44 protein-coding genes (1 of these 44 running past the window's edge) are annotated in these 45,118 nt (G+C 67.9%); 19 read left to right on the top strand and 25 right to left on the bottom strand.

The genetic code is table 11. The features are described 5' to 3' along the window. Window positions 1–333 precede the first annotated feature (333 nt). Both EEB19_RS18700 and EEB19_RS18695 read left to right on the top strand, forming a co-directional pair. Entirely contained in the window at window positions 334–840 is a 507-nt protein-coding gene (locus EEB19_RS18700) for an RNA polymerase sigma factor (RefSeq protein ID WP_187588863.1), read from the top strand. After that, the gene (locus tag EEB19_RS18695; protein ID WP_187588850.1) at window positions 837–2,180 is read left to right on the top strand and encodes a VOC family protein; all 1,344 of its coding nucleotides are present in this window, start codon (window positions 837–839) and stop codon (window positions 2,178–2,180) included. The genes EEB19_RS18700 and EEB19_RS18695 overlap by 4 nt, the downstream gene beginning before the upstream one ends. On the opposite strand, the gene EEB19_RS18690 is transcribed toward EEB19_RS18695, so the two are convergent. Continuing rightward, window positions 2,168–2,617: a helix-turn-helix domain-containing protein gene (locus EEB19_RS18690; protein WP_187588849.1), complete on the bottom strand. Its 450-nt coding sequence runs from the start codon at window positions 2,615–2,617 to the stop codon at window positions 2,168–2,170. The two genes, EEB19_RS18695 and EEB19_RS18690, sit on opposite strands and share 13 nt — an antisense overlap. A 122-nt stretch (window positions 2,618–2,739) precedes the next feature. On the opposite strand from EEB19_RS18690, the gene EEB19_RS18685 reads away from it, so the two are divergent. Beyond that, window positions 2,740–3,606, top strand: coding sequence for an SDR family oxidoreductase (locus EEB19_RS18685; RefSeq protein ID WP_187588848.1), 867 nt, complete (start codon window positions 2,740–2,742; stop codon window positions 3,604–3,606). Window positions 3,607–3,696: 90 nt separating this feature from the next. Here EEB19_RS18685 and EEB19_RS18680 read toward each other — a convergent pair whose 3' ends face one another. Together EEB19_RS18680 and EEB19_RS18675 are read right to left on the bottom strand one after the other, a co-directional pair. Next, window positions 3,697–4,176: a DUF1772 domain-containing protein gene (locus EEB19_RS18680; RefSeq protein WP_187588847.1), complete on the bottom strand. Its 480-nt coding sequence runs from the start codon at window positions 4,174–4,176 to the stop codon at window positions 3,697–3,699. Beyond that, the gene (locus EEB19_RS18675) at window positions 4,173–5,066 is read right to left on the bottom strand and encodes an NmrA family transcriptional regulator (protein ID WP_187588846.1); all 894 of its coding nucleotides are present in this window, start codon (window positions 5,064–5,066) and stop codon (window positions 4,173–4,175) included. The genes EEB19_RS18680 and EEB19_RS18675 overlap by 4 nt, the downstream gene beginning before the upstream one ends. A gap of 91 nt (window positions 5,067–5,157) precedes the next feature. Here EEB19_RS18675 and EEB19_RS18670 point away from each other — a divergent pair, with 91 nt between their 5' ends. Continuing rightward, window positions 5,158–6,108 (top strand): AraC family transcriptional regulator, encoded by a 951-nt coding sequence (locus tag EEB19_RS18670; protein ID WP_187588845.1) that lies wholly within the window; start codon window positions 5,158–5,160, stop codon window positions 6,106–6,108. A 5-nt stretch (window positions 6,109–6,113) separates the two neighbouring features. Beyond that, window positions 6,114–7,427 (top strand): hypothetical protein, encoded by a 1,314-nt coding sequence (locus EEB19_RS18665; RefSeq protein ID WP_187588844.1) that lies wholly within the window; start codon window positions 6,114–6,116, stop codon window positions 7,425–7,427. A 336-nt stretch (window positions 7,428–7,763) separates the two neighbouring features. Here EEB19_RS18665 and EEB19_RS18660 read toward each other — a convergent pair whose 3' ends face one another. From EEB19_RS18660 to EEB19_RS18640, 5 genes are all read right to left on the bottom strand, one after another. Continuing rightward, window positions 7,764–9,026, bottom strand: a complete 1,263-nt coding sequence (locus EEB19_RS18660) for a M18 family aminopeptidase (protein ID WP_187588843.1) — start codon at window positions 9,024–9,026, stop codon at window positions 7,764–7,766. A gap of 27 nt (window positions 9,027–9,053) precedes the next feature. After that, a complete protein-coding gene (locus EEB19_RS18655) occupies window positions 9,054–9,725 on the bottom strand; it encodes a hypothetical protein (protein WP_187588842.1) in 672 nt (223 codons plus the stop codon). After that, window positions 9,725–10,405 carry a phosphoribosylformylglycinamidine synthase subunit PurQ gene (purQ, locus tag EEB19_RS18650; protein WP_187588841.1) on the bottom strand — a complete coding sequence of 227 codons (681 nt, stop codon included), beginning with the start codon at window positions 10,403–10,405 and terminating at the stop codon, window positions 9,725–9,727. The genes EEB19_RS18655 and purQ overlap by 1 nt, the downstream gene beginning before the upstream one ends. Before the next feature lie 3 nt (window positions 10,406–10,408). After that, window positions 10,409–10,654, bottom strand: a complete 246-nt coding sequence (gene purS / locus EEB19_RS18645; protein WP_187588840.1) for a phosphoribosylformylglycinamidine synthase subunit PurS — start codon at window positions 10,652–10,654, stop codon at window positions 10,409–10,411. A gap of 193 nt (window positions 10,655–10,847) precedes the next feature. Further along, window positions 10,848–11,330 (bottom strand): glutathione peroxidase, encoded by a 483-nt coding sequence (locus EEB19_RS18640; RefSeq protein WP_187588839.1) that lies wholly within the window; start codon window positions 11,328–11,330, stop codon window positions 10,848–10,850. 153 nt (window positions 11,331–11,483) lie between these two features. Here EEB19_RS18640 and EEB19_RS18635 point away from each other — a divergent pair, with 153 nt between their 5' ends. Both EEB19_RS18635 and EEB19_RS18630 read left to right on the top strand, forming a co-directional pair. Then, window positions 11,484–12,053, top strand: a complete 570-nt coding sequence (locus tag EEB19_RS18635; RefSeq protein ID WP_187588862.1) for a MarR family winged helix-turn-helix transcriptional regulator — start codon at window positions 11,484–11,486, stop codon at window positions 12,051–12,053. Next, window positions 12,050–13,606, top strand: coding sequence for a DHA2 family efflux MFS transporter permease subunit (locus tag EEB19_RS18630; protein ID WP_187588838.1), 1,557 nt, complete (start codon window positions 12,050–12,052; stop codon window positions 13,604–13,606). The genes EEB19_RS18635 and EEB19_RS18630 overlap by 4 nt, the downstream gene beginning before the upstream one ends. Before the next feature lie 95 nt (window positions 13,607–13,701). Here EEB19_RS18630 and EEB19_RS18625 read toward each other — a convergent pair whose 3' ends face one another. Next, a complete protein-coding gene (locus tag EEB19_RS18625) occupies window positions 13,702–14,220 on the bottom strand; it encodes a hypothetical protein (protein WP_187588837.1) in 519 nt (172 codons plus the stop codon). 129 nt (window positions 14,221–14,349) lie between these two features. Then, window positions 14,350–16,932 (bottom strand): helix-turn-helix transcriptional regulator, encoded by a 2,583-nt coding sequence (locus EEB19_RS18620; RefSeq protein ID WP_187588836.1) that lies wholly within the window; start codon window positions 16,930–16,932, stop codon window positions 14,350–14,352. A 162-nt stretch (window positions 16,933–17,094) separates the two neighbouring features. Between EEB19_RS18620 and EEB19_RS18615 the strand changes: the two genes are divergently transcribed. After that, the gene (locus tag EEB19_RS18615; protein WP_187588835.1) at window positions 17,095–17,370 is read left to right on the top strand and encodes a DUF4242 domain-containing protein; all 276 of its coding nucleotides are present in this window, start codon (window positions 17,095–17,097) and stop codon (window positions 17,368–17,370) included. A 62-nt stretch (window positions 17,371–17,432) separates the two neighbouring features. On the opposite strand, the gene EEB19_RS18610 is transcribed toward EEB19_RS18615, so the two are convergent. Further along, the gene (locus EEB19_RS18610) at window positions 17,433–19,583 is read right to left on the bottom strand and encodes a S9 family peptidase (protein ID WP_262365768.1); all 2,151 of its coding nucleotides are present in this window, start codon (window positions 19,581–19,583) and stop codon (window positions 17,433–17,435) included. 9 nt (window positions 19,584–19,592) lie between these two features. After that, window positions 19,593–20,483: a phosphoribosylaminoimidazolesuccinocarboxamide synthase gene (locus EEB19_RS18605; RefSeq protein WP_187588834.1), complete on the bottom strand. Its 891-nt coding sequence runs from the start codon at window positions 20,481–20,483 to the stop codon at window positions 19,593–19,595. 35 nt (window positions 20,484–20,518) lie between these two features. Here EEB19_RS18605 and EEB19_RS18600 point away from each other — a divergent pair, with 35 nt between their 5' ends. Beyond that, window positions 20,519–20,809, top strand: coding sequence for a SelT/SelW/SelH family protein (locus tag EEB19_RS18600; protein ID WP_187588833.1), 291 nt, complete (start codon window positions 20,519–20,521; stop codon window positions 20,807–20,809). A 74-nt stretch (window positions 20,810–20,883) separates the two neighbouring features. On the opposite strand, the gene purB is transcribed toward EEB19_RS18600, so the two are convergent. The 3 genes from purB to EEB19_RS18585 all read right to left on the bottom strand — a co-directional run bounded on the left by purB (window position 20,884) and on the right by EEB19_RS18585 (window position 23,440). Beyond that, complete coding sequence (gene purB, locus EEB19_RS18595) at window positions 20,884–22,311, bottom strand: adenylosuccinate lyase (protein WP_187588832.1); 1,428 nt, start codon at window positions 22,309–22,311, stop codon at window positions 20,884–20,886. 75 nt (window positions 22,312–22,386) lie between these two features. Then, window positions 22,387–22,761 (bottom strand): hypothetical protein, encoded by a 375-nt coding sequence (locus EEB19_RS18590; protein WP_262365767.1) that lies wholly within the window; start codon window positions 22,759–22,761, stop codon window positions 22,387–22,389. 85 nt (window positions 22,762–22,846) lie between these two features. After that, window positions 22,847–23,440, bottom strand: a complete 594-nt coding sequence (locus tag EEB19_RS18585; RefSeq protein ID WP_187588830.1) for a TetR/AcrR family transcriptional regulator — start codon at window positions 23,438–23,440, stop codon at window positions 22,847–22,849. A 135-nt stretch (window positions 23,441–23,575) separates the two neighbouring features. Between EEB19_RS18585 and EEB19_RS18580 the strand changes: the two genes are divergently transcribed. The 3 genes from EEB19_RS18580 (at window position 23,576) to EEB19_RS18570 (ending at window position 24,864) form a co-directional block, all read left to right on the top strand. After that, window positions 23,576–24,046 (top strand): nucleoside deaminase, encoded by a 471-nt coding sequence (locus tag EEB19_RS18580; protein ID WP_187588829.1) that lies wholly within the window; start codon window positions 23,576–23,578, stop codon window positions 24,044–24,046. Between the two features lie 89 nt (window positions 24,047–24,135). Next, window positions 24,136–24,405: a metal-sensitive transcriptional regulator gene (locus EEB19_RS18575; protein WP_187588828.1), complete on the top strand. Its 270-nt coding sequence runs from the start codon at window positions 24,136–24,138 to the stop codon at window positions 24,403–24,405. Between the two features lie 39 nt (window positions 24,406–24,444). Beyond that, window positions 24,445–24,864, top strand: coding sequence for a DUF302 domain-containing protein (locus EEB19_RS18570; protein ID WP_187588827.1), 420 nt, complete (start codon window positions 24,445–24,447; stop codon window positions 24,862–24,864). 45 nt (window positions 24,865–24,909) lie between these two features. Here EEB19_RS18570 and EEB19_RS18565 read toward each other — a convergent pair whose 3' ends face one another. Beyond that, entirely contained in the window at window positions 24,910–25,815 is a 906-nt protein-coding gene (locus EEB19_RS18565; RefSeq protein ID WP_187588826.1) for an SDR family oxidoreductase, read from the bottom strand. A gap of 89 nt (window positions 25,816–25,904) precedes the next feature. Between EEB19_RS18565 and EEB19_RS18560 the strand changes: the two genes are divergently transcribed. Together EEB19_RS18560 and EEB19_RS18555 are read left to right on the top strand one after the other, a co-directional pair. Then, on the top strand, window positions 25,905–26,501 hold the full coding sequence (locus EEB19_RS18560) for a TetR/AcrR family transcriptional regulator (RefSeq protein WP_187588825.1): 597 nt from the start codon (window positions 25,905–25,907) through the stop codon (window positions 26,499–26,501). A gap of 191 nt (window positions 26,502–26,692) precedes the next feature. Then, the gene (locus EEB19_RS18555) at window positions 26,693–27,649 is read left to right on the top strand and encodes an alpha/beta hydrolase family protein (RefSeq protein WP_187588824.1); all 957 of its coding nucleotides are present in this window, start codon (window positions 26,693–26,695) and stop codon (window positions 27,647–27,649) included. Window positions 27,650–27,699: 50 nt separating this feature from the next. On the opposite strand, the gene purD is transcribed toward EEB19_RS18555, so the two are convergent. From purD to EEB19_RS18540, 3 genes are all read right to left on the bottom strand, one after another. Further along, window positions 27,700–28,953 (bottom strand): phosphoribosylamine--glycine ligase, encoded by a 1,254-nt coding sequence (gene purD, locus EEB19_RS18550; protein ID WP_187588823.1) that lies wholly within the window; start codon window positions 28,951–28,953, stop codon window positions 27,700–27,702. Between the two features lie 168 nt (window positions 28,954–29,121). Beyond that, window positions 29,122–31,284, bottom strand: coding sequence for a glycosyltransferase family 39 protein (locus tag EEB19_RS18545; protein WP_187588822.1), 2,163 nt, complete (start codon window positions 31,282–31,284; stop codon window positions 29,122–29,124). After that, the gene (locus EEB19_RS18540) at window positions 31,281–32,582 is read right to left on the bottom strand and encodes a bifunctional glycosyltransferase family 2/GtrA family protein (protein ID WP_187588821.1); all 1,302 of its coding nucleotides are present in this window, start codon (window positions 32,580–32,582) and stop codon (window positions 31,281–31,283) included. The genes EEB19_RS18545 and EEB19_RS18540 overlap by 4 nt, the downstream gene beginning before the upstream one ends. A gap of 145 nt (window positions 32,583–32,727) precedes the next feature. On the opposite strand from EEB19_RS18540, the gene EEB19_RS27020 reads away from it, so the two are divergent. Next, window positions 32,728–35,004, top strand: a complete 2,277-nt coding sequence (locus EEB19_RS27020) for a RecQ family ATP-dependent DNA helicase (RefSeq protein WP_262365766.1) — start codon at window positions 32,728–32,730, stop codon at window positions 35,002–35,004. 87 nt (window positions 35,005–35,091) lie between these two features. Here the strand turns inward: EEB19_RS27020 and EEB19_RS18525 are convergent, their stop codons facing one another. Continuing rightward, window positions 35,092–35,520 carry an HIT family protein gene (locus tag EEB19_RS18525; protein ID WP_187588820.1) on the bottom strand — a complete coding sequence of 143 codons (429 nt, stop codon included), beginning with the start codon at window positions 35,518–35,520 and terminating at the stop codon, window positions 35,092–35,094. A gap of 235 nt (window positions 35,521–35,755) precedes the next feature. Here EEB19_RS18525 and EEB19_RS18520 point away from each other — a divergent pair, with 235 nt between their 5' ends. Further along, window positions 35,756–36,757, top strand: coding sequence for a DNA adenine methylase (locus tag EEB19_RS18520; protein ID WP_187588860.1), 1,002 nt, complete (start codon window positions 35,756–35,758; stop codon window positions 36,755–36,757). A gap of 4 nt (window positions 36,758–36,761) precedes the next feature. Next, complete coding sequence (locus tag EEB19_RS18515; protein ID WP_187588819.1) at window positions 36,762–37,601, top strand: hypothetical protein; 840 nt, start codon at window positions 36,762–36,764, stop codon at window positions 37,599–37,601. Window positions 37,602–37,651: 50 nt separating this feature from the next. Here EEB19_RS18515 and EEB19_RS18510 read toward each other — a convergent pair whose 3' ends face one another. The 3 genes from EEB19_RS18510 to EEB19_RS18500 all read right to left on the bottom strand — a co-directional run bounded on the left by EEB19_RS18510 (window position 37,652) and on the right by EEB19_RS18500 (window position 40,715). Then, window positions 37,652–38,329 (bottom strand): DUF899 family protein, encoded by a 678-nt coding sequence (locus EEB19_RS18510; RefSeq protein WP_187588818.1) that lies wholly within the window; start codon window positions 38,327–38,329, stop codon window positions 37,652–37,654. A gap of 173 nt (window positions 38,330–38,502) precedes the next feature. Next, entirely contained in the window at window positions 38,503–39,903 is a 1,401-nt protein-coding gene (locus EEB19_RS18505; protein WP_262365771.1) for a cell wall metabolism sensor histidine kinase WalK, read from the bottom strand. 86 nt (window positions 39,904–39,989) lie between these two features. Continuing rightward, on the bottom strand, window positions 39,990–40,715 hold the full coding sequence (locus EEB19_RS18500) for a response regulator transcription factor (RefSeq protein WP_187588817.1): 726 nt from the start codon (window positions 40,713–40,715) through the stop codon (window positions 39,990–39,992). Between the two features lie 57 nt (window positions 40,716–40,772). Here EEB19_RS18500 and EEB19_RS18495 point away from each other — a divergent pair, with 57 nt between their 5' ends. Then, window positions 40,773–40,952: a hypothetical protein gene (locus EEB19_RS18495; protein WP_187588816.1), complete on the top strand. Its 180-nt coding sequence runs from the start codon at window positions 40,773–40,775 to the stop codon at window positions 40,950–40,952. On the opposite strand, the gene EEB19_RS18490 is transcribed toward EEB19_RS18495, so the two are convergent. Both EEB19_RS18490 and EEB19_RS18485 read right to left on the bottom strand, forming a co-directional pair. Beyond that, the gene (locus EEB19_RS18490; protein WP_187588815.1) at window positions 40,939–42,126 is read right to left on the bottom strand and encodes a winged helix DNA-binding domain-containing protein; all 1,188 of its coding nucleotides are present in this window, start codon (window positions 42,124–42,126) and stop codon (window positions 40,939–40,941) included. The genes EEB19_RS18495 and EEB19_RS18490 overlap by 14 nt on opposite strands. A gap of 37 nt (window positions 42,127–42,163) precedes the next feature. Continuing rightward, window positions 42,164–42,568: a RidA family protein gene (locus EEB19_RS18485; RefSeq protein WP_187588814.1), complete on the bottom strand. Its 405-nt coding sequence runs from the start codon at window positions 42,566–42,568 to the stop codon at window positions 42,164–42,166. 404 nt (window positions 42,569–42,972) lie between these two features. On the opposite strand from EEB19_RS18485, the gene EEB19_RS27215 reads away from it, so the two are divergent. Then, on the top strand, window positions 42,973–45,118 hold the 5' portion of the coding sequence (locus EEB19_RS27215) for a WD40 repeat domain-containing protein (RefSeq protein WP_187588813.1). It continues 1,712 nt past the right edge of the window; the window shows 2,146 of its 3,858 coding nt (coding positions 1–2,146); the start codon lies at window positions 42,973–42,975; its stop codon lies off the right edge, out of view.

The following is a 45,118-nucleotide window of genomic DNA, read 5'->3' as shown; positions in this document are numbered from 1 at the left end:
TCCGCGTGCTCGTAGCAACAATCCACGATTCCCGTGGTAGGCCCCGCACCCCACACTGAGGAACTGGCTCACTGACACAAGGGAAGCGTCCGGGGACGGCCACGATCCACCCATCAATGATCCCCCCACCGACCCCAGGTGGCCAGCATCCACTCTTCGCTCCCCACCACGGCCGCCACCGGCGGCCTCAGACACTGAGGAGCGAGTTTGCGAGCGTCACGAAGGGCCGCCGAAAGAAATTCTCCGATAGGGCGTCGGATTCCGGCAGCGGCGAACGACGATGAAGATGTGAGCGGCGAACAACAGGATCCGCCCGGAGGCGGAGCGCCCGCGCTGCTGGCCGTGTACGACGATGCACTGCCCGCGGTGTACGGGTATCTGCTGCGCCGGTGTTCGGATCGGCGGGTCGCCGAGGATCTCACCTCGGAGACCTTCCTGGCCGCGATGGACACCGTGCGCCGCGACGGCGGGGCGCGACCGACGACGCCATGGTTGATCGGAGTGGCACGCCACAAGCTGGCCGACCACTGGCGCACGATGCAGCGGACCCCGGAGCCGGTCGAGGACGTTCCCGAATCGGCCGACGACGACTGGGATGTCCATCTCGACCGGATGGTCGCCCATCACACGTTGGCGCAACTGTCGCCGACACATCGGGCGGTCCTGACCCTTCGCTACGTCGACGATCTGCCCGTCGGCCAGTGCGCGGCCGTGCTCGACCGCACCGTCGGGGCCACCGAAGCGCTGCTCACGCGGGCCAAGCGATCCTTTCGCGCGGCCTATCCGGACACCGACACCCGGCCCGGACACAGCGGCTCGAGGAGAGGGGGTCACGCATGAGCGAGCACAACAGCACCGAACGCGGCGCGGCATCGGCCGATCCGTTCGTCGCCCTGCGGGCCGCCGACACCCCGGGCTGGACCGATCCGATCGCCCCCGACGCCGAGTTCGCGCACAGGTTGCGGGACCGACTCGAGCGCGGCGCGACCCTGCCCACAGGAGTAGTCATGAGTACCGACATCACCACCACCGACATCAACAGCACGATCGACACCACCGAGACACCGACCGTCGAACGGCCGGGGGCCTTGCCCTACCTCACCATCGACGGGGCACGCGCCGCCGTCGACTGGTACGTGGCCCATCTCGGCGCGACCCTGCGCGGTGAACCGATCGTCATGGACGACGGCCGCATCGGCCATGCCGAGCTCGAGATCGGCGGCGGCGTCATCTATGTGGCAGATCAATTCGAGGACATGGGCCTACGCGGGCCACAGCCCGGTCATGTGTCGGTCAGTCTGATGCTCCCGGTCGACGACACCGACGCGGCCGTCGCCGCCGCCCAGAATGCGGGCGCCGCGGTGACCCGTGAGCCGTACGAGGGTTACGGCACGCGGACCGGCACCATCATCGATCCCTTCGGACATCGGTGGATGCTGACCGGGCCGTCGAAGGCCGGTGCACCGATGGCCGACCGCATCCACGTCGGCGACATCGTGTACATGTCACTGCAGACCCCCGACGTCGACCGCGCCGCGCGCTTCTACGGATCGGTCCTGGGGTGGGAATACGACGCATCCACCCGACAGGTCACCAATCTCGGTCACCGCCTGGGCATCTCGCAGGCAGGCGGCTACGGGTCGAACACCCTGTACTGCGTCTACGCCGTCGACGACTTCGACACCGCCCGCAGCGCGATCCTCGCCGCCGGCGGCACCGCCGGTGACGTCGACGAGGTGTCGCGCGACGGCACCCGGGTGCTCGACGCGGTCGATGATCAGGGCGTGGCGTTCTCGGTCCACGTTCCCGCCGCCGACGAGCCGCGCCCGGAGCAGCATCCGCGTGGCATCGGCGAGATGTCCTACCTGACCGTGCACACCGTCGACAGCTCGCGGTTCCGCGCGTTCTATGGCGGCGCACTGGGATGGACGTTCCACGGCGGCCGGATCGACGACGGGTGGGAGGTCGACGAGGTGCGACCGCAGATCGGGATCGCCGGCGGCGCCGAGCGCTCGGCCGCTGTCCCGATGTGGAATGTCGCCGACATGGACGCCGCGGTCGAGCGGGTCCGGGCCGCGGGCGGTCGGGTGATCTCCGAACCCGACACCCAGGCCTACGGAATGATGGCGCTGTGTGCCGACGATCAGGGCGCCGAGTTCTACCTCGGTCAACTCTTCTGAGAGCGCCTGCCCCGGGCTGCGTCCGCGGGTACCGGCACATCATGCGCCGCACGGGATTCCGCGACATCGGCGACGTGTCCCTCGACGAACTCGATCAGCCCGGTGAGGCGGGCGGCCACCTCGGCCCCGAGGTCGGTGAGCGAATACTCGACCCGGGGCGGGATGGCTTGCAGGACAGATCGATTCACAAACCCATCGCGCTCCAGTGCCTGCAGGGTCACCGACAGCATCCGTTCACTCACACCGTCGACCCGACGACGTAGCGCGTTGAACCGCATGTCGCTCTCGCCCAACGCAACGAGCGCGAGGAGTCCCCAGCGGCTGGTCACGTTCTGCAGGATGTCGCGCGAGGCGCAGTCGCGGGCGAAGACGTCCGCGACGAAGGCCTGATCGACCTCGTCTGAGCCTGACTCCGGGGCGGACTGCGCTGCGGACATGCGGCCCATCATACGCAAACTCTCATGCATGTGGTTACCGTCACTGTTGCACTGCACCAAACGTAAGTGCAACATGATCAGGAAGCACCGCCCATCGGTGACCCCAGCAGAGGAGAGACCCCATGACGACCTACGCAGTGACCGGTGCCACCGGCGGACTGGGCAGCGAAGCCATCGACGCCCTGATCAGGCGCTCTGTGGCTCCCGCCGACATCATCGCGGTGGTGCGCGACGTCAAGAAGGCCGACGACCTTGCGCGCGCCGGCGTCGAGGTGCGCGTGGCCGACTACGCCGACCGGGTTGCGCTCGAGGCCGCGTTCGCCGGGGTCGACCGGCTCCTGTTCGTCTCCGGCTCCGAGGTCGGACAGCGCCTGCCGCAGCACACCAACGTGATCGACGCCGCCGTCTCGGCGCGCGTCGGCCTGGTGGCCTACACCAGCATCCTGCGGGCGGACACCTCACCGCTGGCGCTGGCCGCCGAGCATCTCGCGACCGAGAAGTTGTTGTCCGACAGCGGCCTTCCCGTCGTGCTGCTGCGCAACGGTTGGTATTCGGAAAACTATCTCCAGTCGGCACCCGCCGCGATCGAGAGTGGCGTCCTCTACGGAAGCGCGCGCGACGGTGAGATCGCGCCGGCGTCGCGGGCCGACTACGCCGAGGCAGCGGCCGCCGCACTGATCTCCGCCGACGGCGGACAGGTCTTCGAACTGGCCGGTCCGCAGCATCTCTCCTACGCGGACATCGCCGCAACCTTCACCGAGGTCAGCGGCAGCCCGGTGCGATACCAGGATCTGTCGGAGTCCGACTACGCCGCCGCCCTCGTCGGCGCCGGGATTCCCGCGCCGTTCGCCGACATCCTGGCGAACTCGGATGCCGGTGTCGCGACCGGTGCCCTCGACTCCGACTCGACCGACCTCGTCGATCTCCTCGGTCGGCCCGCAACCGGGTTCCGGGATGTGGTGCGGCACGGGATCGTCGTCAGACCCTGAGTCGGTTCACTCCGAGCGGAGACATGGCCACACACGAGGTTGCCGTGTGGCCCGGATTCCGGACCACACGGCAACCTGTGTCGAACAGGGTCAGGGGCGGGTCTGCAGCAAGCCGATGGTCACGACCACGAAACCGGCGGTCGCCACTGCGGCACGCACGATGTTCCACTGCACCCAGGGCCGGACGAAATCCGTCCAGATCGTCGGGGCGTCGGCGGCCGACACCGTGCCGGCGGCGTCCAGTCGATCGTTCAACGGCACGTTGATGCCCATCGTGATCAGCACTGAGACAACCGCCAGGATCGTGGCGGCGACGAGCCACCAGCGCAGCGGGTCCCCCCACCACAGCGCCACTCCGACGGCGCCGAAGACGACGGCGCCCGCGAAGATCACCGCGAACACCGGGTTGATGATCGCCACATTGATGCGCTGCATCGAGGCCACCGCTGTCGACGCGCCGGCGCGTTGCAGCCCGGGCATCACCGAGTAGGCGAACGCCGCATACAGGCCGGCGGTCAGTCCCATCGTGGCCATCGCCAGGGTCAGGACGATGTCGCGGAGCTGACTCATCGCGACACCCGTTCCTGGGCAGCAGATCTCGTCCAGGCCGCGGCGACGTCGACGATGTCGCGCGGAGGTCGGCCGAGCACGCGCTCCACGTCGTCGGAGATGTACGCATTGCGACCGTCGAACAGTTTTCCGAAGAGCACGAGCAACAGCTCGACCTCCGGCGCGGGTACGTCGAACTGCCGCAACAGGTCCCGATAGTCGGCGGACGACACCTCGGTGAAGGTGACGACTGCACCGCGGGCACGTCCGAACTCCGCCGCGGCCTCGGCGAACGTGAGCAGCCGGGGGCCGGTGCAGTCGTAGGTCCGGCCGGCGTGCGGGTTGTCGCCGTCGGCGGTGACCTCGAGCAGGGCTGCCACCGCGACCGCGGCGATGTCGTCGGCGTCGATGAAGGGCTCGCCGACGTCCCCGACCGGCAGGGTCAACGATCCCGCGGCGATCTCCGGCGCGAATCCGCCCTCGGTGAAGTTCTGATCGAACCACGCGCAGGACAACACGGTCGATTCCGCACGCGCCGCATGGACGAGGCGGCCGGCCGCGTCGGCCTCGGCTTCCCCGCGCCCGGCCAGCAGGACCAGACGCGGTACCCCGGCCTCGTCGGCGAGGCGGACGAACTCGGCGATGTCGTCGGTCGCACCGGGCGCGATGAGGTCGGGCTGATAGGTGAGGTAGACGGGTCCGGCGCCGGCAAGCGTCGGGGCCCACGTCGATCGGTCGGTCCAGTCGAAGACGATGTCACTCGACCGACTGGCCCGGCGGATGTCGTGGCCGCGAACCTCGAGCAGGGCCGCGACCCGGGAGCCGGTCTTGCCGGTCGCGCCGACGACGAGGACAGGGCCGGCCGGCGTGGGATGCGGGGAGTGGGCGGTGGAGGGGGTGTTGTGTGTCATGACTTCAGTTCACCGCGAATCGGTGAGACGATCCATGGTCAATCAGCTCGATTCCATACGTGATCGTCTCGTTCGACGCTAGGCTTGCGATGTGGACGCACTCGGCAGTCTTCTCAACGGTCCCCGCGCACAGACCCCGATGATGTTGCGGATGGTGATGCGATCGCCATGGTCGGTGCGCATCGAGGACACCGCACCCCTCACGGTCGTCGCCGTCACGCGCGGCACGTCGACGATGACCTACGACGACGGCACCCGCCACCGGGTCGGCTCCGGCGATGTCGCGCTCATCCGCGGCACGCACCCGTACACCATCGGCGATCGTCCCGGGACCGACTGGGTGGCCCGGATCGACGCGAACGGTGACTGTTTCGATCCCACCGGTAGTCACAGCGTGGCCGACGACATGTGCTTCGGTGTCCGTTCGTGGGGCAACTGCGCCGACGAGCAGGACGCCGCCGCGATCATGCTGATCGGGACGTACTCGAGCGGAGAGGTGAGCGGGCGCCTGCTGGACGCGCTCGACCGCGTCACCCTCGTCCATCTGACCGATCACCCACTCGTGGGTCTGATGGACGATGAGATCGTGCGTGACTCCCCCGCACAGGACGCGGTCCTCAACCGTCTGCTCGACCTGTTGCTCATCACCGGTCTGCGGCAATCCATGGAGTCCGGGGCGGTGCGCGCCTCACAGTGGTATCGAGCGCACTCCGATCCGGTCGTGGGACAGGCGCTTCGGCTGATGCACAACGACATCGCGGAACCCTGGACCGTCGCGTCGCTCGCCGCGGCGACGGGTGTGTCGCGGGCGGTGCTGGCCCGCCGGTTCACCGACCTCGTCGGCGAACCACCGATGACCTACCTGACCACCTGGCGGTTGTCGACCGGCGCCGATCTCCTCGCCGAGGGCGGCCGTTCCCTTGGGTCGATCGCGCACCAGGTCGGCTACGGCAGCGCATTCGCCTTCAGCGCCGCGTTCAAACGCAGTCGGGGCATCAGCCCGGCCGCGTACCGTGAGCGGGCCGCGCGCGTGATTCACTGATGGCCATGTCCGCCCGTTCCTCGCTCGCCCGTGTCGCTGCGCGCCTTCCGTTCGGCATCGGCACCGTCACGATGGTGCTGATCGCGGCGATGATCGCCGCGATCGGGATCGTGCTCGCCACCGGCACACCGGAAGGGGCGTCGACCGAACATGCGAACGGTCAGCTGCGGGGGTACACCGACGAACCCGACGTCGCCTGGACCCACTCGAGCGACACCCTTCCCGGTTATCGCGCCGACGCGGGTGTCGACGTGGTCGACACGTGGCAGGACCGCTGGCTGTTGAGCTATCCCTCCGGACTCGGCCGGGCCTTCCTGCTCGTCAACGAGGCGAGCGGAACACCTCTGTGGGACAAGCCGGTTGTGGCCGGATTGGGCGGGTGCGGACTCGACGACGAGGGCCAGGTCGGGTGCGCCATCAAGGTCGGCGGCGCGCCCGACGGCTTCTACCTCATCGACGGTGAGGGGACCCCGTCGTCGGCGTCCGATCTCGACGACACGAAACAGGTCGTCGGCGTGGGCTCCGATTTCCTCCGCATCGATCAGGCCGGTTACCGCGTCACCTTGCGCAACCCGATGGGACGCGAACTGTGGTCGCGCACCTTCGCGACCGCCGCAACAGCCTCCGCTCGCGACGACGGGGTGCTCACCGTCTCCACGGTCGACGGGACACGCTTTGTACTCGACCCGGCCACGGGCGCGGATCTGCTCTCCTGCAGCCAGTGCACCATCACCCCCTTCCCCACCGGTATCACCGTGCAGTACAACGAATTCGGCAATGAGCGCGTCGCCACGTACGCCGTCGACGCCGGAGTCCTCAGCACGTCACCGGTCGCGGTGTCCGCGGGCTTGCGTGTCCTCGACGGCGCATCGGTGCTCCCGGTCCTCACCGGCACCGGCGACAGTCAGGTCCAGGTGACGCAGGGCCGCTACGAGATCCGTGACCCCGCGCGCGAGGGTGCGCTGTGGCAGATCACCGACCCGGAGTTGTCCAAGTCCAACACCAAACCCTGCGGTGACATGGTCGCCTTCGCACTCAAGGACCGGTCACGGATCTTCTACACGCTGTCCGACGGCAGCAGGGTCGGCGCCATGGGAACGCCCCCGCTCGACGCCCCCGACTCCAACATCGATCAGCTGCAGTGCGTCGGATCGTCGGAGTCCACACTGGTGTTCGCGGACGCCAATCAGATCACCGGGGTCGACGCCGCTGCGGGCCGCATCGCGTGGACGCGCTCGGTCATCGGTTCCACCGAGGACGTCGACGGGTACATCGTCGTCCACGAGGGGACGTCGATCACTGTGCTGCGACCGAATTGAGTTGTGCACCGCCCCGATCCCTGAGGAGCCGCGCGAGGAACGAGCGCACCACGACCCCTGAGGAGCCGCACGAGGAACGAGCGCAGCGTCACGAAGGGACGACCCTTCGTGACGCTCGCAAGCTCGCTCCTCAGGGAACAATCGACGCTCGCAAGCTCGCTCCTCAGGGAACAAACGACGCTCGCAAGCTCGCTCCTCAGGGAACAATCGACGCTCGCAAGCTCGCTCCTCAGGGAACGAATGACACTCGCCCGAGGGAACAAACGGCACTCGCCTCAGGGAACAAACGACGCCTGCAAGCTCGCCCGTCAGGCAACGAGCGCAGGACTTCGGAACCTACCCGCCGCTCAGGAACGCCTGCAGCGCAGCCGAATACATCGGCACGTCATCGGCGCCCATCAGTTCCCGGGCACTGTGCATGGCCAACTGCGGTGCGCCGACGTCGATCGTCGACAGTCCCGTGCGGGCCGCTGTGATCGGTCCGATGGTGGAGCCGCACGGCAGGTCCGCGCGATGTGTGTAGCGCTGCATCGGAACACCTGCGGTATCGCAGGCCACCGCGAACACGGCCTCGCCGATCGCATCCGACGCGTAGCGCAGGTTCTGGTTGACCTTGAGCACCGGCCCGCCGTTGATCGTGATGCGGTGAGACGGTTCGTGTCGATCCGGGTAATTGGGGTGGGTGGCGTGTGCCATGTCGCCGGACACGCACACGCTGGCCGCCATCGCCTGCAGGAAGTCGGCTCGAGAACCGCCGCGCGCCAGCACGATCCGCTCGATGACCGTCGACAGGAAATCGGAGGCGGCGCCGCGTTCGGAACCGCTACCGACCTCCTCGTGGTCGAACAGGGCCAGCACTCGCGTGTGCACCGACGGTGCGCCGTCGAGGAGCGCACGCAGGCCCGCATAGCAGGTTCCCTGATTGTCCAGCCGTGGCGCACTGAGCAAATCGTCGTCGGCGCCGATGAGGCGGCTCGGCGTGACGTCGTGGGTCATCAGTTCCCAACCGAGCAGCGCCCCGGGGTCGATTCCCGCGTACGAGGCCACCCATTCGAGGATTCCCGGACCCGAATCACGCACCGACCACAGCCCGTCGACGTGGCGTTGCGGGTCGAGGCTGACCCCCTTGCGATCCTCGGAGAGGTGAATGGCCAACTGTGGCACCCGGATCACCGGTTCGGTGACGTGGACGAGCACATGCTCGACACCGGCCCCCACCCGCCGGGCGAGACGTCCGGAGAGACCGAGGTCGCGGTCCAGCCACGAGTTGAGCCACGCGCCCCCGTACGGTTCGAGGGCGACCATGCCGATGCCGGCGGAGGTACGGTCCGGATGCTGCTTGAGCCGCAGGTTCGGGCTGTCGGTGTGGCCGCCGACGATCCGGAACGCGTTGCCGTCACCGGCATCCCACGCGATGATAGATCCGCCGCGAATCACATAGTTGCGACCCGTCGCCGACGCCCACTCGTGGTTCTCGTGCAGGCGCGTGTACCCGGCGGAGTCCAGGTGTCCGGCCACGGTCGCGCACACGTGGAACGGCGACGGCGACGCGTCGATGAAGGTGCCGAGTTCCTCGGCGGTCGCACTGGTCTCGATCATTGCCACCCTCCTCAGTGTGGACTCGGTTCAGCTCTGCCGGACCGGGCGCGCCGCGGGAATGTGCGCCCCGCCGACCGCTGCCATCGTCACGACCACGGAGCTCATCAGTACCAGCTCGCCGAGGTTGCCCACCCACAGGACCGACGAGCCCGCTGCGGCGGCCACCAGCATCACCAGTGCGCCGACGAACAGCCACGGGAATCCCGCGTAGCGCCACGCCATCACGCCGAGCACGAGCACCGCGAGCACGGTGATGATCGCCGGGAGCGGCGGCCCGGACGCCGCGTCGTTCACATATCGCAGCGCGTCACCGGCGTCTTCGGGGACCAGGCGGGCGCGCACCACCTCGTCGACGACTCCGATGGCGATCAACATGGCGACCAGTACCCATCCGCCGATCGCGACGTTGCGGGTTCGGGCCTGCTCGACGCCCAGCCGACCGACCAGCACCCCGGTGATGATGATCAGCAGCGGCGTGAAGACGGCGTGAATCCAGAAGCGCGGCATGTTGATCGCCAGCAGGGTGTCGCCGTAGCCGACGAAGCGGCCGATCGCGACGGCGATGTTGTCGTAGGCGAGGCCGACGAGGATCACCGTCACCGCGCCGGCGACCCAGCCGACCTTGGGCATCAGTCGTAGCGAGACAACACAGAGGCAGAGCATGGCAGCACCGAGGGCCGCCATGATCAGCGAGACCATCAGGCAGCGGCCAGCACGGAATCGATGACGGAGTAGAAGAGCCCGAGACCGTCGTCGCTCGGACCGGTGAGCGGCTCGGTCGCATGCTCGGGATGCGGCATGAGCCCGACGATCCGGCCGTCGGGACTGGAGATGCCGGCGATGTCGAGCGCGGAACCGTTCGGATTGCCGCCCGCATAGGAGAAGACGATCCGACCCTCGCCTTCGAGTTCCTCGAGTTTGCGCTCCGGGGCGACGTATCTTCCCTCCCCGGACTTGAGCGGGATGAGGATCTCGGCGCCGAGCTCGAACCGACTGGTCCACGCCGTCGTGTTCGACTCGACCTTCAACCACTGATCGCGGCAGAGGAAGTGCAGACCCTCGTTGCGGGTCAACGCCCCCGGCAACAGGCCGGCCTCGCACAACACCTGGAAACCGTTGCAGATACCCAGGACCGGCATGCCTTTGGCGGCGGCCTCGAGGACCGATCCCATCACCGGCGCGAATCGTGCGATCGCCCCGGCGCGCAGGTAGTCACCGTAGGAGAAGCCGCCGGGCACCACCACGGCGTCGACCTGCTTCAGGTCGGCATCGCCGTGCCACAGCTCCACCGGTTCCGCGCCGGCGATCCGCGCGGCACGCACGGCATCGACGTCGTCGAGGGTTCCCGGGAACGTGATCACCCCGATACGAGCAGACATGACCTACCCCTGGTCCGTGACGCGGGAGACGTTGAAGTTTTCGATCACCGTGTTGGTGAGGAGCTCTTCGGCGATGCGCTCGAGCGTGACGTCGTCGACGGAGTCGTCGACCTCGAGCTCGAAACGCTTGCCCTGCCGGACGTCGGCGACACCGGAGAAACCGAGGCGTCCCAGCGCCCCGACGATCGCCTGGCCCTGAGGGTCGAGGATCTCGGCCTTCGGCATCACGTCGACCACCACTCGCGCCATGGGCTGCTGCTCCGTTCTCGCTGGTCCGCTGTTCAGCGAACACCTTACCGGGTGGTGGGACCCCTTCGTGACGCCCGCTCGTTCCTCGCGGGCTCCTCAGGGATCGGGCGTAAGGCGTCTCCTCGCGGGCTCCTCAGGGACCGGGCGCAACGCGTCGTCTCCCGATCCCTGAGGAGCGCAGCGTCTCGAAGGGTCAGAGAACGGCTTCGATCGCGGAGATGACCGCGGGATCGTTCGGCTCGGTACGAGGACGGAAGCGGTTGACGACGGTGCCGTCGGCGCCGACGAGGAACTTCTCGAAGTTCCACTGCACGTCGCCCGCCTCACCGTCGGCATCGGCGGCCTTGGTCAGCTCGGCATACAGCGGATGTTGCTCATCACCCTTGACGTCGGCCTTCTCCAGCAGCGGGAAGGTGACGCCGTAGCTGGTCGAGCAGAAGGTCGCGATCTCCTCGGCGGTCCCCGGCTCCTGGCCCATGAACTGGTTGCACGGCATTCCGACAACGGTCAGGCCGCGGTCGCCATAGGTCTTGGCGATCTCCTCGAGCCCGGTGTACTGCGGGGTCAGCCCACATTTGCTGGCGACGTTGACCACCAGCAGGGGGCCGGTGAAACCGGAGAGATCGAGTGCGCTGCCGTCGAGTGCCTTCACGGGGATGTCCTTGACATTGCTCATGCCATCGACGCTAGCGCAGCGAATCCCGGGGAGCCGGAGTTCACCTGCGCTATGACCTCGGTCACTGTCGTCGACAAGGTATGTCCGATCTCACCATTGATTGCGTTTACGAAATAGTTGCGTCTGCGTTAGTTTTGTCGGGTGTCGTCATCCATGCCGTCCGACCGCGCGTCGACCTGCAGTGCAGGGGCGTCGATCGAGCGCGCCTACGAGTCGTTGATGGGCTTCCTCGACCGGCTCGCCTGCGTGGGCAAGTCCCAGACCATGGATTCGATGGCCGCCACGGACCTGACGTTCTCGCAGTTGCGGGTCCTGTTCGCGCTCGGTGCACATGGCGACGGCGCCGAGTGCATGTCCGTGAACGAGATCGCCCAGCAGGTGAACCTCTCCCTCGCCGCCGCGGGACGTACCGTCGACAAACTCGTCGGCGTCGGCCTCGTCGATCGACGCGAGGACGCCACCGACCGCCGGGTCAAGCGGGTCTCCCTTACCGACGAGGGAACACGGGTCGTCGACTCCCAACTGAGCATCAAGCAGGACATCATCCGTGGCTTCGTCGCGGGTCTCCCCGACTCACTGCGCACGAACCTGTGTCGCGCACTCGATCCCATCGTCGACAACGACGTCGACTACTTCTCCGGCATCGCCGGATCAGAACAGACCGTCACTGCGACCACCACACCGTCACCGAGTACCTCTCAGAAACAGAAAGTCGGTTCATGACCTCCTCGTCAACACCGGCCCACGCGCACGCGGGGCCACCGGACACCAAGCTCGATCGGCATGTGCTGATGGTGGCCGGCGTCGTCGTGCTCGGCGCGATCATGTCCATCCTCGACGTCACCGTCGTCGCCGTGGCGCAGAACACCTTCCAGCAGGAGTTCGGCACCGACGCGGCCGGCGCCGCCTGGACCGCCACCGGCTACACCCTCGCCCTTGCCGCGGTCATCCCGCTGTCCAGCTGGGCCGCTTCACGTTTCGGCACCAAGAAGGTCTACCTGACCTCACTGGTCCTGTTCACCCTCGGTTCGATTCTGTGCGCGCTCGCGTGGAACATCGGTTCGCTGGTCGCATTCCGCGTGATCCAGGGCCTCGGCGGCGGTCTGCTCATGCCGATCGGCATGATGATCCTGACCAAGGCGGCCGGCCCGGAGCGGGTCGGATCGGTCATGGCGGTGCTGGGAATCCCGATGCTGCTGGGCCCGATCGGCGGCCCGATCCTCGGCGGCCTGCTCATCGAGAAGGCGAGCTGGCACTGGGTCTTCCTGATCAACGTCCCGATCGGCATCGTGGCGTTCATCTACTCCTGGTTCGTCCTGCGCGGCGACGAGGAGACGTCGAAGCCGAAGATCGACATGGTCGGATTGCTGCTGCTCTCACCGGGTCTCGCATTGTTCCTGTTCGGCATCTCGTCGAGCGCCGAGCACCGCACGTTCATGACCGGCAGTGTGCTGATCCCCGCGATCATCGGCGCGGTCCTCATCGCGGCGTTCATCTGGCACGCCTTCCACTCCGACAAGCCGTTGCTGGATCTGCGCCTGTTCCGCAATCGCACCCTTGCCGTCGCGGTGATCACCATGACGCTGTTCATGATCGCCTTCTTCGGTGCCGCGCTGCTCTTCCCGCAGTACTTCATCGGTGTCCGCGGTGAGACAACGCTTGCCGCCGGCCTTTTGCTGGCCCCGCAGGGTCTGGGCGCCATGATCACGATGCCGATCGCCGGCCGGATGACCGACAAGATGGGCCCCGGCAAGTTCGTGCTCGGCGGCATCGTGTTGATCCTCGTCGGCATGGGGGTGTTCGTCTTCCTCGGCGCCGAGACCTCCTACTGGTTGCTCGGCGGCGCGCTGTTCGTCCAGGGTCTCGGTATGGGCATGACGATGATGCCGATCATGTCGGCCGCTCTCGCGACGCTCAACAACTCGCAGGTGCCCGACGGCTCGACCCTGATGAACGTGGTGCAGCAGACCGCGTCGTCGATCGGTACCGCGGTCATCTCCGTGGTGCTGGCCAGCAGCCTGGCGGGCAACCTGCAGGCAGGTGTCGCGATCACGTCGAACACCAACCCTGGTGCGCTGCCGCCCGAGATGCAGGACACACCGGTCCCGGCGTCGTTCTTCGACTCCGCCGCCGACGTCTTCGGGTCGACGTTCATGGTCTCGGTGGTGCTCATCGCGCTCACCCTGATCCCGGCGTTCTTCCTGCCCCGCAAGAAGATCGCGTCGCCGCTGGTCGAAGAGGACATGGACCGCTCGGCCCCGGTGATCATGCACTGAGCCGCCCGAGTACACGATCGACGACAGCACCCCGGATTCACCCGGGGTGCTGTCGTCGTCTCCGCGTCGATGGACGGCGGGTACCGGCGCACAACTCAGTAGTTCCGTGCGACAACCGGACTCGTCGCAAAGCGATCGCCGCCCCGCGCATAGTTCAGATGGACCTGCGCGTAGATCTCATCCGTCTCGTCGAAGGCATTGTCGTCCTCGTTCATGTATTCACGCGGCACGTCCATCACCTTCAGGTAGCTCAGTCCGCTGTCGGTCGCGACCAGGTGACCCCCGGGCATGTATCCGGTACCTGTGACCATCCGATCGAACACCACGTCGTCGGAGGACCCGGGGTCGTCGGCACGCAGGGTGTAGGTGACACCACCGACTCGGTTGTCGACCATGTACTGGATGATCGTGTCGGCCTCGACCCGACTCATCCGGAACGTGCCGGAGATGGTCACACGGATGTTGTACGGATTCGGCGCGTAGACCGACAGCTGAGCACCGGTGGCCGGCGGTGCCGCCTGCGCTGATGCACTCAGTGGGCCGACGGCCAGTACGGCGGCGATCGCGGCGGCACCGATCGCCGCTCCGACGCGCGATGTCGATGAGACTCGCATGGTTTCTCTCCTGATTCGAGGGTGTGCATGCCCGGTCGGGATGCTCCATCAGAATCGCCGGGGCCGTACCGCCTCCGGATCGGGAGAATCTCCCCATCTTCACCTAGGCGCCGTATCGGTGAGGCGCGCTCAGTCGATCACCCCGGACTCCCGTCCACGCCGAACGGCGTCACGCCGGTTGGGCGCACCGAGGCATGCCAGGATCGCGGATACGTGATGGCCGACCGTCTTCTCGGAGAGATAGAGGCGTTCGGCGAGTTCGGCATTCGTCATTCCCTCGGCCATGAGTGACAACACCTCGACCTGCCGTCGCGTCAGGCCGGCCCGATTGGACAGGGTCGACGACCGCTTTCGGGACGGGATCGTCATCGCCCCCTCGGCACGGAGCGCGCGACGGACTCGGTCCGCCGTCGCATACGCGCCGAGCCGATCGAGGCCCGCCAACCCGGCAAGGATCTGTTCGCGGTCACCGGTCTCGGTGAGCACCAGGGCGGCATCGAACTCCGATCCGCACTCCGCGAGACCCCGGGCCGCAGCAGAGACGTCACCGTCGAGATGAGCGGCGAACGGCGGGGCGACACCGTCTGCATCACAATCGATCCCGACTCTCCTCAGCCACACCGCGAGATCTCCGCGCGACCATTCGAGCCCGTCTCCGTGCGTCTGCAGCATCTCGGTGAACCGGGACACCCTGTCGTCGGGCACCCCGGTCAGCCAGACCTGTTCGACCAGTGCGGTTGCGACAGGAAGCATTCGGAGCGGTTCACCGTAGCGCCGGCCCAGCTCCCATGCCTCTTCCAACTCGGGACTGCGCTCGGCCCGGCGGCGTAACGCGGTGAGGCCGCGCACCAGGAGCGGCCACGTATGTGCCAGTGGCGCCGACGCAACGTCCAGGACCGCGGCACTGTCCTGGAGCGCGTCGTCCCACCGACCCTGCAGAAGGCCCAGTCGCGCACGAGAACCGAGCTGCCATACCCGACAGACCGGGAGGTCGCTCGCGATGGTCATGTCGATGCTCGTCGCCAGCAATTCGGCAGCCCGCCGGAGGCGGCGCTGCTCGACGTCGAAGTGGGCGAGGTTGCTGTATCCGCTCGAGTATAGCTCGTTGAGATGGCGGGGAGCCCGGGCGAGTACGTTCATGAGGCCTGCGCGGGCGTCGGGATCGCCGCACACGATGCCGCAGATCGCGTCGACGATGGCGATCCGATCCTCCAGGGACGGGTCGTCTGTCACGGCGGCGACCTGACGAGCCCGGGCGAGATGCTCACGCGCATCGGCGACCGTGCCGGCATGAACGGCGAAGAACGCCCGCATCGCCAGGGCATGACCGAGCGCGGGCGTGGGTGGATGGCCGGGTTCGAACACCGTGATCGACTGCGCGACATGGTCATCGCTTCCGGATCGGTTGCCGTTGTACCACTCGTAGACGGCAAGCGCGATGTTGTCGGTGCTGACACCGTCGATGTCGCCGCCGGCCTCGCGCAACCCGAGTGCGTGCCGGCACGCGACGATCGCCTCCCCGAGTTGATCGGTCAGGTACAGCTCGGCCGCGAGCAGTTCCAGTATCTCGGCATCGTCCGCACGATCGCCGACGCCCGAACCGAGTGCGGTGCGGAAGAACTCGGCGCTCTGGCGATGGGCACCGGACCGAGCGGCCGTCCGCCCTGCAGCGATCGCCGCCGACCGCAGACGCGCGGAGTCACCGGCGTGCCGTGCATGGTGAGTGATGGTGGCCTCATCGGGATCTCCGACAGTGTCGTGCGCAGCGATCAGACGCTGATGGAACCGGGTTTCGGCGCCCGGCGGCACGACACTGGTCAGGGCTTGGCGGTAGAGGTCATGCCAGAAGTCCACACCTCTGGTCGTCCGACGGATCAGATGGAACCCGTCGAGCAATCGGAGCGAGTGTGCACCGACTCCGAGCGCCTCCATCACCGGATCAGGAATCGCTCCGGGCGAGCACGTCAGGAGATTGAGCACCTCCCAACAGTCCGTGTCGAGACCGACGGTCCGCGCGAGAATCGCGTCGCGGACCGTGGCCGGCAGATCGGTTCCGTCATGGTCGAGCAACTCCGTGACGAAGAAGGGGTTGCCCGCGGTGCGACGATGCAGCGCCTCGGCATCGTGCTGTCGGGCATCGTGCTGTCGGGGGCCCAGCAGCTCCGCCACGGCATCGACCGACAGTGGCCCGAGAGGTATGGTCGTCGCCGACGACGACCGCGCGATGTCGCCCTTCAGCACCTGGACGGGAGCACCGTCACCCGTCCACTCGTCGCGAGCGGTGATCACGACCACCGTGGACGTGCGGTGAATCCGACGCACCGTGTGCCGCAAGAAATCGGTCGTGCCCTGGTCGGCCCAGTGGATGTCGTCGATGACGAGGATCGTCGGAGTCGACGCCAGATCACGCGTCACCGCGTCGAAGATGTCGTACGCGTGGTCCGCACCGCGAAGAATGCGCCGGGTTTCGGGGGCCAGGTCGTCGACGATGTCGAACAGCGCGCCGAGTGGACGCGGGGTGGACAGCGGATCACACATTCCCCACAGCACCCGCATTCCCGGCGCGTGCGCGCGCGTGAACTCGTCGACGAACGCCGTTTTCCCGGCTCCTGCCTCGCCGGTGATCAGCGCGATACCGCCCTGCCCGGCGCGCGCCCGATCGGCGTGTGCCGCCAGCCTCGACAGCTCCGCATCCCGCTCCAGGAGAGCCACAGCCAGACCATAGGCACCACGGCTCGCACCACACAAGGCCTGCTCACATCACGCGACCGCCGGAATCTGCAACATAGGGCGCTTCTCCCGATGTCGAGGACACCGGCCCCGGGGGACGCTCGATGAGCACAACGTCCACACGACACACCAGAGGAGAACACCATGAAGACCTTCGTCATCGAACGCGAGTTCCCGGGGGCGGCCGACCTCGACTCGTCCGCACTCGCCGAGATCGCCCGCACGTCCAACGCCACGGCCGAGTCGTTGGGCGTCCCCTACCGCTGGGTGACCAGCTACGCCGCCGGCGACAAGGTCTACTGCGTCCACCAGGCCGACGACGCATCGACCGTCCGCGAGCACTCGCGACGTGCCGGTTTCCCGTGCACGGCGGTCACCGAAGTGTCGTCGGAGTTCGGTCCGCAGTCGGCCGGCGCCTAGACGGCCGTCCGTGTCATGGCAATGGTCCGCGCCCAGCGCGGACCATTGCCCTCACACACAGATCAGTCGCCCGACGGCGGCGTGTACGCGCCCGTCTGCTGCAGAATCCACGCCAGCTCGAAAGCGACTTCTTCCCACTGCTTGTAGCGGCCGCTGACGCCGCCGTGGCCCGCCGACATCTCCGTCTTCAGCAGGACCGGATTGTCCGAGGTGGTCTTGTCCTGCAGACTCGCGACCCATTTCGCCGCCTCGGTGAACAGCACTCGGGTGTCGTTGAGTGACGTGAGCGCGAGGATCGGCGGATACGGCCTGGCGCCGACGTTCTCGTACGGCGAGTAGGAACGCATGTAGGCGTAGACCTCGGGATCGTGCAGCGGATCGCCCCACTCGTCCCACTCGATCACCGTCAGCGGCAACGACGGATCGAGGATCGACGTCAGTGCGTCGACGAACGGGACCGAGGCCAGGATGCCGTTGAACAGTTCCGGTGCCAGGTTGGCCACCGCGCCCATCAGCAGACCGCCGGCAGAGCCGCCCTCGGCCACCATCTGGCTCGGAGTGGTCCATCCGGTGTCGACGAGATACCGCGCCGAGTCCACGAAATCGGTGAAGGTGTTCTTCTTCGTGAGGGTCTTGCCGTTGTCGTACCAGTACCGGCCCATCTCACCGCCACCGCGGATGTGGGCGAGTACGAACACCACCCCGCGATCCAGCATGGACAGGCGCGACACCGAGAACGACGGGTCGATGCTCATCTCATACGAGCCGTACCCGTAGAGCAGCAGCGGGGCGGGACGGTTGCCGTCAGTCCCCTTCCGTCGCACGATCGACAGTGGGATCTCGGTTCCATCTGCCGCCGTGGCCCATTCGCGCGACTGCACGTAGTCGGCGGGGTCGTACCCGCCGAGCACGGGCTGACGTTTCAGCAACGTCCGCTCGCCGGTGGCGACATCGAGGTCGAGGATCTCGGTCGGTTCGACGAAGCTCGTGTAGCCGAGTCGTAGTCGCGGCGTCGACCACTCGGGGTTGCCACCGAGACCGACCGAGAACAGCTCCTGCTCGAAGTCGACCTCGACGAAGTCGGCGGCGGTCGGAATCCCCTCGATCCGACGGAGATCGGCGATCGCGAGCTTCGGCAGCGCCGATCGCCGGTACGACAGCACGAGGTAGTCCTCGAAGGCGTCGAGATCCTCGATGCGGCGGTCCGGATCGTGCGCGAGGAGCTCGGTACGGTCCGCGGGATCGGCGACGGGGGCGATGTCGATGGCGAAGTTCTCGGCCTTCGCCCCGTCCCGGATGTCGTTGTGGACGATGACGAAATAGTCGTCGCCGCCGATCACCGCGTGCTCGACGTTGTACTCGACGCCTTCCACCCGCGGTGCGACACTGCGGAACTCGCCGGTCGGGTCGTCGGCGGGCAGAACGTACACCTCGGAGGTGATCTTGGAACCGACACCGATCATCAGGTACTTGTCGCTGCGGGTGGACCCCATGCCCACCCAGTACTTCTCGTCGGGCTCGTGGAAGACGGTGACGTCTTCTGTGCCGGCACCGATGTCGTGGCGCCACACGGTGTCCGGCCGCCAGGCGTCGTCGACGGTCTGATAGAAGACGTGCCGTGCGTCGGCCGACCAGACCGCACCGCCCGCGGTGTCGCGGATCTCGTCGTCGAGGAGCTGACCGGTTCGAAGGTTCTTGAAGCGCAACGTGTATCGCTCGTCGCCGACGACATCGGTACTGTAGGCGAGCCAATCGCCGTCGTCGCTGACGGTCAGCGCGCCGAGACTGAAGAAGTCGTGACCTTCGGCCTCGACATTGGCGTCGAGCAGGATCTCCTCGCCGGGCAGCGCGGCATCGGCGTCGAGAACCGGCGGTGTCCAGTCGTCGTCGGCGGCGATGGGACAACGGCACCGGATGCCGTACTGCTTTCCGGCCTCGGTGCGGCCGTAGTACCAGTATCGACCACGTCGGCTCGGCACCGACATGTCGGTTTCCTGTGTGCGGCTCTTGATCTCGCCGAAGATCTGCTTACGCAGCCCGTCGAGTTGATCGGTGTGCTTCTCGGTGAACGCGTTCTGCGCCTCGAGGTAAGCGACGACCTCGGGATCGTCCTTGTCGCGCAACCACTCGTACTGGTCGACGAAGGTGTCGCCGTGATGGGTCCGTTCACTGGGGACCTTCTTGGCCACCGGTGCGGTGATGTCGGAACTCACAACCGTCTCCTACTCGTGGTTCGGCCAGTCGGCGAAGGACTTCTGCGAAATCCATTCGTAGGCCTCGATGTATCGTGCGCGGGTGCGGGACACCACGGACTCGGGCAGCTCGGGCGGTGGCTGATCGGCCACCCGGTCCCAACCGGAATCCTCTCCGGTGAGCCAGTTCCGCACGATCTGCTTGTCGAAGCTCGGCTGCACCTCACCGGCCCGGTAGGACGCCGCCTCCCAGTACCGCGACGAGTCCGGCGTGAGCACCTCGTCGGCGAGGACCAGCTCGCCGTCGTCTCCGACTCCGAACTCGAACTTGGTGTCGGCGAGGATGATTCCGCGATCGGCGGCCAGGGCTGCGCCCCGCCCGTAGATGTCGAGAGTCGCCGTGCGCAACTGTTCCGCACGGTCAGCCCCCTCCTGCTCGACGACCCGCTCGAAGCTGATGTTCTCGTCGTGGTCACCCTGAGCCGCTTTCGTGGCGGGGGTGAAGATGGGTTCGGGGAGCCGACTCGCCTCGTCGAGTCCGGCCGGCAGTTCCACTCCGCACACCGACCCGGTTGCCCGGTAGTCGAGCAGGCCCGATCCGGTGAGGTAGCCCCGCGCCACGCACTCGACCTGAACCATCGGGAGCTTCCGGACCACCATCGACCGGCCGACGGCCTCGGCCGGGATCCGCTCATCGGTGGGTCCGCCGGCGAGGTGATTCGGCACACCGAGCACGTCGAACCAGAAGAAGCTCATCGCGGTCAGGATGCGCCCCTTGTCGGGGATCGCGGGACTGAGGATGTGGTCGTAGGCCGAGATCCGGTCCGAGGCCACCAGCAGCAGGGTCTCCGGATCGATCTCGTAGATCTCGCGGACCTTCCCCGACGCCAGATGGGTATACGTATTCAGTTCCGGACGCATGGCTTCGACCTTAGAGGTATGACATCCTGCATCGCATGACCGGTCCGCAGATCACCATCACCTACTGCACCCAGTGCAACTGGCTGCTCCGGGCATCGTGGATGGCGAGCGAGCTGCTCAACACCTTCGGCACCGAACTCGGCTCGGTCACCCTCGTACCCGGCACCGGCGGTGTCTTCCACATCGAGGTCGACGGCGCGCAGGTGTGGGAACGCAAGCGCGACGGCGGGTTTCCCGACGCGGTCGCCCTCAAGCGAGTTGTCCGTGACGTCGCACTCCCCGACTGGAACCTCGGTCATGCGGATCGGACCGGCGACCCTTCGTGACACTCCGCTATCGCTCCGTTCCTCAGGGATCACCCTTCGATCCCTGAGGTGCGAGCGGAGCGAGCCTCGAAGGGTCAGAGGATCGGCGCCGGGCTGTAGGTGGCCGCGTCGGGGTAGTCGGCGACGATCTTCTCCGCCGCCGCGATGACATCGGCCACCTGCTGCTCGGCGGCACCGACGAACGCGGTCTTGTCGGTGAGCAACTCGTCGAGCTGTGCCCGGTCCAGGGGAATGCGGTCGTCGGCGGCGAGCCGGTCGAGCAGGTCGGGCTCCCGCCCCTGCTCGCGCATGGCCAGCGCCACGGCGACCGCGTTCTCCTTGATCGCCTCATGGGCGGTCTCGCGTCCGACACCCGCCCGGACCGACGCCATCAGCACCTTCGTCGTCGCCAGGAACGGGAGATACCGGTCGAGCTCGTTCGCGATGACGGCGGGATAGGCGCCGAACTCGGCGAGCACGGTCAGGAACGTCTCCATCAGGCCGTCGAGGGCGAAGAAGGCGTCGGGCAGTGCGACGCGGCGCACCACCGAACAGAAGACGTCACCCTCGTTCCATTGCGCGCCGGCCAGTTCGGCGGCCATCGACCCATACCCGCGCAGCACGACCTGCAGGCCGTTGACCCGCTCGCAGCTGCGGGTGTTCATCTTGTGCGGCATCGCCGAGCTGCCCACCTGGCCGGGCTGGAATCCTTCGGTGACCAGCTCGTGACCGGCCATGAGACGGATGGTGTGGGCCAGCGAGGACGGCCCGGCCGCCACCTGGACGAGCGCCGACACGACGTCGTGGTCGAGCGACCGCGGATAGATCTGGCCGACCGAGGTCAGCGAGCGGGAGAACCCGAGGTGATCGGCGACCCGCGACTCGAGGTCGGCGAGCTTCGTGGCGTCGCCGCCGAGCAGATCGAGCATGTCCTGCGAGGTCCCCATCGGCCCCTTGATGCCGCGCAGCGGATACCGGTCGAGGAGTTCGCGTACCCGGGTCAGCGCGATCATCAGCTCGTCGGCGGCGCTCGCGAAACGTTTGCCCAGCGTGGTGGCCTGCGCCGCGACGTTGTGGCTGCGTCCGGCCATCACGACCGACGAATACTGAGCGGCCCGTTCGACGATCCGCGCGAGCACCGCCACGCCGTGCGCGTGGACATACTCGAGGGACCGCAGGATCTGCAGTTGCTCGACGTTCTCGGTGAGGTCACGGCTGGTCATGCCCTTGTGGATCTGCTCATGCCCGGCCAGCGCGTTGAATTCCTCGATGCGTGCCTTGACGTCGTGGCGGGTGACGCGTTCACGATCCGCGATCGACGGGAGGTCGATCTGGTCGACGACCCGCTCATAGTCGTCGATCGCGCCATCGGGCACGTCGATCCCCAGGTCGCGCTGAGCCTTGAGGACAGCGATCCACAGCTGCCGCTCCAGGGCGATCTTGTGGCGCGGCGACCAGATCTCCGCGAGGTCGGCGGAGGCATAACGACTGGCCAGGACGTTGGAGATGACGGGCTTCGACACGGGGACAGTCTAGTCGCGCCGGGCTGTCCGCCCGAATCCGACGTCGGCGGCTCCCGAGGTGTCAGTTCGGAGAGCTCAGAGGGCGAAGCACGCCCACCCCGAGCCATATCCCTGGTGGACCCGATAGAGGGTCTTCGGTCCGGTGACACCACCCTGCTGGGCGTACAGTCGGCGATCGCCTGGCCGGCGGGGTACCCAGCGGATCGTCGCGATCGCACCGTCGGCGGCTGCTGCTCCCAGGAATCGCGGAGCCTGACCGTTCTCCTGTTCCCAGAAGGTGACCCGTCCGGTGGCGTTGACCGGAACCGTCAGGTCATAGAGGCAGCCCGAACCGTAGACCACCGACGAAAACGGGACACCGGCGTCCACCCCGCCGACCGGGGCGGCCGACGCGGTGCCCGGTGCGAACAGGACACCGGAGAGAGCCGCCGCGATCAGACCGCTGAGCACGGTCCATCTCCGCCGAACTCGCCTAGGCCGGGCACTCATCGATCGCATCATCTCGTCGTCTCCCCCTCCAGGTTGTGAACCTCTGTCACTCGCGCGGCGCGAGGACGTCGATGACCTCGTGCAGGGCGTCGCGCGCCGCCACATAGGCATTGCCGTGCCGCGAGCCGAGTGCCCCCACGACCGCGCCGTCCTCCACCGCGATCAGCTGATTCACGTGGACCGGGTCGGTGACCCGGTACGACTTCTGCAGTACATCCGAGTGCATCTCCGCGAGCAACTTCCGGCGATCGACGACGACGTCGCGCAGTCGGGGGTACCGGGCGGCGAGCGCGATCGTCTCGTAGCGGGCCGCGAGCGTCTGGATCGTCGTGTCGGGCCCGACGAAGACCTCGGCGAGCGCGTCGGCGGTGGCCTGCCCTCCACGCCGCCGCTTGGGCAGCGCGTCGCGACGCTCGGCGATGCACTCCTCGTCGTGCCGGCACACGTTGGCGGCGGCCTCCGCCATCAGATCCTCGAGCGATCCGAAGTAGTAGGTCGTCGACGCCAGGGGCAGTTGTGCGCGTTCGGCGACCGCACGATGACGCACCGCGTCGAACCCTCCCTCGAGCAGCAGGGCACCGGCGGCCTCGATGAGTCGGGACCGACGCCGCAGCCCCTTCGGGGTGGCCGCCGAAGTCATGGAATCATGCTGCCAAAGGCGTTGCCTGCCTGGGATTACTTTGGCAAAAGCCGTGACGCGGTCGGGCATTTCGACTATGTCGCGCAGCTGTCGCGCCACCACGCACTCACGCGGTGGGGGTGGGACGATCACGGGATGGACGACGAGACATTTCTGCATCGGGCGATCGACCTCGCAGCCGACGCACGTGCCCGTGGTGATCATCCGTTCGGGGCACTGCTTGTCACTCCGGACGGCGAGATCGTTGCGAGCGCCCGGAATTCGGTCAACACCGACAGCGACCCCACCGGGCACGCCGAGACCAACTTGGTGCGCGAAGCGGGACGTCTCGTCGATGCCGACACCCGTCGCACGCTCACGCTGTACACCAGCACCGAACCGTGCGCGATGTGCGCCGGCGCGATCTACTGGGCCGGGATCCCGACGGTCGTGTATGCCCTCAGCGAGGTGGACCTGGCAGCGATGACCGGTGACGACCCGGCCAACCCGTCGATGTCGCTGCCGTGCCGGGAGGTGTTCGCCCGTGGGGCACACCCGACGGCGGTCCGCGGACCGTACGACATCCCGGCCGCCCACGAGGTCCATGCGGGATTCTGGCGCGGCTGAGTCGGGCTGTCACGCCCTCCGCCGTCGCCTGATCCCATACCCCCGGGGGTATACAATGATGCGTAACCCTCACGAAAGCAGGTGCGGAGATGGTTGGTGATGACGAGTCGATCACCGTCGTACTCAATCGATTGCGTCGGGCCCACGGACAACTCGCGGGTGTCATCTCGATGATCGAACAGGGTCGTGACTGCAAGGACGTGGTCACCCAACTCGCCGCGGTGTCCAGGGCGCTCGACCGTGCGGGTTTCAAGATCGTCGCGACCGGCCTACGGCAGTGCCTGACCGGTGAGGACGCCGACAACAGCGAACCGATGACCGAGGAGCAGCTGGAGAAGTTGTTCCTGGCGCTCGCCTGAGCGTCGAACACCATGCCGCCCCCACGGAAAGGACCGGCCATGCAACTCGGCCTCACCGCAACCCTGACCACGACGTTCGACGATGCCGTCCTCCGCACACGAGAGGCGCTCTCTGAGCAAGGGTTCGGCGTTCTCACCGAGATCGACGTGACGGCCACGATGAAGCAGAAGCTCGACGAGGACATCGAGAAGTACGTCATCCTGGGCGCCTGCAATCCGTCGCTGGCTCATCGCGCGCTCGGTGTCGACCGTCAGATCGGCCTGCTGCTGCCGTGCAACGTCGTCGTCCGCGACGACACCGAGCATCCGGGCACGGTGATCGTGGAGGCGATGAACCCGGACATCATGGTCCGGGTCACCGACGCCGCCGGACTGCGCGACGTCGCCGACGACGCAGCCACCCGGCTGCAGGCCGCGATCGATGCCCTGGAGAACCCTGGCGCCGGCCCAGGCGCGTGACGGAACCGATCAGGTCCGCACACGCCACGCGGCACCCGCACGCGACTACCGGAAGTAGTGCCCGGCGTCGATGTCCTCGATCAGGCCGGGCGCCTCGGGCTTCCAGTCCATCAGCTCGCGGGTGATCGCCGACGACGTCGGGTTGTCGACGCCCACGAACGCGGCCAGATATCCGAAGCGTTCCGCAGCATCGTCGGGTTCGACTGCAGCCGTGTCGATTCCGAGGCCTCGCCCGATGGCTGCTGCGATGTCCCGGAATGCCACGCCGTCGTCGCCGACCGCGTGCAGGCGGGTTCCCGCAGGGGCCGCCTCGAGGGCCAGCCGGTACAGACGTGCGGCGTCGCGGGTATGCACGGCCGGCCACCGGTTCGCACCGTCCCCGAGGTAGCCGGCGAAACCGTTCTGCCGGGCGAATCCGATGAGACCGGGGACGAATCCGTGATGGTCGAGATCGCTGTGCACCGACGGAGGCAGACGCAGGACCGACGAGCGGACGCCCCGATCGGCGGCCGCAATGATCGCGTTCTCGGTGGTGATGCGGTACCCCTGCCCGAACGTGTCGTCCTCGGCGCCGGGCCGCCCCGTGATCCCCATCATCGCGATCAACGCGGTGCCGGATGTCCCGACGAACGGCTTGCCGGATCCGGCCATCGCGTCGAGCATCGCGTTCACTGCGATCAGATCGGCGTCCGCGGCGGCGGCGAGATCGCCGGTCACCATCAAATCGTGTTTGAAGGCGAGATGGAGCACCCCGTCCGCCCGTCGTGACGCATCGACGAGGACGTCGATGTCGTCGAGGCCACCTCGGATGACCTCGGCACCGCGGTCGGCGATCGCCGCGGCTGCAGTATCCGAACGCGCCAGCCCGGCAACGGCGTGACCTGCGGCGACGAGCTCGGGAATGACGGCCGAGCCCACATGACCGGAGGCACCTGTGACGAAAACCTGCATGACTTGCTCCTGATTCCAGTGATGACAGTTTCTGACATCACTGACTGTACGCGCGATGTCAGATACTGTCATCACCTATGATCGGCGGCATGGGACGTTGGCCGACCGGATCACGCGACCGCCTGCGGGAGGCCGCGCTGAGCCTGTTCGCCGAGCGCGGCTACGAGGGCACCTCCGTCGCCGACATCGCCGAGAGCGCCGGTGTCACCGAGCGCACCTTCTACCGACAGTTCGGCGACAAACGAGAGGTGCTCTTCGACAGCGAGCACACCCTCGAACACGCGATCGTCGAGCGACTGCTCGCCTGCCCACTCGACATGGCCCCCCTCGACGCGATCGGCCGGGCGCTCGACGAGGCGGTGGGCACGTTCTTCGCCGATCGGTTGCCGTCATCCCGGCTGCGTCAGACGATCATCGACGCGAATCCCGAACTTCAGGAGCGAGAGGCCCTCAAGATGGCCTCGTTGACCGACGCCGTGTCGAAAGCCTTTGTCTCCCAAGGACTCGACCCCACGACGGCATCGTTGACCGCCGAGATGGGGATCGCGGTGTTCACGATCGCCTTCGCGAACTGGGTCAGCCCGGGCAACACCGAGCCACTCGCCGTTCTGCTGCGCGTCGCGATGACGCGGCTGCGTGAGGTCGCCGCGACCGGCGGGGCGACGTCGCCTGATGCGCATCACTGACACCAGGATCACCGATCCCGCACCGTTGACCGGATAATCCGGCTATCGGTGCGACAACGGTGACGCTCGTGTCAAGGATTCCGGCCGCGAGCACTGCGGGCCTGCGAGCCTGCGAGCACCGTCACATCCGGCGGCGTGCCGGATCAGTGTCTGTCGAAGTGGTCGGCGCGCACCAGTAACCTGTGGAGTCGATGACTGCCGAACACGACTCGCCGACGACACCCACCGGCCCGACCGAGCAACGCCTCGGCCGGGTCAGTCGTCGTTCGGTCCTTGCCGGCGGGCTGGGAGCGACCCTGGTCGGCGCACTCGCCGCGTGCTCGAACGATGCGCCGACGAAGGTCGAGCCACGCAAACTCGAGACGCGCGCCGCCGACGACGAGTTGCCCTCGGAGACCAGCCCGCCGCAGATCGCGGGCGGTCCCCCACTGGTCACCGGCAGTTTTGTGTCGGCGAAAATGGGCGGTCGCGAGACCCGCTGGGCGGTCGCGCGACCGACCGGGGTGTCCGGTCGGTTGCCGGTCGTCGTCGTCCTGCACGCTCTGAACACCAACGAGAAGTCGATCTTCTCGTCGAAGCTCGAGATGCAGAACGTCCTGCAGCGCTACGTCGATGCGGGCAATGCCCCGTTTGCGCTGGCCGCGGCCGATGCGGCGCGCAACTACTATCACCCTCGCGCCGACGGCACCGACGGTGGAGCGATGATCCTGGACGAGTTCCTGCCGATGCTGGCGTCGAATGCCGATCTGAATCTCTCGACCGAGCGGATCGGTCTGTTCGGCTGGTCGATGGGCGGCTACGGGGCGTTACGCCTGGGAGCGCTGCTCGGCGCCCCGCGGGTCTCGGCGATCGCGGTCAGCTCACCCGCGATGTGGGCCGACCCGCGCAACTTTCCGCCCCGCGCATTCGACTCGTATGAGGATTACCAGGCGAATTCGCTGTTCGGACAGCAGCAGGCCTTCGCGAAGATCCCGCTGCTCATCTCCATCGGGTCGTCGGACCAGTTCTTCACCTACACCCGCCAATGGGCGGCCGGGCTGCATCCGCCGGCGGCGTTCGGCACCACCGCCGGTGGGCACACCAACCGCTACTGGCGCAGCGTGCTGCCCGAGCAGGTCGAGTTCCTGGGCCGCAACCTCGCCCGCTGACGAGGGTTCGCGCCGACCCGGCGGCGACGGGACAGCGCCAGGCGGAGGCTTCAGAGGCTGATGTCGCCGTCGAGCGCGGCCTTGCCGATGTCGGTGCGGAAATGCGAGCCGGGGAGTTTGATCCCGGCGATCCGGTCATATGCCTGCGCGCGCGCCTCGGCGAGGTCGGCGCCGGTCCCGACCACGGCGAGGACTCGACCGCCGGAGGACACGACGGCACCGTCGTCGTTGCGTGCGGTGCCCGCGTGCAGGACTCCGTCACCGTCGGCGCCGGTGATGACGTCGCCGGTCCGGGGCTTGCCGGGGTAGTTCTCCGCGGCGACGACGACGGTGACGGCGGCGCCATCGGACCACTGCAGCGGCGGCAGTTGATCGAGCGTGCCGGTCGCGGTGGCGGACAGCGCTGCGCCCAACGGCGAGGTGAGCAGCGCGAGTACCGCCTGCGTCTCGGGATCACCGAAGCGGCAGTTGAATTCGACGACGGCCGGTCCGTCTTGTCCGATCGCGAGTCCCGCGTAGAGGAGACCGGAGAATGGGGTGCCGCGCTTGGCGAGCTCGGCCGCGACCGGCTTGACCACGTCGTCGACGATCTGTCGGGTGACCTCGTCGGGCAGCCACGGCAACGGCGTGTAGGCGCCCATGCCTCCCGTGTTGGGTCCGGAGTCGTTGTCGCCCACCCGCTTGTGGTCCTGCGCGGGGATGAGCGGGACCACGGTCTCGCCGTCGACCAGCGAGAACAGCGACACCTCGGGGCCGTCGAGGAAGCTCTCCAGCAGGACCGGGTGCCCGTTCTCGAGCAGTTCGGCGGCGTGATCGCGGGCGGCCAGGCGGTCGTCTGTCACCACCACGCCCTTGCCTGCTGCCAGACCGTCGTCCTTGACCACCCAGGTCGGGCCGAAGCGGTCGAGCGCGGCGTCGAGCTTGGCGGGGTTGTCGACGATCTCGCTGTGCGCGGTGCGGACGCCGGCAGCGGCCATCACGTCCTTGGCGAACGCCTTCGACCCTTCGATCTGGGCGGCGGCGGCACCTGGGCCGAATGTCGCGAAGCCGGCCTCGCGCAGTGCATCGGCGACTCCGAGCACCAGGGGCACCTCCGGACCGATGACCACGAGATCAGCGGCGATACTCGTCGCCAGGGCGACGACCGCCTCGGCCGACGCGACGTCGACCTGGTGGTTGGTCGCGATCGACGACGTCCCGGCATTGCCGGGGGCGACATGCAACCCCGTGACCGAGGGGTCCGCCGACAGTCCGAGGAGCAGGGCATGTTCGCGGCCGCCCGAGCCGATCACGAGTACGCGCACGGTGACGACTCTAGTGGGCGGTCCGACGTGGTGACGCCCACCCCGTCGGGGGATCCGGACACCATCCCACCGAAAGCGCCCCGGGAAAGCACCCCTTGCAGAGGAGACGACGACATTTTGTCGGCGGGTCCGCTGCCTCGGGCGGATTTCCCGGGGCGAGTTTCCGGCTCAGCTCGTCGGCGTCGTCAGGTCGTACACCGTGGTGCCGCCGACCGTCGTCGCGGTGAAGTTGTCCTGCACCCACTGGGCGATCTGCGCCGAGGGACGTGTGGTGTCCGACGACCCGAATCCGCGGCCACCTCCCAGGAAGTAGTGGATCTTCTTCTCCGACACCAATTTCTGGAACTGTTCCAGCGTCGGCGACGGGTCGGTGCCGTTGAAGCCGCCGATCGGCATCACGGAATGTCCCGACTCGATCTGGTACCCCGAGGCCTCGTTGGAGCCGACGGCCGCCGCGACCCACGTGTATCGGTCGGCGTCGGACCGGAGCATCGCGACCAGTTCTGCGCTGGGTTTCGAGCCCATGAGCAGTCCACCGGGGCCACCGCCCGGACCGCCCTCGGCGCCACCCGCGCCGGCACCTATCGTTCCGGTGCCGCCGGGCATACCACCCGGCATCCCGGCGCCTGCTCCGGGTAGCGCGCCCGCCGGTCCGTTGGCCGAACCGGGCGCGCCCGGCATGCCCATGCCTGCGCCTGGGCCCCCGCGCATCCCACCGCGCGTGCCGCCGAATCTGCCGTGGCCACCGGGACCGCCACCGGGCCCGAACTCTCCCTCGACCCGCGGGCCTGCGCTGATGATCGAGCCCTGCTTGGCGGTCGAGACGGTGTCGATGGTGTACGCGACCGGCCCGGCGAGCGCGGCCGCCAGTGCGGTGACGAGTGCCAGTGCCGACAGGTAGGGACGGTGCGCCACGAGCATGACGAGTCCGCCGACGACGCCGATGACGAGGACCAGCCACCGCAGCCATGGCACGAAGTCCGGCGATCGGCCGAGCAGGGCGAAGCCCCAGACCGCGGCGATCCAGACACCCGCCGCGAGCACGATCCGCACCCACAGGAGGTCGCGCGACCGCCAGCACACCGCGGCACCGCCGGCGACGACGGCGGCCACGGCCGGGGCCAGCGCCGCCGTGTAGTAGCTGTGGAAGATCCCGGCCATGAAGCTGAACACGGCGATGGTGACCAGGAGCCACAGGCCCCAGACCGCCAGATAGGCGCGACGCAGGTCGGTGCGCGAGGACCGTCCGATCAGCACGAGTGCCGCGATCCCGACCACCAGCGCGGTGGGGATGAGCCAGGCGATCTGGCCGCCCTGCGCCGGCTCGAACATGCGCAGGATGCCGGTCTCGCCCCACATGCCACCGCCGCGGCCGCCACCGGGTCCACCCGGTCCGGCCATGCCGCCGCCGGGACCGCCGGTCATCGCGCCGGCATATCCGCCGGTCCGACCCCCCGGGCCTCCAGGTGTCACGCTGCCGGTCTCGTTGCCGTTGAGACGTCCGAAACCGTTGTAGCCCAGTGTGAGTTCGAGGATCGAGTTGTTCTGGGAGCCGCCGATCCACGGCCGCGACGACGCGGGCCACAACTCGACCGTGAGAATCCACCAGCCTGCGCTGACGATCAGCGCGCCGAGCGCGGCGACGAGATGGCCGAGACGGATGAGCCAGGTGCGTTGCCCGAAGGCGAGGTAGGTGATCGCCAGCGGCGGCACGATCAGCATCACCTGCAACTGTTTGGTGAGGAAACCGAACCCGACGAAGACTCCGGTGAGGACCATCCACCGGAGCCGTCCGTCCTCGATGGCCTTCAGGGTTGCCCACACCGCAGCGATCATCAACAGGATGAGCAAGGCCTCGGGGTTGTCGAACCGGAACATCATCGCGGCGACCGGCGTGAGCGCGAGGACGGTCCCGGCAAGGATGCCCGCCCAGTGCCCGAAGTACTTCTTGGTGATGAGGTAGAGGAGGGCGACCGAGGCAACCCCCATGAGTGCCTGCGGAACCAGCACAGACCACGGGTTCAGTCCGAAAATGCGGACGGACAGGCCCGGAATCCAGAGTGCGGCAGGTGGTTTGTCGACGGTGATGGAGTTGGCCATGTCGGACGAGCCGAAGAACCACGCCTTCCACGACTGCGATCCGGCCTGGATCGCGGCGGTGTAGAACGAGTTGGCCCAGCCGTTCGCCGACAGGTTGACCAGGTTGACGACTCCGGTACCGATGATCAGGAGCGCGAGCGAGACACGGTGCCACACAAGGGCGTTCCGCCCGGAGGCGGATGCCTCGGGCGGAACGGGTGCGGATGCGGGACGGTCGAGAACGGTGCTCATTCGGCGGTTCCTTCGGCGAGCCCGGCGCCGGGCTTCGGGACGGTTGCGGTCGTGCCGGCGAGGTGGCCACGGAAGACCCACCGTAGACCGACGAAACGGGTGAGTGTGGCGACCAGGTTGGCGATCACCAGGACCAGGAGTTCGACGTGTTTGGTCGCCTCCGGCGCGAACGCGTGTAGGGCGATCAGCGATCCGGATGTCACGAGCCAGCCGAATACGAAGACGCCCAAACCGAACAGCTGGTGTCGGACAGCTCCTTCGCGCCCGGAGATGCCGAAGCTGAATCGGCGGTTGGCGGCGGTGTTGAGCACGGCGGTCACCGCGAGCGCGACGAAATTGGAGACCTGCGCGCCGAGGAACGAGTGGAGCAGCAGATAGAGGACCGCGTAGGCTATGGTCGACGCCACGCCGATCACGCAGAACCGGGCGAGCTGACCGACCAGGCCGAAGGGCACGCCGTCGATCTGCGGTCCGGGTGCGCGGTCGCGGCCGATGGTGGAGCGGAGTTCGGCGATCGGCAGTCGACCGGTGGTCAGTGCATAGCCCACCCGGGCGCACCCTTTCAGGTCCGCGACGGCGGTCGACACGATGTCGACGGTGCTGTCGGGGTCGTCGACCCAATCGACGGGCACCTCGGCGATACGCAACCCGATCCGTTCGGCGAGGACGAGTAGTTCGGTGTCGAAGAACCAGCCGGTGTCCTCGACGTAGGGCAGCACCTGGCGCGCGATGTCGGTACGCATGGCCTTGAATCCGCACTGGGCGTCGGAGAACTTGGCGCGCATCGTCGTCCGGAGGATCAGGTTGTAGGAGCGTGAGATGAACTCTCGCTTCGGCCCGCGGACGACCCGCGACGACCGGGACAGGCGGGTGCCGATCGCGATGTCGGAGTGTCCGGAGATCAGCGGCGCGATCAATGGCATGAGTGCGTTGAGGTCGGTGGAGAGGTCGACGTCGCAGTAGGCGACGATCTGGGCGTCGCTGGCGCGCCACACCGCGTTGAGGGCGCGGCCGCGGCCCTTCTGCTCGAGGTGCACGACCCGCAGGCCCGCGAGTTCTCCGGCGAGCTCCGCGGCGATGGCGAGTGTGGAGTCGGTGCTGGCGTTGTCGGCGACGGTGATGCGGGCCGGATACGGGACGTGGGTGCGGAGGTGGTCGGCGAGGCGGCGAACGGAGCCGGCGACGTCGGCCGCCTCGTTGTAGACGGGGACGACGATGTCGAGGACCGGGGTCTGCGTCGAACTGTCTGCAACGATCACCGCGCGCTCTCCGGTCGTCGGGAGGGCTTCTGCTGTCATGTCACATAGCTTCGGGCGCCAAACTTCGCCCACTCTGCGCCGAAGCTGTCAGGTTCCTGTGAGGGGTTGACGGCCCGCGCGGCAGCCTGTGGAGAACCGGGCCGCGGGCGGGGCCGGTGTCCGTGGGGACCGATAGGTTGGCGTCATGTCCTCCCCCGCCGCAGCAACCCTGACCGCCGACCAGCAGGCCGCCGCCGACCGGGTGATCGAGAGTCTCGCCGGGCCGGGCGCACGCCTGCGCGAGGATCAGCTCACCGCCGTCGCGGCACTGCTGCGGCCGGCGGCGCGTGTGCTGGTCGTGCAGGCCACGGGGTGGGGGAAGTCGGCGGTGTACTGGACGGCAACGGCGATCATCCGGGCTGCCGGCGCCGGGAGCGCAGCGAGCGGGCCGACTCTGATCGTGTCGCCGCTGTTGTCGCTGATGCGCGATCAGGTGAGTGCCGCCGAGCGTGCGGGGCTGCGGGCCGCGACGCTCAACTCGTCGAACGTCGACGAGTGGTCGACGATCGAGGCGCAGCTGCGCGACGGCGATCTCGATGTGCTGCTGGTGTCACCGGAGCGGTTGGCGAATCCTGGTTTCGGACGGCGGGTTCTGGACGCCCTCGCGGGTCGGCTCGGGTTGTTGGTCATCGACGAGGCCCATGCGATCTCGGATTGGGGGCACGATTTCCGGCCCGACTACCGTCGCGTGTCCGATGTGCTGCAGCGACTGAATCCGCAGACGCCGGTGCTCGCGACGACGGCGACGGCGAACGCGCGGGTGACCGAGGATGTCGCGGCGCAGCTGGGGGCCGGGAACGCCGGGAGCTATCAGCCGGGCGCCGGGAGCGAAGCGAGCGGGCCCGACCAACCCAGCGCCGGGAGCGAAGCGAGCGGGCCTGACCAACCCAGCGCCGGGAGCGAAGCGAGCGGGCCTGATCAACCGGGCGCCGGGAGCGACGCGAGCGGGCCGGGGCAGACGCTCGTGCTCCGCGGGTCATTGGCGCGGAAGTCGTTGCATCTCAATGTCATCGACGGACTCTCGCCGATTCAGCGGTACGGGTGGGTGGCGCAGTATCTTCCGGCGCTGCCGGGTTCGGGCATCGTCTATGTGCTGACCGTCGCCGATGCGCACCGTCTGGTCGATGCGATAACGGCGGTCCACGGGCCCGAGGTTCGGGTCGCGGCGTACACGGGTCAGCTGGACGGGGATCGTCGGCATCAGCTCGAGGATGCGTTGCTACGCAACGAGGTCAAGGCGCTGATCGCCACGTCGGCGCTCGGGATGGGTTATGACAAGCCGGATCTCGGATTCGTCGTGCATGTGGGGTCGCCGCCGTCGCCGGTCTCCTACTATCAGCAGGTCGGTCGTGCGGGTCGAGCGTTGGACGAGGCGGTGGTGATGCTGCTGGCGTCGCGCGCCGACGACGCCATCTGGGATCATTTCGCGACTGCGACGATCCCGGATCCCGATCGGATGCGTGTGCTACTGGACACGTTGGATGCGGCGGACGGCCCGATGTCGGTGCCGCAGCTGGAGTCGTCCACCGGATTCCGCAGGGGCAAGGTGGAATTGATGCTGAAGCAGTTGGCCGTCGACGGCGCGACGGATCGCGTGTCCGACGGCTGGACGTCGACCGGCACGGGGTGGACGTATGACGAGCGGCATTACGACGGGGTCATCGAGGTGCGACGTCGCGAGGCCGACATCATGCGCGACTACATCCATGGGAATCAGTGCCTGATGCAGTTGCTCACGTCGTCGCTGGACGATCCTGCTGCCGAGCCGTGTGGTCGGTGTTCGGTGTGCCGCGGGCGTCTGACCGAGCCGTTGTCGTCGGAGGTGCCCGACGACACGGTGCGGCTGATCACCGGTGCGCTCCGCCGGTCGGCGCTGATCTTGGAACCACGCAAGATGTGGCCGGGCGGCGACTTCGGTACGCGCGGTCGTATCGCGGGCGAACTCGCCGCCGAGCCGGGCCGTGTGCTGGCGCATGCCGACTCACCGGAGTGGGTGGACTTGCTGGCGGACGCACGTCGCGGTGACGAGCGGGCGCTCACCGATCTCGGTGACGCCGCGGTGACCACGTTGTCGTCGTGGGTGCGGGATGCGGGTATCCGGCCCGATTCCATCGGATCACTGCGGCTGACGGGAACGGTGCTCGCGGACAAGGTCGCCGATCATCTGTGCGAGGTCGGCAAGCGGCCGCGGGTGAGTGTGCCGGTGCGGTCGGGCGACGGGCCGGGTCGCGAGGCGACGGGCGCGACCGAGGCGGTGTACTGGCGCGATCATCTGGGTGAGATGCCGGACGTCGCGGGCCAGAACGTACTGCTCGTCGTCGACGAGACGGCGTCGGGATGGCCGATCACTCTGGCCGCGGCCGAGTTGCGGCGGGCGGGAGCGTCGGCGGTGATGCCGTTGTTGATCCACCGATCGGTCTGAGGACCGGACCGGCCGCCGATCCGGGGCAATACCCCGCGGTGAGCGCGGACCATTGCCCCGGATCGGCTCCTCAGGATCGTCCGCGGCTCACGCGTCGGCGACGTACTCCGCGTATCCGGTGCTGCGCAGGGCGGCACGGATCTTCTCGGCGGCGTCGTCGAGCTCGGCCGGGTCGGGGTCTTTCTGCGCGTTGCCGAGATCGAAGGCGTCCATGCTCTCGAGCGGGAAGACGTGCAGGTGGACGTGCGGCACCTCGAGGCCGGCGATCATCGTGCCGACCCTCGACACCCCGAACGCCTCCTTGACCGCACGGCCGATCTTCTGCGAGACGTCGGTGAGATGGGTGTAGGAGGCGGTGTCCATCTGCTCCCAGTGGTCGACCTCCTTGCGCGGCACAACGAGGACGTGGCCGGGGGTGACCGGGTTGATGGTGAGGAAGGCGACCGCCTGGCCGTCCTTCCACACGAATCGACCGGGTAGTTCTCCGTTGATGATCATGGTGAAGACGGAAGCCATGTGGTCAGTCTAGGACCCGCCTCGGACGGCTCTCGACGTGTTGCCGGGCACTGTCGGGGGTCCATGACATTCTTTCCCTGTGAGTCGATCAGAGTTCACCGGCGCCGGGAGCGCAGCGAGCGGGCCGAATCGAACCGGCGCCGGGAGCGCAGCGAGCGGGCCGAGGGGCGTGCGGCGTGTCGTCGGATCGGCGGATGTCATCGCGAAGGCGCAGAGCTTTCCGCGTCTGCGCTACATGGGGTCGAAGTATCGGCTCCTCCCCCATCTCGAGCGGATCTTCGCCGAGATCGGCGGCAGCACAGCGGTGGACGCGTTCTCCGGGTCGGGCGTGGTGTCCTACCTGTTGAAGGCACAGGGTTTCCAGGTGGTCAGCAACGATTTCCTGACGTTCCCGCACATCATCACCCGGGCAACGGTCGCGAACTCCAGCGTGCGGCTCGACGATGATCTGATCGAGGAGATCTGCGGTCCGCCGGCCGACGACCGCGACTTCATCTCCACCACCTTCGACGGCCTGTACTTCACGCCGGAGGACCGTGCGTTCCTGGACTCGGCGTGGTCGCACATCGATCGACTGCGTGGGTATCGGCGCGATCTGGCGATCTCGGCGCTGGTGTTGTCGGCGGCGCGCAAGCAGCCGCGTGGTGTGTTCACCTTCACCGATTCGACGCGCTACGCAGATGGCAGGCGTGACCTGCGGATGTCGCTGCGCGATCATTTCCGACTGCGGTCGGCGGCCGAGTACAACGCAACGGTGTTCAGCAACGGGGCGTCGAATCGGAGTGTCAGCGGCGACATCTTCGATCTCGATCTTTCCGCTCTCGACGGTCCGCCGGACCTGGTGTATCTCGACCCGCCGTATGCGCCCCCGACCGACGACAACGACTACATCAAGCGTTACCACTTCCTCGAGGGGCTGTCGGCGTACTGGCGTGGCATGACGATCATGGAGCACACCAAGACCAAGAAGCTGACGAAGCGCTACACGCCGTTCGCCTACAAGCACAGCATCGAGGACGCGTTGGTCCGCACGTTCGAGCACTTCCAGGATTCCGGTGCGATCGTGCTCTCGTATTCGTCGAACGCGTTGCCCGGTGCCGACAGGATCATCGACCTCCTCGGGAAGGTCAAGCCGTCCGTGGAGGTGGTCGCCATCGACCACAAGTACAGCTTCGGCACGCATGTCGCCGCCACGCGCCGCGACGTGAGCGAGTACCTGTTCATCGGGCGCGACTGACGTCATGAGCGATGCCGGGGAGTTCGACGAGTATCTGACGACGTTGGGCCGGTTGACATCTCACGTCGACCCGACGGCGTCCACGCCGGAGGCGGAGCGGATCGTGCAGGCCACCGGGAGTCTCGGTGAACTTCTCGACACCGACGTCGCGGGTCTGGCGGCCTGGGTTCGCGATCATCCGGGGGATGTACCGGTGCTGGGGCTGGCGGTCGGGTTGTCGCAGGAGAAACTGAAGAACGTGCTGCGCGACCGGTTCGGCACCACCGGCTGGCATGGCGTGGCACGCTCTGCCCCGGTCGATCTCGTCACCTGGTTGGACACCGAGTTCGATCTCGTCCGGATGCTGCGTGCGCAGCTCGGCCGGACGTACACCTTCGCCGACATCCTGGTGGCGCGTGCGGGCAGCCGCGTCACCGCGACACGGGCGGGTGCGTCCGGCCGTCGCATCGAGGACGAGATCGAGGCCATCGCGCATGACCTCGGTCTCGACTACGTCACGCGGTCCCGATTCACCGGCCGCAACGGCCGCACGGCTCCGGCCGATCTCATCATCGGTGATCCGGAGACCGCCGACATCGTCGTCGCCGCCAAGGGATTCGACTCGACCGGCAGCAAACTGACCGATGCCGTCCGCGAGATCGAGGAGATGGCCGAGGTCCGGTTGCCACGCCAGCTCGTCCTTGCCGTCATCGACGGAATCGGCTGGAAATCACGACAATCCGATCTGCGCCGCATCCATCAGCTGTGGGCGGACCGTCAGATCGACGGGATGTACACGCTGGTGAGTCTCGACCGTTTCCGCGAGGACGTCCGCGAGTTCGCCGGGCTGCGACGCCTGATCTGAACCGGGCGTGGGCCTTCGCGTTCCGCGGAACGCGAGGGGTCGTCGGGGAGCTACTCCCCGTAGAGCCTGGCGACGTCGGGTGAGTCGAGCCATCCCGAGTACGTCGGCTTCTGCGGCCAGCCGTCCGGGGAGTCCTGCCACTCCTCCTGGCGTCCCCACGGGAGCACGTCCATGAGCGGGAATGTGTAGCTCAGTTGCTCGGTCCCACGTCCGTTGGTGTGCCAGGTGCGGTAAACGGTGTCGCCGTCGCGCAGGAAGACGTTGACGCCGAATCCCTCCCCGGGCCCGGCATCGACGTCGGCACCGAAGGAGCTCTCCGACGACGAGTACCAGTCCATCATGTTGCCGACCTTCGCCTTGTAGGCCAACGCCTCGTCGATCGGCCCGTTGGTGACGATGACGAACCGGGCGTCGTAGTTGGCGAGGAAGTCCAGCCGCGTGTATTGGGTCGTCAGGCTGGTGCAACCCCCGCACTGGAACTCGGCGCCGTCGGACCACATGTGGTTGTAGACGACCAGTTGCGAACGACCGTCGAAGATGTCGACCAGCCGGATCGGGCCGTCCGGACCGATCAGTGTGTAGTCGGGCAGTTCGACCATCGGCAATCGTCGTCGCTGTGCGGCGATGGCGTCGAGTTCGCGCGTGGCGGCTTTCTCCCGCGCGTGTAGTTCGTCGAGTGCGGCGCGCCAGGTCGGTTCGTCGACCACCGGGGGCAGGGCATCAGACATGGAGATCTCCCTTCGTCGTCTCCCCAATGCTGACTGCCGCCGCGACCCGAAGTCATCGGTTCGACCGGACACGATCGACGAAATTCTGGGCACGATCGACGAATTCCAGGGCCCAGTCGGCGAGGGGTGCGGCCGGCGAGGGGTGCGGGCGGCGAGTGGTGCGGTACGAGGCGTCAGTCGGCCAGCCGGGGCAGCCGGACCCAGAAGGTCGAGCCGCGTCCGGGGGCGGAGTCGACGCCGACGGTCCCGCCATGTGCGTCGACCAGCGCGGCGACGATCGACAGACCCAGTCCGCTGCCGCCTCCCCGGTCGCCGCGATGTCGCGAGGAGTCGCCACGATAGAACCGCTCGAAGACGTGCGACGCCTCGTCCGGGGTCAGGCCTTGCCCGGTGTCGGTCACCTGCAGGACCACATCGTCGCGGCCGGCGCCCCGGTCGACGGCCACGCCGACGGTGATCGACGCCTCGGCGGGAGTGTGCGCGATCGCGTTGTTGATGAGGTTGCGCAGCACCTGCAGCAGACGGGGCGCGTCGCCCGACACCATCGGCGGTTCGTCGGTCGCGCCGATCTCGATCCCGATCTCACGATGCGGTGCAGCGGCTTTCGCGCTGTGCACGGCGTCGGTGGCGAGTGCGAGGACATCGACCGGCTGATGTGCGATCGGGCGCTGGGCGTCGAGGCGGGCCAGCATCAGGAGATCCTCGACGAGCAGACCCATGCGTCCGGCCTCCGCATCGATCCGAGACATGGCGTCGGTGGCGTCCGGTACAGCACCCTGCTTGTACAACTCGGCGAACCCCTTGATCGACGTGAGGGGGGTCCGTAATTCGTGACTGGCGTCGGCGATGAAGCGGCGCATCTTCTCTTCCGACGCCCGCGCCTGCTGCTCGGACGCGGCGGTCCTCGCGAACGCCCGCTGGATCTGGCCGAGCATCGTGTTCAGCGACCCGGACAGGCTGCCGACCTCGGTGTTCGGTGGGGCCTCGGCCACACGCATGTTGAGGTTGCCGGCGGCGATGGCGTGGGCGGTCTCCTCCACCCGACGCAGTGGTCGCAGGCTCGATCGCACCAGCAGATAACTCAGCACACCGATCGCGACGACGACGAGCGCACCGATCGCCAACTGCAGCCACATGAGGCGGGACAGGGTCGCGTGGACATCGCTGAGCGGTGTCGCGACGACCGACTCACCGAACGGCGTCGACGCCTTCACCACCCGCCATTCGGGTCCGTCGCCGTCGGCGGACTTCACCGTCGTCGGCCGCATGTTTCCCGACGGCAGGGACGCCAGGTCGGGTTCGTCGCTGAAGTCGTTGTTGACGATGGTGTCGCCGGTGCCGATGGTGATCATCGAGTAGTACTGCGAGGGCGGTCTGCGCGGCCCGGGCGCCGGACCCTGGATCGGGGCCGACGCCGGGTCGCGCGGGCGCGCCCAGGTCTGTACGGCACCCTCGAGGCCGTCGTCGGTCCGCGAGATCAGATCGGCCTTCATCGCCGACGTGACCGCGAGGCCGGAGGCGAGGAGGCCGAGTACCACCAGGACCAGGGTCAGTCCGACGAGCGACAACCGCAGGGGGACGCCACGTCTCGGATGCGTGTGCTCGGGCGCCGGAGGGACCGTCGGCGGATCGTGCCGCCGGGGCGGGGCGGGTGCATCGGTCACCCGCGCGGCTCCCGCATCACGTAGCCGACACCACGCAGCGTGTGGATCAGGCGTCTGTCGCCGGTGTCGAGTTTGCGGCGGAGGTAGGAGACATAGGATTCGACGACGTTGACCTCGCCGCCGAAGTCGTAGTTCCACACGTGGTCGAGAATCCGCGGTTTCGACAGCACGGTGCCGGCGTTGACCATGAAGTAGCGCAGCAGGGTGAACTCGGTCGGCGAGAGCGCGACGAGCTCACCGGCCTTCCACACCTCGTGGGTCTCGTCGTCGAGTTCGATGTCGGCGAACCGGAGTCGCGACGGTTCCTTCGTCTGCTCGTCGAAACCACTGCGCCGCAACAGCACCTGCAATCGCGCGACGACCTCCTCGAGGGAGAAGGGTTTGGTGACGTAGTCGTCGCCGCCGATGGTGAGGCCGTTGATCTTGTCCTCGACCGAATCCCGCGCGGACAGGAACAGCGCCGGGGCGGCGATGCCGTCGGCGCGCAGTCGGCGCAGCAGACCGAAACCGTCCATCCCGGGCATCATGACGTCGAGGACGAGGACGTCGGGTTTGAATGTGCGGCAGCGGTCGATCGCCGAGGGACCGTTCTCCGCCGTGGCCACCTCGTAGCCCTGGAATTTGAGCGAGACCGACAGGAGTTCGCGGATGTTCTCCTCGTCGTCGACGACGAGGACCTTCGCACCCTGTCCGGCGCCCTGATTCTTCGCGGATTCGCTCATGCCATCACCCTCTCCCACCAGGCTGCCATGAGTCTGCGTTCTTGCTGGGAGATTTCTGTGAGAGTTCACCTGGGGAAACAGGACGCGATCGGCGCGATCGAGGTTGCCGTCGGCGCGAACGAGGTTGCCGTCGGCGCGAACGGGGTTGCCGTCGGCGCGAACGGGGTTGCCGTCGGCAATGTCGACGTTGCCGTCGGCGCAAGGCGGAGAGCTTCGGTGCGGTTCAGCCCCGCATGAACGGTGCCGGATATCCGGGCGCCGGCCGGACCTCCCCGAGCCAGGCGGCCAGTTCCTCGGCGCGTTCGGAGAATTGCCGCGTCGCCGCTTTCGGCAGCGTCTCGAAGGTGTGGACCTCGATCCGGCCGTCGTCGCGATGCTGCCGCCATCCGCCGACGATGCGCCCGTCCCACCAGGCGGTCTGCCCACCGTTGCCGTTGCGGTCGAACACGCGCGAGCCGTGTGCGCCGAGATAGAAGTCGCGCAGCTTCCATCCCATCGTCGTCGGGTCGAGTTCGGGCAGGAGGAACGCCCGCGGCTCGACCTCGTCGTCGGCGTCCGACGGCAGGTCGTCGGCGAGGACGTATCCGATCGCACCGTCGTCGAGTTCGACCTCGACGACGTCGAGTCCGGCGAGTGCGGTACGCACCGCCCGTTTCGTCGAGCCCAACCACCAGACGATGTCGGTCTCGGTGCCCGGCCCGAAGGCGCGCAGCCAGCGACGCACCATCGCTCGATGCCCATCGTCGACGCTCACCGCGTCCAACGGATGGCCGAGCCACGCCGACATCGACACCCACGACGGACGCGAGAGATGCCAGCCCTGGGCGTTGGGGCCACGCACGATGTCGCCCGCGGCGCTCATCATGTTGAGGACCCGGGGACCCATCGGTGCCCGGGCCTCCCACTGCGTGCCGACACCGTGGGTCACATATCCGTCGAGTGCGGACAGTCGGCGGCGCAGTTCGGTCGAGGACCGCGCTTCGCCATCGGCGAGGTCGTCGAGGACCGCCGACCGGGCCCGGTCGATCCAGTCCTCCGGATCCGGGAAACCGGGGCTGCGACGCAGGTCGCGCAGCATGTTGGTGCGTTCGGAGGCGGCGACGCGCGGACCGACGGCACCCACCGCGTCGGCGAGCACATCACGGGTCACGACGAACAGCGTGCGCCGCATCGCGAGCTGTTTGATCAGATCCCGATCGCGGTACAGCGCGGCATCCATCGCGTCGGGGGTGAAACCGGGGATGCGTGCCCACGCCGACAGAAAGACCGTCGAAGGCGTGGTCGCGTGATAGCCGACGAGCGCATCGGCGACGTCGGTGATCGTCTCCGCACGATCCGATCCCGTCAGCCGGTGACGATCCACCAGGCGGGCGCGTCGTCGGGCGTCGGTGATCCGGGGACGCGCACTCATGACGGATCGGCCGGACCGACGCAGGGTCGTCGTGGTGTCATCGGGTCCCGGCCGGGGCCGCGATCGCCTCGATCTCGACGAGCTGGTCGTCGTAGGCGAGAACGGTCACGCCCATCATCATCGCGGGCGGCACCGGCGGATCGACCGTGGCGACGATCTCCTGCCAGGCGACGACGAGGTCGGCCTGCAGTCGCTCCGCGACGTAGACCGTCAGCTTGACGATGTCGGCGAACGACGCCCCCTGCTCGGCGAGGACGATGCGAAGGATCTCCAGACACCGGCGGGTCTGGCCGACGACGTCTCCCGGGGCGACGATGCCGCCCTCGGCGTCCAGCGGGCTGATCCCCGCGGTGAACACGAGCGGACCGGGCGCGACGGTCGCGCTGTAGGCGAACCCGCCGTCGTGCAGGCCGGCCGAACCGTTCAGACGAACTCGCGACATGCGGCCGATCCTACGGCCGGTGACCGCTGCAGCCGTTGCGCGACCCGCACCCCCGACACCGATGGCTCCGATCACGCCACCCGCGCGTCGTGCAACGGCTGCAGCTACGCGCTCGATGGCGGTCGAGCGCGTTGCCACGAGTTCAGTGCACCGCCGCGGCCGGATCCACACGACGTCGACGCACGGCACCGAAACCGCAGTTCAGCGGCGGAACGAACATTCCGGACCGGACACCGGACATCCACCGGACATCCACCGGAGACGACCGGATGCGGCGCCCCGCCCGAGCATCTGACCACAGACGTGTCCGCGCTCACGTTGATTGGCGCCCGCGTCGTCGGGGGGAGCATCATTGACCCGCATCGTTGATGCGATATGTCGGTCGGGGATCTCGGTGATGGTGAGTGGACTTCGGTGAATCGTTGGCCCGGTTGTTCGTGCAGGCCGGGCGACCCACGCTGCGCGCGGCGGCGTCCCGCTCGACGGTGTCCGCCCAGCGGATCAGTGACTGGCGCAACGGCCGTCATCTGCCGCGCGATTTCGCGACCGTCGAACCCCTGCTGCTGTGGCTCACGGCCCGTGCCGTCGCCGCGGGCGAGGCCGACGTGTTGTCTCTGCCGCAGTGGAAGGAACTCTGGCACGCGCACCTGAGCGGCGACGACGACCGGCAGTCCGACGGCCGGGCACCCGACGGCGGACCCGCCGACGTCGCGCCGTCGCCGACGGTGACGCGACCGTACGCGGGACTCGCGTCACTGACGGCCGCCGACAGCGCCCTGTTCTTCGGTCGTGACGATCTCGTCGCGACGCTGGTGGACGAGATCCGCGCCGCGGCGCGGGCCGAGACCGGACCGAGGCTCGTCGTCGTCGCGGGTGTCTCCGGTTCCGGGAAGTCGTCGCTGCTCGATGCCGGTCTGGCGCGGGATCGACGGCTGGGCGTCCCGCGGCGCGCCACCATCACGACAGCCGGGGTCCGCGTTCACGACACGGTGCCGGCACACACGGCGACCACCACTCCGACCCAGCCGACCGGTGCCGTCCCCACGGGCACCACACCGACCGCGGACACGGCCGCGCGTCCCGACGTCATCGTGCTCGACCAGTTCGAGGATGTGTTCGCCCTGCCCGACGGTGGAGTGGTCGACGCGATCCGCGAGGTCGAGAGCCTGGCCACCGATGCTGTCGTCGTACTCGGAGTCCGCGCGGACTTCTTCGGGCAGTGCGTCGAGTTCCCGGTCCTCGCCCAGGCGTGGCAGTCGCGATGCGTCATCGTCTCCGAGATGACCGGCGCCCAGTTGCGCGAGGTCATCATGGGGCCGATCCGGCTGGCCGGCGGCCGGATCGAATCCGGACTCGCCGACGTCATGATCGGCGACCTGCACGCCGCCTCGCCGGTCGGTGATCGCGCCGGACGGCTGCCGCTGCTCGCGCACGTCCTGGCCGCGACCTGGTCGCGCCGCTCGGGCAATCGGATGACGATCTCGGGCTATCGCGCGACGGGCGGGATCGCCCGTGCGGTCGCCGACACCGCCGAGGATGCGTGGTCGGCGGTCGACCCGGACGACCACAACCTGGCCCGCGCCCTGCTGCTGGCTCTCGTCCACGTCGGGCCCGCCGGCGTGGCGCTGCGCGTGCCACTGCACACCGAGACGATCGCCGACCGGTTCCCCGCCCGCATCTCGTCGGTGATCGACGTCTTCGCGCAAGCGCGGCTGCTCATCGTGTCGTCGGATTCGGTGATGCTGGTCCACGACGTCGTGCTGACGTCATGGCCGCGCCTGGCCGAATGGATCGCGGCCGACTCCGGCATCCATCTGTGGCGTCAGCGTCTCGACACCGACACCACGTCGTGGGTGGAGACGGGACGCAGCCGTTCGTTCCTCTACACCGGATCGCGCCTGGACGTCGCCCGCCAGCACCGGGCCTCGCTGCGCCGCAACTATCAGCACCTCCTGTCTACGGAGAACGAGGCGTTCATCGACGCGGCCGTCGTGCAGCAACGGCGTCGGCGGATGATCCGATTCGGATCGATCACCCTCGTCGTGGTGCTCGCCATCGTGTCCACGATCACCGCCGCCATCAGCTTCCGGCAGGCGCACGACCTGACCCAGCAGCGCAACAGTGCCGAACGGGCAGCACTGCTCTCGCACATCGACAGCCTCCAGCAGAGCAATCCGTCGCTCGCCGCGCGACTCCTGCTCGTGGCCGCTAGCCTCTACCCCGACGACGCGACGGTCAGCCAGCGGGTACTCGGCGCCGCGACCACTCCCCTGTCCCGTCCGCTGGTCGGGCACACCGGTCCCGTCTATGACGTGAGCATCGCCCCCGACGGACGCTTCTTCGCGTCGGCCAGCGGTGATCGGACCGCGCGGCTCTGGCAACGCACCGACGACGACTCGTTCCGATCGGTCGCCACCCTGACCGGCTATCGGAACTATCTGACGTCCACGGCTTTTCATCCGACGCGACCCCTGCTCGCGACCGGCAGCGGCGACGGGACAGTCCGCGTGTGGGACATCTCGTCGCCCTCGGCGCCCCGCCAGCACACAT

The organism is Gordonia sp. OPL2 (genome assembly GCF_003797825.1).
GTDB lineage: Bacteria > Actinomycetota > Actinomycetes > Mycobacteriales > Mycobacteriaceae > Gordonia.
Note: the sequence above shows the minus strand (reverse complement) of the source record. Positions and strands in the feature narration are given on the sequence as shown.

Excerpts from the sequence above, each read along its gene's own strand:
- EEB19_RS18485 (WP_187588814.1), bottom strand. The coding sequence starts at position 42,568 with ATGTCGCGAGTTCGTCTGAACGGTTCGGCCGGCCTGCACGACGGCGGG.
- EEB19_RS18515 (WP_187588819.1), top strand. The coding sequence starts at position 36,762 with ATGAGCGATGCCGGGGAGTTCGACGAGTATCTGACGACGTTGGGCCGG.
- purS (WP_187588840.1), bottom strand. The coding sequence starts at position 10,654 with ATGGCGCGAGTGGTGGTCGACGTGATGCCGAAGGCCGAGATCCTCGAC.
- EEB19_RS18660 (WP_187588843.1), bottom strand. The coding sequence starts at position 9,026 with ATGATCGAGACCAGTGCGACCGCCGAGGAACTCGGCACCTTCATCGAC.
- EEB19_RS18570 (WP_187588827.1), top strand. The coding sequence starts at position 24,445 with ATGCAACTCGGCCTCACCGCAACCCTGACCACGACGTTCGACGATGCC.
- EEB19_RS18680 (WP_187588847.1), bottom strand. The coding sequence starts at position 4,176 with ATGAGTCAGCTCCGCGACATCGTCCTGACCCTGGCGATGGCCACGATG.
- EEB19_RS18675 (WP_187588846.1), bottom strand. The coding sequence starts at position 5,066 with ATGACACACAACACCCCCTCCACCGCCCACTCCCCGCATCCCACGCCG.
- EEB19_RS18640 (WP_187588839.1), bottom strand. The coding sequence starts at position 11,330 with ATGAGCAATGTCAAGGACATCCCCGTGAAGGCACTCGACGGCAGCGCA.
- EEB19_RS18605 (WP_187588834.1), bottom strand. The coding sequence starts at position 20,483 with ATGCGTCCGGAACTGAATACGTATACCCATCTGGCGTCGGGGAAGGTC.
- EEB19_RS18600 (WP_187588833.1), top strand. The coding sequence starts at position 20,519 with ATGACCGGTCCGCAGATCACCATCACCTACTGCACCCAGTGCAACTGG.
- EEB19_RS18555 (WP_187588824.1), top strand. The coding sequence starts at position 26,693 with ATGACTGCCGAACACGACTCGCCGACGACACCCACCGGCCCGACCGAG.
- EEB19_RS18545 (WP_187588822.1), bottom strand. The coding sequence starts at position 31,284 with ATGAGCACCGTTCTCGACCGTCCCGCATCCGCACCCGTTCCGCCCGAG.
- EEB19_RS18565 (WP_187588826.1), bottom strand. The coding sequence starts at position 25,815 with ATGCAGGTTTTCGTCACAGGTGCCTCCGGTCATGTGGGCTCGGCCGTC.
- EEB19_RS18630 (WP_187588838.1), top strand. The coding sequence starts at position 12,050 with ATGACCTCCTCGTCAACACCGGCCCACGCGCACGCGGGGCCACCGGAC.
- EEB19_RS18510 (WP_187588818.1), bottom strand. The coding sequence starts at position 38,329 with ATGTCTGATGCCCTGCCCCCGGTGGTCGACGAACCGACCTGGCGCGCC.
- EEB19_RS18625 (WP_187588837.1), bottom strand. The coding sequence starts at position 14,220 with ATGCGAGTCTCATCGACATCGCGCGTCGGAGCGGCGATCGGTGCCGCC.
- EEB19_RS18575 (WP_187588828.1), top strand. The coding sequence starts at position 24,136 with ATGGTTGGTGATGACGAGTCGATCACCGTCGTACTCAATCGATTGCGT.
- EEB19_RS18655 (WP_187588842.1), bottom strand. The coding sequence starts at position 9,725 with ATGGTCTCGCTGATCATGGCGGCCCTCGGTGCTGCCATGCTCTGCCTC.
- EEB19_RS18500 (WP_187588817.1), bottom strand. The coding sequence starts at position 40,715 with ATGAGCGAATCCGCGAAGAATCAGGGCGCCGGACAGGGTGCGAAGGTC.
- EEB19_RS18525 (WP_187588820.1), bottom strand. The coding sequence starts at position 35,520 with ATGGCTTCCGTCTTCACCATGATCATCAACGGAGAACTACCCGGTCGA.
- EEB19_RS18585 (WP_187588830.1), bottom strand. The coding sequence starts at position 23,440 with ATGACTTCGGCGGCCACCCCGAAGGGGCTGCGGCGTCGGTCCCGACTC.
- EEB19_RS27020 (WP_262365766.1), top strand. The coding sequence starts at position 32,728 with ATGTCCTCCCCCGCCGCAGCAACCCTGACCGCCGACCAGCAGGCCGCC.
- purQ (WP_187588841.1), bottom strand. The coding sequence starts at position 10,405 with ATGTCTGCTCGTATCGGGGTGATCACGTTCCCGGGAACCCTCGACGAC.
- EEB19_RS18665 (WP_187588844.1), top strand. The coding sequence starts at position 6,114 with ATGTCCGCCCGTTCCTCGCTCGCCCGTGTCGCTGCGCGCCTTCCGTTC.
- EEB19_RS18615 (WP_187588835.1), top strand. The coding sequence starts at position 17,095 with ATGAAGACCTTCGTCATCGAACGCGAGTTCCCGGGGGCGGCCGACCTC.
- EEB19_RS18690 (WP_187588849.1), bottom strand. The coding sequence starts at position 2,617 with ATGTCCGCAGCGCAGTCCGCCCCGGAGTCAGGCTCAGACGAGGTCGAT.
- EEB19_RS18560 (WP_187588825.1), top strand. The coding sequence starts at position 25,905 with ATGGGACGTTGGCCGACCGGATCACGCGACCGCCTGCGGGAGGCCGCG.
- EEB19_RS18635 (WP_187588862.1), top strand. The coding sequence starts at position 11,484 with ATGCCGTCCGACCGCGCGTCGACCTGCAGTGCAGGGGCGTCGATCGAG.
- EEB19_RS18580 (WP_187588829.1), top strand. The coding sequence starts at position 23,576 with ATGGACGACGAGACATTTCTGCATCGGGCGATCGACCTCGCAGCCGAC.
- EEB19_RS18685 (WP_187588848.1), top strand. The coding sequence starts at position 2,740 with ATGACGACCTACGCAGTGACCGGTGCCACCGGCGGACTGGGCAGCGAA.
- EEB19_RS18520 (WP_187588860.1), top strand. The coding sequence starts at position 35,756 with ATGGGGTCGAAGTATCGGCTCCTCCCCCATCTCGAGCGGATCTTCGCC.
- EEB19_RS18490 (WP_187588815.1), bottom strand. The coding sequence starts at position 42,126 with ATGAGTGCGCGTCCCCGGATCACCGACGCCCGACGACGCGCCCGCCTG.
- EEB19_RS18695 (WP_187588850.1), top strand. The coding sequence starts at position 837 with ATGAGCGAGCACAACAGCACCGAACGCGGCGCGGCATCGGCCGATCCG.
- EEB19_RS18540 (WP_187588821.1), bottom strand. The coding sequence starts at position 32,582 with ATGACAGCAGAAGCCCTCCCGACGACCGGAGAGCGCGCGGTGATCGTT.